Raw genomic sequence first — 55549 nt, forward strand, 5'->3', positions numbered from 1 at the left:
TATGGCGGATCAGCGGATGGCGGATTTCGTGCACGGGCATGTGCGTAATTCTCCAGAATATTGAAATACAGGGGTTGTCGCCTCAGGCCATTTTCGAGCCATAGCTGAGGATCGTAATCGGTTTAGAAAAAAAAGCCCTATTGTTCTGCGAGCCACGCGATGAGCGCGTCGTCGAACGCGCGGACGGCACCCGCCTGCTCGTGGTTCACGATGCTGACCACCACGTAGCGCTTGCCGCTGGCGCCCAGCACGTAACCGGCGATCGCGCGCACGTCGCGCAGCGAGCCGGTCTTCAGGTGGGCCATGCCCAGCGTGCCATCGCCCTTCAGGCGGCGGCGCACTGTGCCGTCCACCCCGGCGATGGCAAACGATGAAATGTATTCCGGCATGACCGGCGAATTCCACGCCACGGTCAGCATCGACGCCAGGCTGTCGGCCGACACCCGGGCCTCGCGCGACAGGCCCGCGCCGTTGTCGATGACCAGTTCAGGCATGTCCAACCCCTGCTTGACCAGCGCGCCCTTGGCCACGGCCTCGCTGCTGGTCACCGTGGCCGGCCGGCGGCCGCGCTCGGCGCCCAAGGTCAGCAGCAGCGTGCGCGCCATGACGTTGTTGCTGCGCTTGTTGATCTGGCGGATCACTTCGGCCAACGTGGGCGAATCGTGCGAAGCCAGCACCACCGCGTCGGCCGGCACCATGCCGGACTTGACCTGCCCCTTGAAGGTGCCGCCCAGTTCTTTCCACAGCAGGCGGAAGATTTCGGTGGCGTATTCGGGCTGCGACAAGGCCAGGCGATACAGGCTGAATTCCCCGCACGAACCCGCCACCTTGCCGCCCAGGCGGATCGTGACGCCCTGCTGGGTGATCAGCGGTTCCGTCGTCACAACCGGGGGGCCAGGGCAACGGATGTCGCTCCATTCCACGCTGCCCTCAAGCTTCAAGCCCGGCAGGGGCGGGTCGATCAGCGGCACCCATTTGTGCGCGGCCGGGTCTGGCGTGAACAACAGGCGCTGCGCGCCAAAGCCCACCATCAGCGCATCGGGGCTGGCGTTGTAGGCACGATCGGGCGCGCCGTCGAAGGCGCCGGGGTCGATGGCGACCTGGCCGAAGATGCTGCGGTCGATGATCAAGTCATTGATCTGCTTGACCCCGCGCAGGCGCAATTCGCGCAACAGGGCCCACAGGTCTTGCATCAGGAATTGGGGGTCACCGCCCGCCCGCAGATACAGGGGGCCGGCCAGCACGCCACGCGCGTCGGGCCGGGCGCCCGGCGCGGTCATGAACTCAGTGCGCCAGACGTAATTAGGGCCAAGTTCGGACAGCGCGGCCCAGGTCGTGACCAGCTTCATCACCGACGCGGGGTTGCGGGGTTCCTTGGCGTTCAGGGCCACCATGCGCGGCCCGCCCAGTTCCTGCACCACCAGCGACAGCGAACTGTCGGGCAATTTGGTGGCCTTCCACGCCTTGATGACGTCGGGCGGCAAGCCCTGGACCTGCGCAAAGGCGGCGCCCGCCGACAAGGCCAGCAGCCCGCCGGCCAGCCACTGCCTGAGCCCGCCCACCCGCTTCTTCGCTTGTCCCGTCATGCGCTGTCCACCTTGTTGCCCGTCCTGCAAAACCGAGAGCATACAAAACCTGCGACGGTTACGGGCGCCCCTGTGTTCCGGCCCTGATAACCTTCGCCTTTACAATACCCGGTTGCCCCGAGCCCGCCCGGCTGGCCCAGCCCTCGTTTTCCGGGCCGCCCTCACTGACAGACAGATATCCGCGTGACCCAGTCCCTGACCGTTTCCGATTTCAATTACGAGCTGCCGCCCGAGCTTATCGCGCAAACGCCCGCCGCCCAGCGCACGGGCAGCCGCCTGCTGCACCTGGACGCCGCCGGCCAATTGCACGACCGCCAGTTCGCCGACCTGATCGGCCTGCTGCGCCCCAACGACCTGCTGGTGTTCAACGACACCCGCGTCATCAAGGCGCGCCTGGCAGGCCACAAGATTACCGGCGGCAAGGTCGAGGTACTGGTGGAACGCATCACCGAATCCGACCGCGTCCTGGCCCACGTGCGCGCCAGCAAATCCCCCGGACCGGGCATGGTGCTGCGCCTGGCCGAGGCCTTCGAGGCCACGGTGCTGGGCCGCGAAGGCGAACTCTTTGACATCCGCTTCCCCAGCCCCGTGCTGGACTTGCTGGACGCCCATGGCGCCACCCCGCTGCCGCCCTACATCACGCACGCGGCCGACGCGGGCGACGACGATCGCTATCAAACCGTCTATGCCCGCGAACCCGGCGCGGTCGCCGCCCCCACGGCCGGCCTGCACTTTGACCAGCCCACGCTGGACCGCCTGGCCGACCTGGGGATCGAGCGCGCTTTTGTCACGCTGCACGTCGGCGCGGGCACGTTCCAGCCGGTGCGGGTCGACAACCTGGCCGACCACATCATGCACGCCGAATGGTTCACGGTGCCCCAGGCCACGGTGGACGCCATTGCCGCTACCCGCGCCAAGGGCGGCCGCGTCATTGCCGTGGGCACCACCAGCGTGCGCGCGCTGGAATCCGCCGCCGCGCAGACCGAAGGCCGCACGGCGCCCGGCCTGCCCCTGGCCGCCGCCCAGGGCGACACCCGCCTGTTCATCACGCCTGGCTACCAGTACCGCGTCGTGGACGCCCTGGTCACCAACTTCCACCTTCCCCAGTCGACCCTGCTGATGCTGGTGTCGGCGCTGGCCGGCGTTGAGCCGATCCGCCGCGCCTACGCCCACGCGGTAGCCCAGCGCTACCGCTTCTTCAGCTATGGCGACGCCATGTTTATCGAGTCTTCCGCCCCATGACCGGTCTGAATTTTGAACTGCTCGCCACTGACGGCGGCGCCCGCCGCGGCCGCATCACGCTGAACCACGGCGTGGTCGAGACGCCCATCTTCATGCCCGTGGGCACCTATGGCAGCGTCAAGGCCATGATGCCGCACGAGCTGAAAGAGATCGGCTCGCAGATCGTGCTGGGCAACACGTTCCACCTGTGGCTGCGCCCGGGCACGGACATCATGGAAAAGCACGGCGGCCTGCATGGCTTCATGCAGTGGGACAAGCCCATCCTGACCGACTCGGGCGGCTTCCAGGTGTTCAGCCTGCAGGGCATGCGCAAGATCACAGAGGAAGGCGTGAAGTTTGCGTCGCCCATCGACGGCGCGCGCCTGTTCCTGACGCCCGAAGAATCCATGCGCATCCAGCGTTCGCTGAATTCCGACATCGTCATGGTGTTCGACGAGTGCACGCCGTATGAAATCGACGGCCGCCCCGCGACCGTTGAAGAAGCCGCGCGCTCGATGCGCATGTCCTTGCGCTGGGCGCGCCGCTCGCGCGACGAATTCGACCTCCTGGGCAACCCGAACGCGCTGTTCGGCATCGTCCAGGGCGGCATGTATGAATCGCTGCGCGACGAATCCCTGGCGGGCCTGCAGGACATCGGCTTCCATGGTTACGCCATCGGCGGCCTGTCGGTAGGCGAGCCCAAGGAAGACATGATGCGCATCCTGGCGCACGTCACCCCCAAGCTGCCGGCCCAGGCGCCGCGCTACCTGATGGGCGTGGGCACGCCGGAAGACCTGGTCGAGGGCGTGAGCCGTGGCGTGGACATGTTCGACTGCGTCATGCCGACCCGCAACGCGCGCAACGGCTGGCTGTTCACCCGCTTTGGCGACGTCAAGATCCGCAACGCCAAGTACCGCGACGACACCCGCCCGCTGGACCCCAGCTGCACCTGCCACACCTGCGCCAACTTCTCGCGCGCCTACCTGCACCATCTGCAACGGGCCAACGAGATCACCGGCGCGCGCCTGAACACGCTGCACAATCTGCATTTCTATCTGACCATCATGAAGGAAATGCGCGAAGCCATCGCCGAAGGCCGTTTCGACGCCTGGCGCGCGCAGTTCGCCGCGGACCGCGCCCGCGGCATTGAATAGCGGGCCTTTTTTTGCCCGGGGGACTTTTCTATTGGGGTTTTGCCCCCATAGATTGGGATCCCCCCCTAGTGAAAGGCCGGCAATAAGATGGATACAATAGCCGGCTTGCCCTATCCATGGCTCGCGCGGGGATGGGCGCATAACAAGACAGCTAGTGGGTATGGCGATGTTTCGTAGTTACATAGAGAACTCGGGCATGGCCGTCCGTAGCAACAAACAACCCAAACAGACTTAAACGCAGGAGAATTCAATGTCCGTTATCGATACCGCAAGCCTCGTCGTGGCTCAAGCCGCCGCCCCTGAAGGTAATGCGCTGATGGGCATGTTGCCCATCGTCCTGATGTTCGTGATCCTCTACTTCCTGATGATCCGCCCGCAGATGAAGCGTCAGAAGGAACACCGCAACCTGATCGCCGCCCTGGCCAAGGGTGACGAAGTAGTCACCGCCGGCGGCATGCTGGGCAAGGTCACCAAGGTCAATGACAGCTACGTGACTGTTGAAGTGTCCGAACTGGCCGACAAGCCCGTCGAAGTGATCATGCAGAAGTCGTCGGTTTCGACCGTGCTTCCTAAAGGAACCATCAAGGCCCTTTAAGCGTCTAATAGGAGCCCCATCGGGCTCTTCTTACGTTTGATGGGACCCACCGCCGCCCGCAGCGTTTATCGCCCGGGCGGCCCTTTTATCACCCTGACATGAAGTAGCCGGCAATGAACCGCTATCCCCTCTGGAAGTACATTACGGTCCTGATCGCGGTCATCATTGGCCTGCTGTACACGCTTCCCAATTTCTACGGCGAGTCCCCCGCGGTCCAGGTTTCCAGCGCCAAGGCCACCATCAAGGTGGATCCGGCCATGCTGAACCGGGTCGAACAAATCCTGACTGACGCCAAGATCCCGAACGAAGGCGTCTTCTACGAACAAAACGGCACGCTCGGCACCGTGCGCGCCCGCTTCACGTCAACCGACCTGCAACTGCAGGCCCGTGACCTGATCGAAAAATCCCTGAACACCGTCGCCGACGACCCGCACTACACCGTGGCGCTGAACCTGTTGCCCGCGTCGCCCCCCTGGATGCGCGCCCTGGGCTGGTTCGCCCCCAAGCCCATGTACCTGGGCCTGGACTTGCGCGGCGGCGTGCACTTCCTGCTGCAAGTCGACATGCAGGGCGCGCTGACCGCCCGCTACGACTCGCTGGCCGCCGATGTGCGTTCGGTGCTGCGTGACCAGAAGGTCAACGTGACCGGCGTTGAGCGCTCGGGCGCGAGCGTTGCCGCCACCTTCGCCAACAACCACGACCGTGACCGCGCCATCGCCACCCTGCGTACGCGCCTGCCCGACCTGGAATTCACGGAACGCGAAGAAGGCGGCAAGCCCCTGCTGATCGGCGCGCTGAATCCCGCCGCCGTCCAGCGCGTGCAAGACTCCGCGCTGAAGCAGAACATCAACACCCTGCACAACCGCATCAACGAACTGGGCGTGGCCGAACCGGTCATCCAGCAACAGGGTGCGGACCGCATCGTGGTGCAACTGCCCGGCGTGCAAGACGTGGCCAAGGCCAAGGAGCTGCTGGGCCGCACCGCCACGCTGGAAATCCGCATGGTCGACGACTCCCCCACCGCGCAAGGCGCGCTGCTGGGCGGCACCGTGCCCTTCGGCCTGGAACGCTACAACGACCGCGACGGCCGCCCGATCCTGGTCCGCCGCCAAGTGGTGCTGACGGGCGAAAACCTGCAAGACGCCCAACCCGGCCGCGACTCGCAAACCCAGCAAGCCGCCGTCCACCTGACGCTGGATTCCAAGGGCGCGCGTATTTTCCGCGACGTCACCCGCGACAACATCGGCAAGCGCATGGCCATTCTGCTGTTCGAAAACGGCAAGGGCGAAGTGGTCACGGCACCGGTCATCCGCAGCGAGATCGCGGGCGGCCAGGTGCAGATCTCGGGCAGCATGAGCTCCGAAGAAGCCGCCGACACCGCGCTGCTGCTGCGCGCCGGCGCGCTGGCCGCACCGATGTCCATCATCGAAGAACGCACCATCGGCCCGAGCCTGGGCGCCGACAACATCTCGAAGGGTTTCCATTCGACGCTGTACGGCTTCCTGGCCATCGCCGCGTTCATCATGCTGTACTACCGCCTGTTCGGCGTGTTCTCCACGGTGGGCCTGACGTTGAACGTGCTGCTGCTGCTGGCGCTCTTGTCCATGCTGCAAGCCACGCTAACCTTGCCCGGTATCGCCGCTATCGCGCTGACGCTCGGCATGGCCATTGACTCGAACGTGCTGATCAACGAGCGGATACGCGAAGAACTGCGCGCCGGGGCTTCCCCGCAGCAGGCCATCCACCAAGGTTTCGAACGCGCCTGGGGCACGATTCTTGACTCGAACCTCACGACGCTCATCGTCGGCCTGGCGCTGCTGGCCTTCGGCTCGGGCCCGATCCGGGGCTTCGCGGTGGTGCACTGCCTGGGCATCCTGACGTCCATGTTCTCGTCGGTGGTGGGCGTGCGCGCCCTGGCCAACCTGTACTACGGCCGCAAGAAGAAGCTCACCTCGATCTCCATCGGCGAAGTCTGGAAACCGAAGGCAAACTGACAATAAGGCGGGTGGCGCATAGCCATCCGCCGTAGAAAAGAACCGAAGGCGAAAAATGGAATTCTTCCGTATTCACCGCACCATCCCGTTCATGCGCCACGCATTGGTGCTGAACATCATCAGTCTCGTCACGTTCGTCCTGGCGGTCTTCTTCATCGTCACGCGCGGCTTTCACCTGTCGATCGAATTCACCGGCGGCACGGTCATGGAAGTCAACTACGCCCAGACGGCGCAGCTTGAAAACGTGCGCGGCGTGGTGTCCAAGCTGGGCTACACCGACTTCCAGGTGCAGAACTTCGGCACCTCGCACGACGTCATGATCCGCCTGCCGCTGCAGGAAGGCCAAACGTCCGCCACCCAAAGCGAAAGCGTGCTGGCCGCCTTGAAGGCAGCAGACTCCGGCGTGGAACTGCGCCGCGTGGAATTCGTCGGGCCGCAGATCGGCCAGGAGCTTCTGCACAACGGCTTGATGGCCTTGCTGGTGGTGGTCATCGGCATCATGGTGTACCTGGGCTTCCGCTTCGAATGGAAGTTCGCCGTCGCCGGCGTGATCGCCAACCTGCACGACGTGGTGATCATCCTGGGCTTCTTCGCGTTCTTCCAGTGGGAATTCTCGCTGGCGGTGCTGGCCGGCGTGCTGGCGGTGCTGGGCTATTCCGTGAACGAATCGGTCGTCATCATGGACCGGATCCGCGAAAACTTCCGCAAGTACCGCAAGGCCGACGTCACCGAAGTCATCAACAGCGCCATCACCCAGACCATCTCGCGAACCATCATTACCCACGGTTCCACGCAGATGATGGTGCTGGCCATGCTGTTCTTCGGCGGCCCCACCCTGCACTACTTCGCCATGGCGCTCACCATCGGCATCTGGTTCGGCATCTATTCGTCGGTGTTCGTCGCCGCCGCGCTGGCCATGTGGATGGGCGTCAAGCGCGAAGACCTGATCAAGCCGGTCAAGAAGGAAGGCGAGGAAGGCGAAGTCGCCTGATCCTGATCCTCCAAGGCTCCAGACAAAAACCCGTCGCTCGCGCGACGGGTTTTTTGCTTTCTGCATCCGAGGTTTCCGACCGAAGCGCTTCGGTCCCTACGAATAGCCGTCTTGGTCCGATGCGTCTACCTTTGCCGTTCTCGCCGCAAGGCGTATTGACATATATATCCGAACAGGTATATTCATGCAAACGGACATCCCCAAGACGCTGTATTGGGAAGGATCATCCAAAAAGGACTTCAAGGCATTTCCTCGCCCTGTCCAAAAGAGCATGGGAATGCGTCTGTTCGTTGTGCAGTCGGGAGGATGGCCCGATTCGGCCAAAGCCTGGAAAGGGCTGGGTTCTGGCATTTATGAACTTATCGACGACGAACAAGGCGACACGTATCGCGCGGTGTACGCACTACAAATCGGCAACGCCGTCCATGTGCTGCATGCATTCCAGAAGAAGTCCAAATCAGGGATCAGCACGCCTCGACCCGACATCGAAGTAATACGAAAACGGCTGAAACAGGTACTGGCCCGCCACGGCCCAATAAGGAACGCTCCATGACTCAAGCCTCAAACCCTGGCACCAAGAACGTCCTCTACGACCTCGGTTTTGAAGACGCCGCCGACCTTACCGCCAAAGTGCAATTGGCCATGAAGCTCAACGACTTGATCGATAAGCGCGGACTGAATCAGACCGACGTCGCCACACTGACCGGCATGACGCAGCCCAAGGTCTCTCTAATTCGCCGCTACAAGTTGCTGAACATCTCGCTGGAACGGCTCATGCAAGCCCTGGTTGCCCTGGATCAGCATGTTGAAATCCGGGTGCGCAAAGCGCGCCAATCCGACACGGCCGGCATTACCGTCACGGCCTGATCCGCACTGTACCGTCTGCTCTCGTCATGCTGTACGGGTACGAATCCTTCCGCATTCGCTACCATAGACCACCATGAAACTCACCATCGATCATCTCGTCATCGCCGCGGCGGACCTTGCCAGCGGTACCGAATATGTCGCGGGCCTGCTGGGCATTGCGCCCCAGGGCGGCGGCGCGCATCCGCGCATGGGCACCCACAACCGCGTGCTGGGCATGGCGGACGGCGTGTATCTGGAGGTCATCGCGATTGATCCCGATGCGCCCGCGCCCGAGCGCCCCCGCTGGTTCGGGCTGGACCAGGGCGACATGCGCGCGCGGCTGGAACAGGGGCCTTTCCTGGCGCACTGGGCCGCGCGGGTGGAAGCGCCGTTGGACCTGACCCGCATGCAGGCCGAGCACCCCGAACGCATCGCCCCCGTCATCCCCATGACGCGCGGTGATCTCCGTTGGCGCCTGACGGTGCCGGACGACGGCAGCCTGCCCGCCTGGCGCGAAGCGGGCCACATGGCGGGCGACGGCCTGCTGCCCACGCTGATCCAATGGGACGTGGACGCCTACCCCGGCGTCAGCCTGCCGCGCCAGCCCTTGAAGCTGGTGCGCCTGACCGGTTGCCATCCGCAGGCGGGCCTGCTGCGCCAAGGGCTGACCTGGATGGGGGCCGACACCCTGATCGACCTGGAACAAACCGACGGGCAGCCGCGCCTGACCGCGCTGATCGACACGCCGCAAGGGCCGAAGACCCTGGCGTAACGCGCCCCCGCCCCTTACAAACCGGAGACCCGCATGACCGCAACCCGCATCACCGCCACCCGCAAACGTTTCGACGACGAGCCCTATCTGGACCAGTGCGACGCCACCATCATTGCCGTCACCCCTGAAGGCGTCGAGCTGGACGAAACCATCTGCTATGCGCGCAGCGGTGGCCAGGCCGGCGACAGCGGCACGCTGACCCTGTCCGATGGGCGGGTGCTGCCCTTGGCGGACACGGTCTACGCAGACGACCGCCAGCGCATCCTGCACGTGCTGGCCCTGCCAGAGGGCGAGGCGGCCCCGCAAGTGGGCGACCGCGTCACCGTGGCCATCGACTGGCCGCGCCGCCATCGCCTGATGCGCCTGCACACCTGCCTGCACTTGCTGGGTGCCTTGGTGCCCGCGCCGGTGACCGGATGCAGCATCTCGCCCGACTCCGCGCGCATCGATTTCGACCTGCCCGAATCCACCCTGGAAAAAGGCGAGCTGACCGAGCGCCTGAACGCACTGATCAACCGCGGTCTTGACGTTGCCGTGAACGGCATCACGCCCGAAGAACTGGCCGCGCAGCCCGACCTGGTGCGTACCATCGGCGCGGCGCCGCCGGCCGGCACGGCCAAGATCCGCATCATCGACATCCCGGGCGTGGACCGCCAGCCCTGTGGCGGCACGCATGTGCGCAACACCAGCGAAATCGGTGCGGTGGCCATCGCCAAGATTGAAAAGAAAAGCCGCACGAACCGCCGCGTGGTCGTCAATTTCGCCTGACACCGCGCAATGAAAAAAAGGCCGCGATGATCACCATCGCGGCCTTTTTTTTTGTCCCACACGCAGGCTTACGCCTTCTTCCACCAGCGCCACGGCGCGCGCAGTGGCCATTGGTACTGGCTGCCCAGTACGCGCGGCGCCAGCATGTGTCCCACCACGAAGGCGATGCCGGCCGCGGTCATCACGTCCGACAGGTAGTGGTCCAGATTGACCAGGCGGCTCATTGCCACCAGCACGGCCAACAGATAAAAGACCGCGCGCCAGCGCGGCGCCAGGATAGCCAGCACGACGGCCACGGCGAAGGCCGCATAGGTGTGGCTGGACGGGAAGGAATTGAACTGCTGCGCGCGCGAAAAGGATTCGCCCAGGCCGTAGATGCCCTTCTCGAAAAACAACTCGGGACGCGCCCGCGCCACCGAGCGTTTCAGCAAAAGCACAATCAGGCCGCCCACCGCCAAGGTGGACAGCATCAGCAGGCTGCCGCGCGCCATGCTGGCGTAGCTCATGCGCAGCGGGTTGCTCCAGCCGCGTGCCAGGCCAATCAGGCCGACCACGTAAAACGCCAGCGCCACGCCGATGTACGGGCCGCTTTCGCCCAATTCCCCGATCCATTCAAAGGACAGGTTCACGCCGTCGGACACGGACCGCTGGATCCAGATGGCCAGCGGCAGATCGATCCAGCGCGCGCAGGCGCCGGCCACCAGCGCCAACACCCCGGCAAGCAGCAACCACGTCACTAAGGAAACAGGGTGGCGGATCGGGTTCTGCGGGGACAGGCCGGGCGCGGCAGGGGCCACGGAAACGGCGGCCTGGGGCGTCAGGGGATCGGGATTCATCGGTAACGCTCAAGGAGAATAAGAAATATTACTGTCGGCTGAAACACAACCGGCTCGCTATCGTAACGGCACCCGCACGCCCAGCAAAGAAACAATTTCCACGCAAGGGTTAAAATTCCGCCTTTCCACCTCATTGAAGCCCCCGGGATCTACACCCGTCACGGCGACCAACATGCAAGCTACCTCCCTCAAGCGCGGCAACGCGCCCGGCGACGGCACCCCCGCCGCGCCCGTTCTTGACACTCCCGCCGCTGACGCCGGCACCGGTTCCCCCCGCAAGCTGTACATCCGCACCTTCGGCTGCCAGATGAACGAGTACGACTCGGACAAGATGGCCGACGTGCTGCGCGGAGACCAGGGCCTGGAACTGACCGACAACCCGGAAGAGGCCGACGTCATCCTGTTCAACACCTGTTCGGTGCGTGAAAAGGCGCAGGAAAAAGTGTTTTCGGACCTGGGCCGGGTGCAGCACCTGAAGAAGACCAATCCGAACCTGGTGATCGGCGTGGGCGGCTGCGTGGCCAGCCAGGAAGGCGCCGCCATCGTCAAGCGCGCCCCGTACGTGGACGTGGTGTTCGGGCCGCAGACCCTGCACCGCCTGCCCGACCTGATCGCGCGCCGCCGCGCCGAAGGGCGCTCGCAAGTGGACATCAGCTTTCCGGAAATCGAAAAGTTCGACAACATGCCGCCCCCGCGCGTTGATGGCGCCACGGCGTTCGTGTCCATCATGGAAGGCTGTAGCAAGTACTGCAGCTTCTGCGTCGTGCCGTACACGCGCGGCGAGGAAGTCTCGCGCCCGTTCGAGGACGTGCTGATCGAAGTGGCCGACCTGGCCGACCAGGGCGTGAAGGAAGTGACGCTGCTGGGCCAAAACGTGAACGCCTATCGCGGCAAGATGGAAGGCTCGGACGAGATCGCCGACTTCGCCATGCTGCTGGAATACGTGCACGAGATTCCCGGCATCGAGCGTATCCGCTACACGACCTCGCACCCCAAGGAAATGACCCAGCGCATGGTGGACGCCTACGCCCGCCTGCCCAAGCTGGTGTCGTTTTTGCACCTGCCCGTGCAAGCCGGCAGCGACCGCGTGCTGGCCGGCATGAAGCGCGGCTACACCACGCTGGAATTCAAGTCGGTGGTGCGGCGCCTGCGCGCGGCGCGCCCTGACCTGACCCTGTCGTCGGACTTCATCGTGGGCTTTCCCGGCGAAACCGAAGAAGACTTCGAAAAGACCATGAAGCTGATCGAGGACGTCGGTTTCGACACCTCGTTCTCGTTCGTCTACTCGCGCCGCCCGGGCACGCCCGCCGCCGACCTGACGGACGACACGCCGCAAGACGTGAAACTGCGCCGCCTGCAGCGCCTGCAAGCGTTGATCAACGAGCAGGCGGCCACCATCGCCCGCAACATGGTCGGCACCCGCCAGCGCCTGTTGGTCGAAGGCCCCTCGCGCCGCGACCCCAACGAGCTGATGGGCCGCACCGAGAACAACCGCATCGTGAATTTCGCCGCGCCCGCGCGGCTCATCGGACAAATGGTCGACGTCATCATCACCGAAGCGCACACGAATTCGTTGCGCGCCCGGGTGGCCGATGTGGACCGCGTTCCCCAAGAGGCCGAATGACCACTCCCCGTTCCCGCGCCCGTCGCAGCATGCCCGCCGTCGTCAATCTGGACGGCGACAACACCCACCTGGCCAACCTGTGCGGCCCGCTGGACGAAAATTTGCGTCAGCTTGCCGATGGCATGGAAGTGAAGCTTTCGCGCCGCGGCAGCCGCGTCACCATCGAAGGCGAACGCGCTGAACTGGCCGGCCGCGTGTTGCGGCGCTTTCACGAACAGGCCGTGCACCGCGCCCTGTCGGTGGACGACATCCAGCTGGGCCTGGTCGAAATCGGCGTTGGCCGCCAGGAAGACAAACAGGAAGCCCAGGCCCCCGAAGCCGCCCCGCTGCCCGCCCTGGACGACGAAAGCGACAGCATCGCGCTGCGCACCAAGCGCAGCGACCTGCGCCCGCGCACGCCGCGCCAGCGCGACTACCTGAACAACATCCTGAAGCACGACATCACGTTCGGCGTTGGCCCGGCCGGCACCGGCAAGACCTGGCTGGCGGTGGCTTGCGCCATCGACGCCATGGAACGCGACACGGTGCAGCGCCTGGTGCTGACCCGCCCCGCCGTCGAAGCCGGCGAACGCCTGGGCTTCCTGCCGGGTGACCTGGCCCAGAAGGTGGACCCGTATCTGCGCCCGCTGTACGACGCGCTGTACGACCTGATGGGCTTCGAGAAGGTGCAGCGCCTGTTTGAAAAACAGACCATCGAAATCGCGCCGCTGGCCTACATGCGCGGCCGCACGCTGAACCACGCCTTCGTCATCCTGGATGAAGCGCAGAACACCACGCCGGAACAAATGAAAATGTTCCTGACGCGGATCGGCTTCGGCAGCAAGGCCGTCATTACCGGCGACCCGTCGCAGGTGGACCTGCCGCGCGGCCAAGACAGCGGTCTGGCCCACGCGGTCAAGGTGCTTGAAGACGTGCAAGGCATCGCCACCACCCGCTTTACCAGCCGCGACGTCGTGCGCCACCCCTTGGTGGCCCGCATCGTCGACGCTTACGACCGCGCCTCTGAAAATGAAGCCTGATCTGTCCCTGTCCGTGCAATACGGCGTGGAAGAGCCGCGCCTGCCCCGCTGGCGCCTGCGCCGGTGGGCCGAGCGCGCGCTGGCGGCCGCCGCCGAAGATGGCCTGGTGGATTTCTCGGCCGCCGAACTCAGCCTGCGCCTGGTCGGCGCGGCCGAGGGCCGCCGCCTGAACCGCGACTTCCGCGAACGCGACTACGCCACCAACGTGCTCACTTTCGAGTACGGCGTGGACCCCGTGGGCGTGGCGCGTGGCGATATCGTGATGTGCGTGCCCGTGCTGGTGCGCGAGGCCCGTGAGCAGCGCAAGCCGCTGCTTGAACACGCCGCCCACCTGACCATCCATGGCGTGCTGCATTCGCTGGGCTACGACCACATCAAGGCGCGCGACGCCAAGCGCATGGAAGCGCTGGAGACGGCCACGCTGGCGCAGATGGGCATCAACGACCCGTACGTCGTGGTCGACTAAAGTCGATAGCCGCGAGATCAACGCGTCAGTCATGCAGGTTCAACGTGGACCCGGAGGTCCGGGTCTACCCCTACGAATCTTATGAAATGGCGGCCAGCAAGGCGCAGATGCCGTTGTTTGGCCCCATTTTCGGGGCCGTCGTAACAAAAGGCGGTTCAGTTTCGGTTATGCTGGCCCCTCCATAACTTGTCCTCCCGGACGATGTCTGACCCTTACCCTGCTCCTGAAGCGACCACTGCTCGCTCATCCAAACCCGCCACCAAATCCCTTCTAGACCGCCTGCTTTCCCTTGTGCGCCGAGAGCCCGAGGACCGCGAAGGCATCAAGGCCATTCTGGAAGCCGCCCACGATCGCCACCTGCTGGACGCCGAGTCCTACAAGATGATCAAGGGTGCGCTGGCCGTGTCCGAAGGCACCGTTGGCGACATCATGGTTCCCCGCTCGCGCATGGATCTGCTGGACGTCACGCAGCCCATCCCCTATCTGGTGGCCTCGGTGATCGAAACCGCGCATTCGCGATTCCCGGTCTATGAGGGCGACCGCGACAACATCATCGGCATCCTGCTGGCCAAGGACCTTTTGCGCTGCATGCTGGAACCCGGCATCGAACTGCGCACGCTGGTCCGCCCCGCCGTGTTCATTCCCGAATCCAAGCGCCTGAACGTGCTGCTGCACGAATTCCGCGCCAGCCGTAACCACCAAGCCATCGTCATCGATGAGCACGGCGGTATTTCGGGCTTGGTCACGATGGAAGACGTGCTGGAACAGATCGTCGGTGAAATCGAAGACGAATTCGACGAAACCGAGGAAGACGAGATCTTCCCCGAAGGCGAGAACCAGTGGCGCGTCATGGCGGCCACCGACATCTCGCACTTCAACGAGGTGTTCGGCTGCGCCTTGCCCGATGACGAATACGACAGCGTCGGCGGTTGGATGGGCGGCCAGTTGGGCCGCATTCCGCGCCGGGGCGACGTCGCCGAATTCGACGGCCTGCGCATGGAAGTGGCCCGAGGCGACGCCCGCCGCGCCATCTGGCTGCGCGTCAAGCGCAACGATCCCACCCAAACCGCCCGCCCCGCCGACGACGAATGAGCCGTATCCCGCGCAGCACCCTCCTGCGCGGCGCCGCCGGCTTGACGCTGGCCGGCGCCGTGCACGCCCTGACCTTCGCGCCCGGCCCCTTGCCCGGCTGGGCATTGGCGATCACGCAGATTCTGATGCTGGCCATCGCGGCGCGCGTCACGCTGACCGCGCCGTCGGCCAGGCAGGCCTGGATGCGTGGCTGGCTGTTCGGCTTCGCCACCTATGCGGTGGGCCTGTACTGGCTGTTCATCAGCATGCATCGCTACGGCGATCTGGCCGCGCCGCTGGCCGTGGCCGGCGTGCTGGCCTTGTCCGCCTTCCTGGCCTTGTTTCCCGCCACGGCCAGCGCGCTGACGCGCCGCTATGCCCCCCTGACCGCCGACGCCACGCCCCTGGGAATCCTTGCGTCCACCCTGACCTGGGCCGCGATGTGGGGCGGCTTCGAATGGTTGCGCGCCGTATTGCTGACGGGTTTCCCGTGGCTGAACATCGGCTACGCGCAGGTGGACAGCCCCATCGCCGGCTGGGCGCCGATTCTGGGCGTGCATGGCATGGCGTTCATCGCGGCCTTCGTCGCGGCCGCGCTCGCCACCCTGTGGCAGCCATCGCGCAAGAAGGCCATGGATTCGCGCCAGGCCATGGCGGCCGGCATCGCGGTGGCGCTGGCCGCCGTCGGCTGGCCGCTGTCTCGCATGGATTGGTCCGCCCCCACGGGCGACCCGCTCAACGTGCGGCTGATCCAGGGCAACATCGAGCAGTCGCAGAAATTTGATCCGGCCTTGCTGGAGCAAAGCCTGGTGCGCCATCTGGAAATGACGGCATTGCCCCCCGCCCAGGGCGTGCCCGCGCCGCAACTGGTGATCCTGCCCGAAACGGTGCTGCCCATTTTCCAGGACCAACTGGATCCGCGCGCGTGGGACGCCTGGCGCGGCGTGGCCGCGCGCGGCAACATGACGATCGCCATGGGCGTGCCCTTGCACGACCAGGTCGATGGCCGCGACCGCTACACCAACAGCGTGATGGGCTTTGACGGCAACACGCCGGTCGAACAACTGGTGCGTGGCAACACCGCCATGCGCTACGACAAGCGCCATCTGGTGCCTTGGGGCGAATACGTGCCGCCGGGATTCCACTGGTTCGTCGACCTGTTGAACATGCCGCTGGGCGATTTCGATCGCGGCGCGGCGCGCCAGACGCCGTTTGCAGTGGGCGGCCAGCACATCGCCTTCAACATCTGCTACGAAGATCTGTTCGGCCCCGATCTGCTGCCCGCGTTGCAGACCGGCGCCAACGGCGAACCGGGTGCGACCATCCTGGTCAACGTCAGCAACCTGGGCTGGTTCGGCAATTCGTGGGCCTTGCGCCAGCATTTGCAGATCGGCCGCCTGCGCACCATGGAAACCGCGCGCCCCATGCTGACGGCCACCAATACCGGCATCACCGCCGCTATCGATGCCAAGGGCCATGTGGCGGCCCAGCTCGCGCCCTTGCAGCCGGGCGTGCTGCCGGTGTCGGTCCAGGGCATGACGGGGCTGACCCCTTACGCGCGTTTCGGCGACAAGTTGGCGTTGGCGCTGATGGGCCTGGTGCTGATCGCCGCCATCGGCAGCCACCGCAAGGCGCGCCGGGGCTGATCGGCCCCGGAGGCCAGACCTGGGCTTAGGTCCAGATCCAGGTCCAGTCCCAGACCCAAATCCAGGCTCCAGACCTAAGCGAACAGGTTGACCGGCAAGCGGCCGCTGTCATCGGGCGGGCGCACAGGTCCGGCGCCCGCGCCGGTCAGTTCAATCGCTTCAGCGACGGCGTCCATGTCGTCGCTATCCAACTCCAGTTCCGCCGCGCCCAGCAAACCGTTGACCTGCGCGGCGCTGCGCGCGCCCACGATCGCCCCGGTGACGCCGGGCCAAGCCAGCGTCCACGCGGTGGCAACCGCGGCCACGGTGGTGCCATGCCGTTCGGCAATGGGTTTCAAGGCATCGGCCAGCGCCAGGTTCCTGTCCAGGTTGGGCGGCGAAAACTCCGCATTGCGGGCGCGCCAATCGTCCGGCGGCAACGCACGCGCGCGCTCGGCGGAAAACGCACCGCTCAACAATCCGGATTGCAGGGGGCTGTAGACGATTACGCCGATGTCGTGCTCGGCGCACCACGGGATCAGGTCAGCGGCGGCAGCGCGCTGAATTGCCGAGAACGGCGGCTGAAGCGAATCTACGTGGCCCAGCGACTCGGCATCCTGCACCTGCGCCAGGTTGTGGTTCGACAAGCCGATCGCGCCCACCTTGCCTTCCTGTTTCAGGTCCAGCAGTTCCTGCCAATAGGTCTCGATCGGCGTGCCGTCGCCGGCCGGCCAGTGCATTTGGTAAAGGTCGATACGTTCCACGCCCAGGCGGCGCAGCGAGCCCTCGATCTCGCGCCGGATGCTGGCGGGCGCGCCGGTGCGGCGGGGCATCGCCTGGGGATTGTCGGCCGACCAGGTCAGCCCGCATTTGGTGAACACGTAGGGCCTTTCACCCGGCGCCATCTGCGCCAGCGCGCGGCGCACAATCTCTTCGGAATGGCCCAGCCCGTAGACCGCGGCGGTGTCGATCCAGTTGATGCCCCGGTCCACCGCCAGCCGGATCGCCGCGATGGAGTCGGCATCGTCTTGCGGCCCCCACCCCACCGCCCAGCCGTTGCCGCCGATTGCCCACGCGCCCAGACCTATCCGCGTAATGGCCATGCCGCTGCGGCCAAGCGGCCGAGTGGGAAACGAAGTCTTCGTGCTCATGCGTGAATTCTCGATGTTGTCGCGCCGGTTTTTCTACGCGAAAGCCACAGGATGAAGAAATTTTTTGCCTCTCACGATAGCATCTGCACAAGCCCTTGATTTTCCTGGATTCTGCACAAATCGATGCCCCTTGTTTTGCGATGAATCGGTCACAAAATAAGCAAAAAATGCCATCCAACCCTCATTTTTTTTGTGGTTTTAAGGTTTTTGCCCCCGATCGACTTGCACACCTGTTTTTGTTCGTGCATAATCTCGTTTCTTCGCCAACGGCACTAAACAAAACCGGCAACGAACGACGAAAAACGCACCATAAAACGTGTGTTTATCTCGTAAAACGTAGCTGGCATTGCTTAGAGAAACGGGGGTATAGCTCAGCTGGGAGAGCGCTTGCATGGCATGCAAGAGGTCAGCGGTTCGATCCCGCTTACCTCCACCAGTCAACAGCGAAGAATGCAGTACCAGTAATGCAGTACAGCAAGTCCAAGTCCCCTTCGTCTAGAGGCCTAGGACATCACCCTTTCACGGTGAGTACAGGGGTTCGAATCCCCTAGGGGACGCCAGTTTACTGGCAGCAGTACAGAAGTAGATAAGTGCAGTTGAAGTGACAAAGTAGTTGAGTAAGCCGCTGCGGAGCGGTAGTTCAGTTGGTTAGAATACCGGCCTGTCACGCCGGGGGTCGCGGGTTCGAGCCCCGTCCGCTCCGCCAAAAGCTCTCTCGCTCTCGGTCTTTCAAGAGCTCCGTCTTCGGGGCTTTTTGCTTTTATAGAGTGTGAGACCTTGTTGTTTGCCGTTCGGAACACCAAGGCGCCCTGTGGGGGTATAGCTCAGCTGGGAGAGCGCTTGCATGGCATGCAAGAGGTCAGCGGTTCGATCCCGCTTACCTCCACCACAATGCAGTACCGTAGTAAAGTTGTTTGCAGTTCTGTTAGTTCAGGTCCCCTTCGTCTAGAGGCCTAGGACATCACCCTTTCACGGTGAGTACAGGGGTTCGAATCCCCTAGGGGACGCCAGTTCACTGGCATGTAGTTCCAAGCTGCCTTGACACCGCAGTGTAGTGATGAAGTTCAGTAAACCGCTGCGGAGCGGTAGTTCAGTTGGTTAGAATACCGGCCTGTCACGCCGGGGGTCGCGGGTTCGAGCCCCGTCCGCTCCGCCAAGCACTTTGTGCTTGCCAGCATTGCAGCACACCACAGCAGTACGCCATTGAAGCTCCGGATTCCGGAGCTTTTTGCTTTTCTGCGCGCGTATATCCTTCCACTTCTTGCGTATCGCCTTTCACTTCTTCGGCGCCATATCTCGCCGCGCAATCAAGACCCCATCCCCCAGCGCTATCCCCCCGGCTTTACCCCCCCGCTAAGACTCGTCCGTTTTGCTCTCTGGACAGCATCGCCGCGCGCCTGCATCCTGTGGGCTAACGCCACGCGAACCGAAGAGGCCTACGTGACCGCAAACGCCGCCGCGCCCCACGCGCATCGCCAGCACCTGCAAGCCATCATTGCGGGTTTGAATGAAGGCATCATCCTGCTTGAACCCGATGGCTCGATCGCCTGGGCCAATACCAGCGCACTTGAATTACACGGCGTGGACACTCTTGAGGCGCTGGGCGGCACCCCCGCCGGCTATCGCAAACGCTATACGCTGACCTACCGCAACCACCATCGCGTGCCCGCGCGCCAGTACCCACTGGACCTGCTGGCGGCCGGCGAAACGTTTGACGACCTGCTGCTGGACCTGGGGCGCAAGGACGATGACGAATTCCTGCGCAACCTGCGTGCGCGCGGGCTCAAGCTGGAAGGCGACAAGGACGCCGACTACCGCGTGCTGATCCTGCACGACCAAACCGATCAGATCAACGCCGAAGAACGCTTCGAACGCGCGTTTGGCGCAAACCCCGCGCCCGCCTTGATCTGCCGGCTATCCGACCTGCGCTACGTGAAAGTGAACCAGGGCTTCCTGGAAATGACGGGCTACACGCGCGAGACCGTGCTGGGCAAGTCGGCCTACGAACTCGACGTACTGGACGGCGGCGAAAACAAAGAAGAAGCGGTGGCCAATCTGAACGAAGGCAAGACCATTCCGCAGCGCGAAGGCGTGGTGAAGTTGGCAAACGGTGAGACGAAGTTCGTGATGGTCGCCGGCCAGCCCATCGACATGCACGACGAGCCCTGCATGCTGTTCACCTTTATCGACCTGGAAGCGCGCAAGCGAACAGAGACGGCGCTGCGCGAAAGCGAAGAGCGCTTCTCGAAGGCATTCAAGCTGGCCCCCGTGCCCATGGCCGTCTGCGAAGGCGATTCGCTGCGCGTGCTGGACTTCAACGATGCTTTCGCGGCGGTCACGGGCGCCTCGTTGGAAACCAGCACGGGCGAGGCCCTGACCGACATCGGCCTGCAACCCTATGAAGGCATGGCCGCAAGCCTGAAGCGCGGCGAAAGCGCGCGCAACCGCGAGGCCACGCTGGCCACCCCGGACGGTGGCAGGCTGGACTGCCTGGTGTCGGCCGAGCCCGTGATGATTGGCGGACAGCGCCGGTTGCTGATCGTCATGCAGGACATCACCGAGCGCAAGCGCTCTGAAATTGAATTGCTGGCCGCGATTGAAGCGGTGATGCAGGACACGTCCTGGTTCAGCCGCGGCATCATCGAAAAGCTCGCGCAACTGCGCCAGCCCGCGCCCGCCTCCCGCGACGTTGCGGAACTGGCGCAACTGACCACCCGCGAACGCGAAGTGCTGGGCCTGCTTTGCCAGGGCCACGATGACGACGCCATCGCCAAGGCCCTGAAGCTGTCGCGCAATACCGTGCGCAACCATGTGGCCACGATCTACAGCAAGATCGGCGTGCATCGGCGCAGCGCGGCCATCGTGTGGGCGCGTGATCGTGGTATTACGGGACACGAGTCCGCCCGGGTACGCGACAAGTCCGCAAAGGACTGATTCGGACATGGCTGGACCCCTCGATTTTTACAATTAGAATCAAAATATTCAGGGGTCCGGCATCACCGAAGATGCCGCCGAGTTAGATCAGGCCACGCGCTTAAATCCCGCATCCGCGGCAATTACCCTTGCAAGTCCCCTTCATTTTCGGGTTGCGGGCACACGTTGCGTAAACCCTGCGCAGGTTCTTACGATCCGCCGATCCCGCCCTTGCCTGCTTTGGCATGCGGCGCGATTTCCGGAAGACCGACAGGAGCCCGCCTTGCATATCGCCACCATTCCCGTCCCGACGACGTCCAAGCACTTGCCCGCCCCGGCCTGGCGCACCGCCGACATCCTGGCGCTTTACGCGCTGCCGTTCATGGACCTGGTACACCGCGCGCAACAGGTGCACCGCGCCCACTTCGACCCGAACGCCGTACAGCTGTCCAGCCTCTTGTCGATCAAGACGGGCGGTTGTCCCGAAGACTGCGCCTACTGCCCGCAGTCCTCGCATTACGACACCGGCCTGGATGCGGACAAGCTGATGCCGCTGGACGAGGTGGTCGCCGCCGCCCGGGCAGCCCAGGCGGGCGGAGCGCAGCGCTTCTGCATGGGCGCGGCCTGGCGCAGCCCCAAGCCGCATCACCTGGAAGCCGTGGCGCAGATGGTCAGCGCGGTCAAGGCGCTGGGTCTGGAAACCTGCGTCACGCTGGGCATGTTGAAAGACGGCCAGGCCGAGCAACTGAAGGACGCCGGGCTGGACTACTACAACCACAACCTGGACACATCGCCGGAGTTCTACGGCAAGATCATTTCCACCCGCACATATCAAGACCGGCTGGATACGCTGGACCGCGTGCGCGACGCCGGCATCAACGTGTGCTGTGGCGGCATTGTCGGCATGGGCGAATCGCGGCAAGAGCGCGCAGGGCTGATCGCCCAACTGGCCAACATGGATCCCTACCCCGAGTCGGTGCCGATCAACAACCTGGTGCACGTCGAAGGCACGCCGCTGGCCGACGTCCAGGCGCTGGACCCCTTTGAATTCGTACGCACCATTGCCGTGGCGCGCATCACCATGCCGCGCGCGGCGGTGCGCCTGTCCGCGGGCCGCGAAGCCATGGACGACGCGCTCCAGGCCCTGTGCTTCATGGCCGGCGCCAACTCGATGTTCTACGGCGACGCACTGCTGACCACCGCCAATCCGCAAATGCAGGCCGACCAACGCCTGCTGCAGCGTCTGGGCATGCATGTGGAGGCAGGCGATCACCCCGCGCCCGCCGGGGCGCAGCAGCAGCAGCAGCAGCAGCAGCAGCAGCAGCAAACCCCGACATGCCGTTAACGCCGGGCATCCTGTACCTGCTGGCCAGCGTGACGTGCAGCGTCACCGTGGCCGTGCTGCTCAAGCTGGCGCGCCGCTATGACGTGGACGTGCGCCAGGCCATCACCATGAACTACGCGGTGGCCGCCCTGCTCTGCTGGGCCGTCTTGAAACCCGACCCCGCCGCGCTGCTGGCGCCCCACACGCCGTGGGCCGTGCTGGCGGCGCTGGGCGTGCTGCTGCCCAGCGTTTTCCTGGCGATGGCGGCGGCGGTGCGCCACGCCGGCATCGTGCGCAGCGACGCGGCGCAGCGCCTGTCGCTGTTCATTCCCTTGCTGGCGGCGTTTCTGCTGTTTGGCGAACCGGTCAGCGGCCGCAAGCTGGTGGCCATCCTGCTGGCGTTCGGCGCATTGGCCTGCCTGCTGCGCCGTCCGTCGGCCGACACCGGCACAGGCACAGGCACAGGCACCGGCACCGGCACCGGCACAGCGCCGGCCCAAGGCATCTGGCTATGGCCGCTGGTGGTCTGGGTGGGCTATGGGGTGATCGACATCCTGTTCAAGCAGGTGGCGCGGGCCGGCACCGCGTTCGCCGCCGGGCTGCTGCTGGCGTTCGTGTCGGCGGGAGGGCTGATGCTGGTGTATCTGCTGGCGCGCCGGGTGCGTTGGCAACGCCGCCACTTGTTGGCAGGCGTGGCGCTGGGCGTTTTCAACTTCGGCAATATCCTGACCTACATCCGCGCGCACCAATCGCTGCCCGAGCACCCGGCGCTGGTATTCGCGTCGATGAACATGGGCGTCATCACCCTGGGCACGCTGGGCGGGGCCTTGGTGTTCCGCGAGCCGCTGACACGGGTCAACGGCTTGGGCATCGCCCTGGCGCTGGCCGCCATCGTGCTGATGGCGCCTTGGTAACCCGCGCCGGGCCGGTCTTAGGTGCCGGTACGGCGCTCGCGCTCGGCAGCTTCGTCCGCGTCGCTGGTTGAGCCGGTTGAAGAGGCGGCTGCGTCGGTCGCGGTGCCATCGGCTGCCGCAGCACCGGCTGCCGCAGCACCGGCTGCCGCAGCGTCGGCTGCCGCAGCATCGGCTGCCGCAGCATCGGCTGCCGCAGCATCGGCTGCCGCAGCGTCGGCTGCCGGCGCTGCTGCTGCATCGGCCGGCCATTCTTGAGTGAGCGGCGCAGCGACGGGTGCCGGCTCCGAAGGCTGCGACTGCTCGGCCTGCTCCGATGGTCCCGATGATTCCGATGAGTCCGATGGCTCCGCCGGTTCCGTTGGCTCCGACGCAGCCGAGACCGTTGCCGCCGCCGGATCAGGCTGCACCATTTCCATCGCGATATCGATTTCCGGATCCACGCGCGGGTCCAGCACCGCCGCGGCGGGCGAGCTTTGCAAGGTGTCGGGCATGGGCACGAAATGCGTCGGCGCCTCGTCGACCTGATGCGCGCCGGTAACGCGCGTTGGGCGCACCTGCCACACCAGGATCAGCGCGCAAGCCGAGATGAACACGTAATACATGCTGGGGCCGGCAAGCGACATCAGCAGGCCCGCGACCATGGGGCCAATACAGGCGCCCACGCCGTAGGTCATGAGCAGCACGGCCGACAGACTGACGCGGCGCTCGGACTCCACGTGATCGTTGGCGAATGCCGCGCCCAGCGGATACAGCGTGAATTGCAGGATGCCGAAGACGCAGGACAAGGCCACCAACGCCCAATACGGCAAGGTCAGCCAGCCCCACATCACCGTGGGCAGCAGCACCAGCAGCAAGGCGTTGAAGCGAATCAGGCCGGCGCGGTTGATGCGGTCCGACAGCCAGCCCATCGGCCATTGCGACAGCAGGCCGGCCGTGACGGCGGCAGCCACGAAGATGGCGGCTTGCGAGGTCGTCAGGCCGTACTTGGCGCCATAGACGGCGGCCAGGCCATAAAAGGCGCCGGACAGGTTGCCCGCCACGAACAGCACCGTCATCGACAGCGGCACGCGGCGCATGAAAAAGCGGATGTCCAACGGCGCGGGCAGCGGCGTGGGCGGGTGCGAACGCGCGGTAACGGCAATGGGCACCAGACACAGCACCAGGCACATGGCCACCAGCGTCAACGGCCGCAGATCGAGGGTGGCATAGGCGGTCAGCGCCAATTGCCCCAGCACCGTGCCCAGGCCGGACACCACCATGTAGACCGAGAACACCCGGCCGCGCTGATGGTTTTCAGTTTGTTCGTTGAGCCAGCTTTCGATGACCATGAATTCGGTCACCATCACCACGCCGGAAATCAGCCGGAACACCAACCACAGCGGCATGGAATCGACCAGCGTCTGGGCCAGGATCATGCTGGTGGCGATGGCCGCGCACGCGACGAACGCGCGGATGTGGCCCACGCGGATGATCAGCTTGTGCCCCAATCGGGCGCCGCACACCAGGCCAAGGTAGTAGCCGGCGATCAAGGCGCCGATCCACACTTCGCTGACGGACTGCGCGGTCAGGCGCAGGCCCATGTAGGTGTTGAACAGACCTGTGCCGATCAGCATCAGCAAGGTCGCGAAATACAGGGACGAGAATGAGGAGAGGGTGGCGAGCATGGCGTTGGCAACCGCTGCTGGCATTAGCGCGGCAGGCTGCAAAGGCAGCCTGCCGGGTTGAGCGGTAAAACAGGAACTACGTTAGGTCAGATTTGCGACAGCAGCGTGGCGGCATCGCTGACTTCGAACTTGCCAGGGCCTTCCACGTTCAGTTGCTTGACCACGCCGTCGACGATCAGGGCCGAATAGCGTTGCGAACGCACGCCCATGCCGCGCGCGATCAGGTCCAGTTCCAGACCCAGTTCCTTGGTCCACAGCGCCGAGCCGTCGGCCAGCATGCGAACCTTGCCTTCGGTCTTTTGCTCGCGGCCCCAGGCGCCCATGACGAAAGCGTCGTTGACGGCCACGCACCAGATTTCATCCACGCCCTTGGCCTTCAAGGCGGCGGCTTGTTCCACATAGCCCGGCAGATGCTTGGCCGAGCAGGTGGGGGTGAAGGCGCCCGGCAAGGCGAACAGCGCGATGGTCTTGCCGCGGGTCAGGTCGGAAACCTGGAACGCGTTGGGGCCCAGCGAGCAGCCGGCGGTTTCGGTTTCGATGAATTCGGTCAGGGTGCCTTCAGGCACGCGGTCGCCGACGTTGATCGTCATGGGGAATCTCCAGGGAAAAGTGGGGTAATGCATTGAGGCGGGATCGCCTCACACCCGACATCATAGTGCGTGCGCGCCCTGCCCGCTGCGCCAGACCGGCGCGAAAAAATCACGCACAGTCTGAAACGACTCCATACCCCGGCTACATCGCCTGGAAACGGCTGCTTGCCATAATGCAGGCGTACCCACGCCCGCCCGGGCTGAACGCCGCCCGCGGGCATCTATCGGAGACTCACCGATGCACAAGATCTTGACTGGCTTGGCTTGGGTCCTGGCCACCACCGCCGCGCCGGCCTGGGCCGCGCCCGATGCAAGCGAACAGGCCCAATACGATTCCTTCGTCATTGCCGCGGGCGCGTCCAACGGCGCCGCGCGCGCCTGCGGCGCGTCGGAGCCCGATCTGGCCCAACACCGGGCGACGGCGCAGAAAAACCTGACGCAATTCGCCAAGGAATATGGCTTTTCGATGGCGTCCTACGAGGCCTCGTTTCAGAAAGGCCTGGCCGAGGGCAAGACGATGATGGACGACATGAAGCGCTCGGGCGTGGACGGGTGCCAGGGCGTGCTGGGCAGCTTCCAGCACGAGCGCGCCATCAGCTATGAGCGCATGAAAAAGGCCTTGGCGGAAGTCAGCGACGGCCTGCCGGGGGAAAAAGCCAAGTAGGTGCCCAGTAGGTGCCCGATGGCTCCCCCTGGGCCGCCGCCCGCCCTTTCTGCCTAATGTCCGCTCAAGCCTCCGTCTACGCCGTCAACCCGTTCTGCTTGAACCAATCCAGCATCCGGGTCCAGGCCTGCTCGGCCTCGGGCTTGCGGTACGACGGACGGTAATCCGCATGGAACGCATGCGGGGCCTCGGGGTAGACATCGATCCGTGACGCCTTCGCCGCCGCCGAGCCTTTGGCGAGTTCGACCCGCATGCGGTCAACATCCGTCAGCGGAATGCCCGCGTCCTTGCCGCCATACGCGCCTAGCACCGGCGCCTTCAGGTCGTTCACCAGGCTCAGGGCCGACTTGGGTTTAAGGTCGGAGGGCTCGCCGGCCAGTTGGCCGTAGAACGCCGCGCCTGCCTTCAGCTTGGGGTTGTGGGCCGCGTACAGCCAGACCTGACGGCCGCCCCAGCAAAAGCCCACGATGCCCAGCTTGTCGGGGTTGCCGCCATTGGCCGCCGCCCACGTCGCGGTGGCGTCCAGGTCGTTCTGCACCTGAAGGTCGGGCACTTTGCTCACGACCTCGGCCAGCAGCTTCGGGATTTCGGTGTATTTGGATGGGTCGCCCTGGCGCGCGTAGAGTTCCGGCGCGATGGCCAGGTAGCCCAGGTGCGCCAGGCGGCGGCACACGTCCTGGATGTATTCATGCACGCCGAAAATCTCGGACACGACCAGCACGGTGGGCAGGTTCTTCTTGCCTTCCGGCGCCGCGCGATAGGCCGGCATCTTGCCGTCTTTGGTGGGGATGTCGACCTTGCCGGCCGTCAGCCCCTTCGTGTCGGTGGCGATGGCGGTCTGTGCCACGGCCGGCCCCGCGGCCAGCGAGAAGCCCGCCGCGACCGTCGTGGCGATGAAGCCCCGGCGGTCCAGCCGCAAGGGCGGCAACAGGCTGTCGAAGTGCGCGTCCTGATCTTTCATCGAAAATCTCCTGGCAAAAAAGCTGGTCCAAGACGCGGCACGCGGCGCGCGTCGTCGGCCAAGCGGGTTCACTTCAGGGAGAAGTCCACGCGCGAGGGTTGCCCCTCGTCCTTGATGCCGTCCGCGTCCAACTGCGGCGCAACGATGAAGACACGATCCGCGAGTCCTTCCTGGGCTTGCAACTTCTCATAAACCGCCTGTGCGCGGGCATCGGCCAATTGGCGCAATTGCTCGTCGCCCACCGGCGCCACGCCGCGCAGCATGGATTCCATCTGCTCGGCCGGCACGGACTTGGCCATGCCGACGAAATTGCGCGGCTTGTCCTTGATGTCCGTGTCGTCGTAGACGTCTTCCAGGTATTTGGCGCGCTCGGCGGCCGACACCTGCACCCCGGCCGGGTTCGGCTTTTTGCCACGCGGGGCCGTGTCCGCGGCCTTGGCGGCGCGGATCTGCGCATCCACCCACGCTTGGCGCAGGCCTTCCATGTCGGTCTTGGGATCCGCGCGGCCGCTGATGTCCATCTTCAGCGCGGGGCGCTCGGTCAGGGCCTTGGTCAGCGTGTCGATGCGCTGGATGGAATCTTCCGTCAGCACCGCGCTGCCCGGCGCGAATTCCACATACGACAGTTCTTCACCGCCCCCGAAGGCCGAGGCCAACAGGCTAAACGGCGAGGTCACCGCCTTGACCACCAGGTTCAGCAACACGCGCACCACGATGCCGCCCACCGAGAATTCCGGATCGTCCAGCGAGCCGGACACGGGCAGGTTGATGTCGATATTGCCGCGCGAGTCCTTCAGCAGCGCCACCGCCAACAGCACCGGCAGCTTGGTCGCGTCGGGGCTGTTGGTTTTGTCGCCGAAGGTCAGTTGGTTCAGCACCACGTGGTTGGACGCCTGCAAGGCGCGGTTCTTGATCTTGTATTCCAGGTCCACCGACAGCTTGCCGCGCTTGATCGGGTAGCCCACGTACTTGGCCGAATAGGTGTTGAAGCGCGGCAGGTCCACGCCCTTGGCCGACGCCTTCAGGTCCAGCGTCAAATACTTGGCGAATGGCTGCACGATGCCGCTGATGGACAGCGGCGCCGTGGTGTACACCCGCCCCGTCACCTTCACGTTGGCGGGCTGCGGGTTGGTGGACGACACCGCCGAGATCGCGCCTTCGATGGCCGACAGTTCCGCCACATAGTTCGGCTTGACGAAGCGGTCGGTGAACGTCATGCGGCCGCGCGACAGCGTGACGCTGTTGACAGAAATGTCCGGCATGGCGGCGCCGGCATCGCTCTTGGCGTCTTTATTCGAGGAAACCGGCGCCGCGGGCGCTTGCCGGCCCGGCGTTTGCGTATCTTGCGTGATGGAACCGCCGGCCTGGCCGGGCGCGGCCACCAGGTCCATCACGTTCAAGCGGCCCTGCGCGTTCAGCAGGATGCGGCCATAAAAGTCTTCCAGCGCGATGTCACCGAGCTTGGCGGCCACCTTGTCGCCCGCCACGGACACATCCATGCCGGCAAACGCCAGGCGCTTCCAGTTCAGGAAGTCGTCCTTGTTGACGCGGTCTTGCAGGTCGACGCCGGTTATGTCGACGCCGCCCTTCCAGTTGACCCGCATGGGCGCGTTGCCGGTGGCGGCGGCAAAGGCCACGTCGCCCTTGGCCGCCAGCGTGATGGCGCGCACAGTGGCGTTCAGGCTGCCGGCCGCATAGGGCGCGAACGGCGCCACGTTCAGGTCAGACAGGTCCACGGAGGACGACAGCGTCAGCGGCTGCGGCGTGAACGAGCCCTTCAGGTTCAGCGCGCCGTCGCCCTGGATGCCCGCGGCCGCCAAGGTGAAATTGCTTTTCCCGGGGCCCATGGCCAGTCGGTCCGCCGTCAGGCGCAACGATTGCAGGGCGATGTCCAGCGCGGGCTTCTGTGCCTCGTCGCGCGCCTTGAACTGGGTCAGGTCGGCCTGGACACCCGTGGCGTAGGCGTCGATGGCGCCGGCCTTTTCGCTGACATGGACCTGGGCGGATGCACCTAGACGGCCATCCAGCAGCAGGATCGGCGCCGCGTTGCGCACAGCCGGGGCCAAGGGCGCCAGGGCAACGTTGCCCATCCGCACGGCCAGTTCCAGCGACAGCGGTTTCAGCTCCAGCGGCCCCTTGGCGCGGATCCATCCTCCGTCGGTGCTGTTATCCACGTTCAGCCACAGGTTGACCGGCTGGTCCTTGACCTCGGGGATGGTCACGCCTTCAACGGTGGCGCCCACGCCGGTCACCACGTAGTCCAGCTTGCTGATCGCGTCGGTCAGGGTGAGTTCGCCTTCGTGCAGATTGAAGGCGTCCAGCGTGACTTTCCAGTCCGACGAGGCGGGGGTGGGGGTGGCATCAACCGGGGCATCAGCAGGGGCAACACCTGGGGCCGACGGCGCCGTGGCAGCCGGCGACGGCGTGGCCGGCGTGGCATCAGGAACGGGCGCCCCGGCGGCATCAGGAACAGGTTCCACGGCGGCGTCGGGTTTCGGCTTGTCCTTCAGCCCCATATCCCGCCGCAGCTTGTCGGCCACGGGTGTCTCGGTGGGCGCCACGCCCGCCAGCGCCTTCAGCTTGACGACGACGTCCTGCCAGTTCAGATGTTCATTGGCGTAGCGCCGCACATGGACCTGCGGCGCCCACAGGCCGATCTCGCCCACATAGGCCTGGCGCGCAATCGGTTCCAGTTCCAGCCGGGTGACGGTCAGCGCGCTCCAGGCGGCCAGGGGGTCGCCATTGGTGTCGCGCAGGTCAAACCGGCGCAGCCCCAGATCGCCCACCACGCGAATCTTGGGCGCGGCGTCCTTGGGCTGTTCAAACACCACTTGCAGGTTGGAATCCAGCAGCGCGCTTTCCAGCTTGAAGGGCAGCGGCATCGGCCAGACGTCCGCCCACTTTTCAAGCTGCAAGCCATTGAAGGCCACGCGCAGGGTGGACGAAGGCACCTTGTCGAACGGGCGCGCCACGCCGGTCAGGTCGAACGGGCTGCCGTTGATGCGCAGGTGCAGCCGAGGCTGCACGTCGATGTCGGTGGCGTAGCCAAAGTTGGAAATGAACGGCACGCCCAGGCCCAGTTCATCCACTACCTGCTTGCGTCCGGTGACCTTGTCATCCAGCGTGATGGACCCGCCTTCGATGACCATGTTGTTCAGCGAAAAACGCGGCAGGCCGACGTCGGGTTCGGGCGGTTCTTCAGGCTTGGCCGCTGCCATGTCCGCGACGCGTTGCTGGATGTCAGAAAAATTGAAGCGCGTGACGTCTTCACGCACGATGGCAATGCTGGGCTCGCGCAGCGTCAAGCGGTCGACGACGGGCGCGAACCAGAACAGCGAGCTCCAGGCGGCGCTGGCATCCAGTTCGGCCAAGGTCAGCAGCGGGGCCTGCGACCCGGGTTGCGCCACGGCAAGGTCGCGGGCGCGCACCGTCAGAGTGAAGGGGTTGAAGCTGATCTTGCCCACGGAAACATCGCGGCCGATCATCTTGGCGACGTCGGTGGTCAGCACGTTGTGCAAGACCTTCGGCACTTGCCAGGCGGCAATGCCGCAGAGGATCAGCGCGACCGCCACAATGCCCAGTAGGATTTTGCCGGCGCGCCGGGTGAACCGAAACTTGGGGCGCCGCAAGGGCATCGCGAGTTCTCCTGATACGAGTTGATGGCGATTATCGCGCCCTGATTAGGGCTCGTCTATCATAGGCGGAACCACGTCCCCGCCCGGCTCGCTGGCGCGGCAGTTTTCAAACATTAACAATTCTCGATCCCGATTCCCAATGTCATCTTCCCCCCCTTCCCTGAGCCACCTGGACGAAGCCGGCCAGGTGCGCATGGTTGACGTCATCGCCAAGTCGGACACCGAGCGCGTGGCGATCGCCGTGGCCAGCGTGCGCATGAACGCCGTGGCCTACGGCCTGCTGACGCAGCCGGGCCAGGGCAAGGGTGAAGTGCTGAACACCGCGCGCGTGGCCGCCGTGCTGGCCGCCAAGCGCTGCGCGGAACTGATCCCGCTTTGCCACAGCCTGCCGCTGGCGTTCGTGGGCGTTGACTTCGCGCTGGACGACGCCGCGCATCGCATCGACATCCAGGCCACCTGCCGCACCAGCTACAAGACGGGCGTGGAAATGGAAGCCATGATGGCGTGCAGCGTGGCCGCGCTGACCATCTACGACATGTGCAAGGCCGCCGACAAAGGCATCGTGGTCGAACAAGTACGCCTTAAGTACAAGGCCGGAGGAAAAAGCGGTGAATGGCGCAACGATTAATCTGCTGTACTTCGCCCGCGTGGCCGAACTGGTCGGCAAGCGCGGCGAAGACTGGCCGCTGGATGGCGAATCCACCGGCGCCGAACTGCTGGCCGCGCTGGGCGAACGGTATCCCCAACTGGCCCCCGCGGCGCGCTTGAAGCTGGCCATCAACCAAACCCACTCCAAGCCGACGGCGCCGATCCGCCCGGGCGACGAAGTCGCCGTGTTCGAACCCGTCACCGGAGGTTGAACGCCATGATCAGCGTCCAGGAAGCCGATTTCGACGCCGCCGCCCTGACGGCCGCGCTGCGTGAAAGCGCCGGGTCCGGCGTGGGTGGCATCGTCACCTTCGTGGGCTATGTGCGCGACTACGCGCCCGATGCACCCACCGACACGCTCTATCTTGAACACTATCCCGGCATGTGCGAGCGCGAGCTTGAAGCCATTGCCGACACCGCCCGCCAGCGCTGGAAGCTGGACGGCACGGTCATCGTGCATCGCGTGGGCGCGCTCTCGCGCAACGCGCAGATCGTGTTCGTGGCGGCCGCCAGCGCCCACCGGGGCGACGCCTTCCGCGGCTGCGAATACATCATCGACGCGCTGAAAACGCGCGCCCCCTTCTGGAAGCGCGAAACGCTGGCAGGCGGCCGCAGCTTCTGGGTAGAACAACGCCAGGCCGACCAGGACCGCACCGACGCCTGGGATGAAGACACCGCCCCTACCAAGGAACGCCCATGAGCGAAGAAATTCCCGTCTCGCTGGCCTGCGCCGTGCTGACGGTCAGCGACACCCGCAGCGCGGGCGACGACACCTCCGGCAACCTGCTGGCCCACAGCCTGGCGCATGCGGGCCACGAGTGCGTACGCCGCGACATCGTCCGCGACGACATCTACCAAATCCGCCGCATCATCAGCGACTGGATCGCCGACCCCGAGGTGCAGATCATCCTGACCACCGGCGGCACGGGCTTTTCGCATCGCGACCACACGCCCGAGGCGATCCTGCCCCTGCTCGACCGCGAGATCCCCGGCTTTGGCGAACTGTTCCGCCAGATTTCCTACACCGAGATCGGCAGCTCCACGATTCAGTCGCGCGCGTTCGCGGGCTCGGCCAACCAGACGCTGATCTTCTGCCTGCCCGGCTCGAACAACGCTTGCGAAACCGCGTGGGCGCAGATCCTGCGCGAGCAACTCGACAGCAGGCACCGCCCGTGCAACTTCGCCTCGCACTTCAAGCCCCAAAAAGAAGACCACTGACCCATGCTGGATTTTGATCACGCCCAGACCCTGCTGGCCAACGCGGCCGGGCCGCTGCAACGCCGCGAAGAAATTGAACTGAACGAGGTTGCCGGCCGCGTGCTGGCAACCGATCTGCAAGCCACGGTGGACATCCCGCCGGCCGACAACAGCGCCATGGACGGCTACGCGCTGCGCGTGGCCGACTGGCGCGCCGGCGCCCGCCTGCCCATCCAGCAGCGCTGCTACGCGGGCGACGTGCCCGAACCGCTCAAGCCCGGCCACGCCATCCGTCTGTTTACCGGCAGCCTGATTCCCGATGGCGCGGACACCGTCGTCATGCAGGAAGACGCCGTCGAAGCCGACAACCAGGTAGAGATCACGCGCGCGCCCGCCCCCGGCCAGCACATCCGCCGCCGGGGTGAAGACACGATGGCCGGCGCGCCATTGCTGGCGGCCGGCGCCATGCTGCAAGCCGCGCACGTAGCGTTGCTGGCCTCGCAAGGGCTGGCCACCGTGCCGGTGATGGGCCGGTTGCGCGTGGGCATCCTGACCACGGGCGACGAGCTCGTGCCGCCTGGCACGCCGCGCGCGCCCGAACAGATCTACAACTCCAACGGCCCCATGCTGGCGGCGCTGGCGCGCGGCCTGGGCGCCGTCCCCGTGCACGTGCTGCACGCGCGCGACACCGAAGAAGAACTGTTGGCCGCGTTCAAGACTTTGCTGGCTGATTGCGATCTGGTGCTGAGCGTGGGCGGAGTGTCGGTGGGCGAACGCGATCTGGTCAAGCCCGCCCTGGCCACCTTGGGCGGTGAACTATCGCTGTGGAAAGTTCGCATGAAGCCCGGCAAGCCGGTGGCGCTGGCCCAGATTGGCGGCAAGCCCGTGGTCAGCCTGCCGGGCAATCCGGTGTCGGCCTACGCGGTCTTCGCCATGCTGGTATCGCCGCTGATGCGGCGCATGCAGGGCCGCGAAGACATCTTCCCGCCCGTCAATCTGCTGCCGCTGCGCACCGACCATCCGCGCCAGGACGGGCGCGAGGAATTTCTGCGCGTGCAGCGCCGCGTGGCGAAAGACGGCACCGCCGAGCTCGTGCCGTATGGCCATCAAGGGTCGGGGGTGATCAGTTCTCTGCCCTGGGCCACGGGGCTGGCGCGCTTGCCGGCCGACGTGCTGGTCAATGACGGCGACCGCGTGCCCTACTACGACATGCGGCACTGGCTGGCGTAGCGTTCAGCCTCGGCCAGTTCTTCGGGCGTATTCACGTTCATGAAGGCGTCCGGCGCGTCGTCAAAACACGCTGCCACGCCGCCCACGCGAGCCTGCCACAAGCCCACCTTGCGGTCGCCCGCCAGCAAATAGGCGCGCAGGTCTGGCAAGAGCGATGGGCGCAACGCCATGCAAGCGGCATGGCGTTGGCCGCCCGCCGTGGCATAGGCCAGCCGGGCCTGGGCGGAAACCGCTGCGGCAATCAGCCGCGCTGCAAGGTCATGGGGCAGAAAAGGCGTGTCGCAGGGCACGGCAACGACCCAGTCGTCGTCAGCGTGTGACGCTGCGGCAAGCCCCGCCGCGACCCCCACCAGCGGGCCTTGAAAGTCGCCCAGCGCGGGCTCGCCGTCCGCCACCACCGTGCCGTATTGCGCATAACGTTCCGCGTGCCGGTTGGCGCTGATGATCAGCCGCCGTACCTGCGGCGCCAATCGTTGCGCCACGTGCGCCACCATGGGTTCGCCGTTCAGCAAGACCAGGCCCTTGTCCTGATGGGCCATGCGCGCGCCCTGCCCGCCCGCCAGGATCAACCCGGCGATGCGTGCCGGGGATAACGGCAGGGGCGCGTCAGCCACCGATGTAGCTCATCTCGACCTTGCGGCCGGAAGTTGGTGTGGCGTCCGCCATGTTGCGGCCGCGCAGTTCGGAATAATTGTCGTGGCGGCCGGACCAGATGCCCGCCAGGATGGCGGCCAGTTCGGCGTCGCTGGCGCCGTCGCGCAAGGGCGCCCGCAGATCAAAGCCCTCGTGCGCGAACAGGCACAGATAGAGCTTGCCCTCGGGCGACAGGCGCGCGCGCGTACAGCCGCCGCAGAAAGCCTGCGTAACGCTGGATATGACGCCGATTTCGCCGCCGCCGTCCGCATAGCGCCAGCGCTCGGCCACGCGGCCCATGTCGTCCGTCTGCACGGGTTCCAGCGGATACACCGCGCCGATACGGTCCAGCACTTCCTGGCTGGGCACCACTTCTGTCAGGTTCCAGCCGTTGGTGTTGCCCACGTCCATGTATTCGATGAAGCGCAGGATGTGGCCGCTGTGGCGGAAGCGTTCGGCCATGGGCAGGATGTGCCCGTCGTTCAGGCCGCGTCGCACCACCATGTTGACCTTTACCGGCGCCAGGCCGGCCTCGGCCGCGGCGTCGATGCCGCGCAGCACGTCGTCGGGCGTGAAGCCGCTGTCGCTCATTTCCTGGAACATGGAGGCGTCCAGCGCGTCCAGGCTCACGGTCACCCGCGTCAGCCCGGCCGCTTTCAGATCGGCGGCCTTGCGCGCCAGCACGCTGCCATTGGTCGTCAGGGTGAGGTCCAGCGGAAGGCCCGCCGGCGTGCGCAAGGCGGCCAGTTGGCCCACCAGGTTTTCCAGATGCTTGCGCAGCAGCGGTTCGCCGCCCGTCAGCCTGATTTTTTCCACGCCCAACTGCGTGAAAATGCCGGCCAGGCGGCTGATTTCCTCGAAGGACAGCAGCGCCGAATGCGGCATGAAGGTATAGCTGGCGTCGAACACTTCGCGCGGCATGCAGTAGGTGCAGCGGAAGTTGCAGCGGTCGGTGACGGAGATACGCAGATCACGCAGCGGACGCGCGCGCTGGTCCAGCGCGGGCTGGCCGTCCGGCGGCAGCTCGCCAGGCGCGGGCCAGGCGGAACGGTTGGCGCCGGGAGTGGATCCAGGGTCAGCGCCGGGCTTGGACCCGGGCTTGGCCCGTTCATCGGCAAGGAATATCACTTTGCTCATGGGGCGATCATATATCGGCGGCCAGGGTCCGGGCGGCCCCGCCTACGCGAAAGCCTCTTCCAGGGTTTGCAAACGGCCGGTGTCCTGGGCGTCGTAGCCCACCAGTTGCCCCACATAGCCCACGTAATCGGCACTGCGCATGATGGACAGCAGGTCCTGCATGGCGGGCGTCTCCAGCGACGACTTGCGGATGGCGAAGAAGTAGCGTTCGCGCACCAGCGGAATGAAGTCCAGCCCGAACCGGCAGGCGGCCGTCTCCACCCCCACGCCCGTGTCCGCCATGCCGCTGGCAATGTGCGCGGCAATGGCCATGTGCGTGAATTCATTGGTTTCGTAGCCCTGGACCTCACCGATGGACACCCCGGCGCGTTGCAGCATCAGCCCCACCAGGTAGCGAGTGCTGGACCCGATCTGGCGGTTTACGAAGCGCACGTCCTGACGCGCCAGGTCGGCCATGCCACGGATCTGCTTAGGGTTGCCGGCCGTGACGAACAGTCCGGTATTGCGCACGGCCAGATGGATTAGCAGGTAGTCGTCGGCGTGCAGCCACTGCGCATAGCGCTCCATGATGGGCGATTCAAAATCGCCCAGCGGCACCTGAAACCCGGCCAGGTCGCACTCATGGCGCTCCAACGACGCCAACGCCTCGATCGCGGTGCGATAACGCAGTTCCAGCCCGGGTTTTCGGTCGCCCATGTGCTGCATCAACGATTCCACCGCGAACCCGTGGCTGGCGTGCAGCCGCAAGTGCGGGCCGCTTTCGGGCAGCAGCCGTTCCAGCTCTTCCTGCAATTCCGACGCCATGCTGTCCAGCGTGGGCATCAAGCGCGCCTCGATGCGGCGGTTGGCCCACAGCAGGCGCTGTGCGAACGGCGACAGTTGCGTGCCCTGGCGCCGATTCGTGATCAGCAATTGCGTGCCGAAGGTGGTTTCGAACCGGCGCAGCACGCCCCAGGCATGCCGGTACGACAACCCGCAGGCGCGGCAAGCGCCCGAGATATTGCCGGTGGCGTCTATGGCGGCAAGCAGCGCAAGCATGTCTTGCAAAGGCACGGGCGCCGTGTCGTCGCCCCCCCCCAAGGTCCACTGCGGCCGCAGGCCGATACGAAACTTATATGTCATTTCTTTCTTATTGAAGACAGCCAAGTACGTGGTTAGAGTACACAAATAACGCGGCAGCCGGGCTTTTATTATGTTTTTACAAACATATTAAACGCCATAAGGACCTGACCCGAACCACAGACCCCTGAACGGGGCCCGCAACATTGGAGGAGACCACCGTGCATCAGCGCGAGGCAAAATCCGACCTGGCATCCAGCGGCGGCGCCCGTGGCGGCCAACTGGCGCTGGACGCCGCCCAGGCGTCCGCCACCCCCGCCATCGCAGCCACCGCGCGCATCCTTGCGCGGCTGAAAGACCTGCCCGGCCCCCTGCTGCCGGTACTGCACGAGGTGCAGCATGAATTGGGCTGTATTCCGGCCGAGGCGGTGCAAACCATCGCCGAGGCCCTGAACCTGTCCCGCGCTGAAGTGCACGGCGTCATCACCTTCTACCCGCACTTTCGCAGCCAGCCGGCCGCGCGCCACACGCTGGAAGTCTGCCGCGCCGAATCCTGTCAGGCCATGGGTAGCGAGCCGCTGGCGGCACATGCCCGCGCCCGCCTGGGCTGCGACTTTCATGCCAGCACGGCCGACGGCAACTTCACCTTGGAACCCGTCTACTGCCTGGGGCTGTGCGCCCAGTCGCCCGCCGTCATGATCGACGGCCAGCCGCATGCCCGCGTTACGCCAGACAAGCTGGACCGCCTGTTGGCGCGCACGCTGGACCGCGCTTCCGACCCCACCTTGAATCGCGCTTTGGACCGCACGCCGGAGACCACGCCATGAGCGCCCCCGTCGTCATCTACGTGCCGCGCGACGCCGCGGCGCTGGCCATGGACGCCGATGCCGTGGCCCATGAAATTGAACGCATCGCCGATGAACGCGGCGTGGCCGTGCAAGTGGTGCGCAACGGCTCGCGCGGGCTCTTGTGGCTGGAACCGCTGGTGGAAGTGGCCACGCACGACGGCCGTGTGGCCTACGGCCCGGTGGCGCCGGAAGACGTGACCGGTTTGTTCGACGCCGGGTGGCTGAGCCCTGGCAACGGCGACGGCAACGCCGCAGCCAAAACCGCCTCGTCCCACCCCCTGTGCCTGGGCCTGACCGAAGACATCCCCTACCTGAAACACCAGGAACGCCTGACCTTCGCCCGCGTCGGCGTGATCGACCCGCTGTCGTTGCAGGACTATGCCGCGCACGGCGGCCTGGCGGGCTTGAAGCGGGCGCTGGCGATGGAGCCGGCCGCCATCATTGACGAGATGGTCACCTCGGGCCTGCGCGGGCGTGGCGGCGCGGCGTTCCCCACCGGCATCAAATGGAAGACGGTAGCGGGCACGCCCAGCGACCAGAAATACATCGTATGCAACGCCGACGAAGGCGACTCGGGCACCTTCGCCGACCGCCTGTTGATGGAAGGCGACCCCTACGTGCTGATCGAAGGCATGACCATCGCCGGGCTGGCGGTGGGCGCAAGCTACGGCTACATCTATGTGCGCTCGGAATACCCGCACGCCATCGCCACGCTGGAAGCGGCCATCGCGCGCGCTCGCAGCGTGGGCTGGCTGGGCGCGGACGTACACGGCAGCGGCCGCCGCTTCGACCTGGAAGTGCGCAAGGGCGCGGGCGCCTACATCTGCGGCGAAGAAACCTCGTTGCTGGAAAGCCTGGAGGGCAAGCGCGGCGTGGTGCGCGCCAAGCCGCCGCTGCCGGCCATCTCGGGCCTGTTCGGCAAACCCACCGTGATCAACAACGTGATCTCGCTGGCTACCGTGCCCATCATCCTGGCCAAGGGCGCCACCTACTACCGCGATTACGGCGTGGGCCGTTCGCATGGCACGCTGCCCTTCCAGTTGGCGGGCAACCTGAAGCAAGGCGGGCTGGTGGAGAAGGCCTTCGGCCTGAGCCTGCGCGACCTGCTCTATGAATTCGGCGGCGGCAGCGCCTCGGGGCGGCCCCTGCGCGCCGTGCAGGTGGGCGGGCCGCTGGGCGCCTATCTGCCCGAATCGCAATGGGACGTGCCGCTGGACTACGAGGCCTATATCCAGATCTCGGCCATGATCGGCCACGGCGGGCTGGTGGCGTTTGACGACACCGTCGACATGGCGCGCATGGCGCGCTACGCGATGGAATTCTGCGCCATTGAATCCTGCGGCAAATGCACGCCCTGCCGCATTGGTTCGACGCGCGGCGTCGAAACCATCGACAAGATCGCGGCGCCCGGGGCCGACGCCCGGCAACGCGAACAGCAGGTGCATCTGCTGCGCGACCTGTGCGACACGATGATGGGCGGTTCGCTGTGCGCGCTGGGGGGCATGGCGCCCTACCCCGTGCTGTCCGCGCTGAACCACTTTCCGCAGGACTTCGGCATCGAGTCCTCGCAGTCTGCCGCGCACGCGGCCTGAACCCGAGAGGCGACCATGCTGGAAACCGTTATCAAGCGCGACCGCGACCTGGGCACACCGGCCCGCGTGTCCGAGAACACCGTCATCCTGACCATCGACGGCCAGGAAATCCGCGTGCCCGAAGGCACGTCCCTGATGCGCGCGGCCGCCGAGGCCGGCATCAACATCCCCAAGCTGTGCGCCACCGACAGCCTGGAACCATTTGGATCCTGCCGCCTGTGCCTGGTGCAGATCGAAGGCCGGCGCGGCTATCCCGCGTCGTGCACCACGCCGGCGGAAAACGGCATGGTGGTCTTTACCGAAACACCCAAGCTGCACGAACTGCGTCGCGGCGTGATGGAGCTGTACATCTCGGACCACCCGCTGGACTGCCTGACCTGCCCCGCCAACGGCGACTGCGAATTGCAGGACATGGCCGGCGTGGTGGGCCTGCGCAACGTGCGCTACGGCTACAACGGCGCCAATCACCTGGACGCCAAGGTCGACGACTCCAACCCCTACTTCAGCTACGACGCGTCCAAGTGCATCGTCTGCAACCGCTGCGTGCGCGCCTGCGAAGAAACGCAGGGCACCTTCGCGTTGACGATATCGGGCAAGGGCTTTGAGTCGCGCGTGTCGCCCGGGCAGGACCAGCCCTTCCTGGACAGCGAATGCGTGTCCTGCGGCGCCTGCGTGCAGGCCTGCCCCACATCCACCCTGCAAGAAAAGACCGTCATCATGATGGGTCAGGCCGAGCACTCGGTGGTCACCACCTGCGCCTATTGCGGCGTGGGCTGCGGCTTCAAGGCCGAGATGAAGGGCCAGGAAGTGGTGCGCATGGTGCCGTGGAAAGACGGCCAGGCCAACCGCGGCCATTCCTGTGTGAAGGGCCGCTTTGCATGGGGCTACGCCACGCACAAGGAACGTGTGCTGAAACCCATGATCCGCAAGCACATCACCGATTCCTGGAAGGAAGTGTCCTGGGACGAGGCCATCAACTACGCGGCCTCTGAATTCCGCCGCATCCAAAGCGAGTACGGCCGCGACGCGGTGGGCGGCATTACGTCGTCGCGCTGCACCAACGAAGAAACCTGGCTGGTGCAAAAGCTGGTGCGCGCGGCCTTCGGCACCAACAACGTGGACACGTGCGCGCGCGTCTGCCATTCGCCCACCGGCTACGGCCTGAAGCAGACCTTGGGCGAATCCGCCGGCACGCAAACCTTTGATTCGGTCATGCACACCGACGTAGTGATCGTGATGGGCGCCAACCCCAGCAGCGGCCACCCCGTATTCGCCTCGCGCCTGAAGCGCCGGCTGCGCGAAGGCGCGCGCCTGATCGTGATTGACCCGCGCCGCATCGAACTGGTCAGCTCGCCGCACATCAAGGCCGACTTCCATTTGCAAGTACGGCCGGGCACCAACACCGCGCTGCTGTCGTCGCTGGCCCACGTGATCGCCACCGAAGGCCTGATCGACGACGCCTTCGTGGCCGAGCGCTGCGAGACCAAGGCCTTCAATGAATGGCGCGACTTCGTGTCCTTGCCCGAGAATTCGCCCGAAGCCATGGCCGAGATCACGGGCGTGCCGGCGCAAGACGTGCGCGGCGCGGCGCGTCTCTTCGCCACCGGCGGCAACGGGTCCATCTATTACGGCCTGGGCGTGACCGAGCACAGCCAGGGGTCCACCACCGTGATGGCGATTGCCAACCTGGCCATGGCCACCGGCAACGTCGGCCGCGAGGGCGTGGGCGTGAACCCGCTGCGCGGCCAGAACAACGTGCAGGGCTCGTGCGACATGGGCTCGTTCCCGCATGAGCTGCCCGGCTACCGCCACATTTCCGACAACACGGTGCGCGCGCAATTCGAAAAGGATTGGGGCGTGACCTTGCAGCCTGAACCCGGCCTGCGCATTCCGAACATGTTTGAAGCGGCGCTGGGCGGATCCTTCAAGGGCCTGTACTGCCAGGGCGAAGACATCGTGCAGTCCGACCCCAACACGCAGCACGTGGCGGCCTCGCTGGCGGCCATGGAGTGCATCGTGGTGCAGGACCTGTTCCTGAACGAAACCGCGAAGTACGCGCACGTGTTCCTGCCGGGTTCGTCGTTCCTGGAAAAAGACGGCACCTTCACCAACGCCGAACGCCGCATCTCGCGCGTGCGCAAGGTGATGGAGCCCAAGAACGGCAAGTCGGACTGGGAAGTGACGGTGGCCTTGTCCAACGCGCTGGGCTATCCCATGAACTACACGCACCCGCGCCAGATCATGGAAGAAATCGCGCGGCTGACTCCGACATTCGCGGGCGTCAGCTACGACAAGCTGGACAAGCTGGGCAGCCTGCAATGGCCGTGCAACGACGACGCGCCGGAAGGCACGCCCATCATGCACATCGATACCTTTGTGCGCGGCAAGGGCAAGTTCATGATCACCAAGTACGTGCCGACCGATGAACGCAGCACGCGCCGTTTCCCGCTGCTGCTGACCACCGGCCGCATCCTGTCGCAATACAACGTGGGCGCGCAGACGCGGCGCACGCCCAACGTCATGTGGCATGGCGAAGACGTGCTGGAACTGCATCCGCAAGATGCCGAGGACCGGGGCGTGGCCGAAGGCGATTGGGTGGGCATTCAAAGCCGCGCGGGCGAGACCGTGCTGCGCGCCACACTGACCGACCGGGTGCAACCGGGCGTGGTATACACCACGTTTCACTTTCCCGAGTCCGGCGCCAACGTCGTCACGACGGATGCCTCCGACTGGGCGACCAACTGCCCCGAATACAAGGTCACGGCCGTGCAGGTCACGCGCGTGTCCCAGCCTTCGGAATGGCAGCGCCAGTGGTCGCGCTTTGCCGACATCCAGCAAAAGCTGCTGCGCGAACGATCGCGCGAAAACGAAGCGGCGCTGACCGGGAAATAACGCCCTACAGCCCTGGATGCCATGACCGCCCCCACGCCCCCGTCCTCTCGCCCCGACTGCACGCCGCCCCAGGTTACGCGCGTGCGGGCCGGGGCCATCGCCCCGGCCACCGAGTCTGACTTCGTTGCCGAGGAAACGCCGGTGGCGCTGGAGTTCAACGGCATCAGCCACGCCACCATGCTGGCCACCCCCGCCGACCTGGAAGACTTTGCGGTGGGCTTTTCGTTGTCGGAAGGCATCATCGACAGCGTCAGCGATGTGCGCGGCATTGATGTGCTGCCGCAATGCGACGGCATCGTGGTGCAGGTGGAAATATCCAGCGCCTGCGAAGCGCGCCTGAAAACGCGACGGCGCGCCATGGCAGGCCGCACCGGCTGCGGCCTGTGCGGCGTGGAGACGCTGCCCGAAGTGCTGCGCCCGGTGGCGCCGGTGACGAACGGGACGTCCGTGCGCATCCAGGCCGTGCTGAACGCCATGCGCGACATGCGCGCGCGCCAGACGCTGCACGACATCACGGGCGCCACGCACGCAGCGGGCTGGGCGGGCGCCGATGGCGTGGTGGCGCTGGTGCGCGAAGACGTGGGCCGCCACAACGCGCTGGACAAGCTGATTGGCGCGTTGGCGCGCCAGGCCATGCATGCCGGCAACGGCATCGTGCTGGTGTCCAGCCGCGCCAGTTTTGAAATGGTGCAGAAGACGGCTGCGGCCGGCGTGGCCGTGCTGGCGGCGGTGTCCGCCCCCACGGCGTTGGCCATCCGCCTGGCGCACGACGCCAACGTCAGCCTGGTGGGTTTCATGCGCGGCGACGATGCCACGCTGTATTCCCACGCCGAACGAATCATCCCCTGAATCGGGCCATGAACCGGACCATGAACCGGTCTCAGAATCGGACCCTGAATTGGACTTAGACACGTAATGGAAATCGGCAACCTGATCCGCATGGCCAACCGCATCGGCCAGTTCTTTGATGCCATGCCGGACCGCCACGAAGCGCTGGAAGGCGTGGCCAACCATATCCACAAGTTCTGGGAACCCCGCATGCGCAACGAGCTGCTCGGCTTCCTGGCGGCCACCCCCGACGGCGATGCCGGCGACGAACAATTGCATCCGCTGGTGCTGGAGGCGGTCACGCAGAACCGCCAGCGCCTGACGCCCGCGCCCCGCGTGGGCTAGCGGGTGAGCAAAAAAAAAAAACAAACAAAGCGGCAATAAAGCCGCACCCCAGAGGAGACTGTATGGAAAGCACCGCCACCTTGGACTTGCCCGGCGCCAAGCCGGGTTTTTTTGACAAAGAACGCACCATCGCCGGGCCGGGTTTCTCGCGCTGGCTGGTGCCGCCGGCCGCCTTGGCCATCCATTTGTGCATCGGCATGGCCTACGGCTTTTCGGTCTTCTGGTTGCCGTTGTCCAAGGTAGTGGGCGGCGCCCAGCCGCTGGCCTGCCCGGCCGACATGAGCCTGGCCGCCGAGCTGTTCACCACCAGTTGCGACTGGCGCATTTCCACCATGGGCTGGATGTACACGCTGTTCTTCGTGCTGCTGGGCTGCGCGGCGGCGCTGTGGGGCGGCTGGCTGGAACGCGCCGGCCCGCGCAAGGCCGGCGTGGTGTCGGCGGTGTGCTGGTGCGGCGGGCTGGTCATTTCAGCCATCGGCGTGTACCTGCATCAAATGTGGATGCTGTGGCTGGGGTCCGGGGTCATTGGCGGCATCGGGCTGGGGCTGGGGTATATCTCGCCCGTCAGCACGCTGATCAAATGGTTTCCCGACCGCCGCGGCATGGCTACCGGCATGGCCATCATGGGTTTTGGCGGCGGCGCGATGATCGGCGCGCCGCTGGCCGACATGCTGATGCGCCACTTCGCCACGCCCACCTCGGCCGGCGTCTGGCAGACCTTCCTGACCATGGCGCTGGTGTACTTCGTGTTCATGATGTCGGGCGCGCTGGGTTACCGCGTGCCGCCCACCGGCTGGAAGCCGCAAGGCTGGACCGCGCCGGCCAAGCATGCCAACAACGCGATGATCACCAAGGGCCACGTCCACGTGAAGCGCGTCTGGGGCGTGCCGCAGTTCTGGCTGGTGTGGCTGGTGCTGTGCCTGAACGTCACGGCCGGCATCGGCATTCTGGGCATGGCTTCGCCCTTGCTGCAGGAAGTGTTTGGCGGCGGGCTGATCAACAAGCCGGAACTGGGCTTTGGGCAACTGGACAAGGAACAATTGGCCGCCATCGCGGCCATTGCCGCCGGCTTCACCGGCCTGCTCAGCCTGTTCAATATCGGCGGGCGTTTCTTCTGGGCCAGCCTGTCGGACAAGCTGGGCCGCAAGATGACCTATCTGATCTTCTTCGTGCTGGGCTTCGTGCTGTACGCCGCCATTCCCTGGACGGCGCACATCGGCGCGCTGGCCCTGTTCGTGGCCGCGTTCTGCGTGATCCTGTCCATGTACGGCGGCGGTTTCGCCACGGTGCCCGCCTACCTGGCGGACCTGTTCGGCACCCAGATGGTGGGCGCCATCCACCGCCGCCTGCTGACCGCGTGGTCGGCGGCCGGTATCTTCGGCCCGGTGCTGGTGAACTACATCCGCGAGTATCAGTTGTCGATCGGCGTGCCGCGCGCGCAGGTGTACGACATCACCATGTACATCCTGGCGGGCATGCTGGTGCTGGGCTTCCTGTGCAACCTGGCGATACGCCCGGTCAACCCCAAGTACTTCATGACGGACGAAGAACTGGCCCAGGAAAAGGCGCTGGCGCACGAGCGCGCCGCAGCCGCCGAAACCCACGGCGTGGGCGCGTCCACCTTCCGCACGCCCATGGCGCTGGTGCTGTTCGCCTGGGCCTGCGTGGGCATTCCGCTGGCCTGGGGCATCTGGATCACGTTGCAGAAGGCGGTGGTGTTGTTCCACTGAGCCCGCCTGAGACCGGGTCTGCTCCCGGCCTGACCCCGATCTGACCGCATGGCGCCTGGCGCGCCGTGCTCCGCCCCAGGGCGCGAAGCTGCTACATTGGCAGCCCGCGCCCTATCTTTTTTTATTGGTCCCCATGATTCTTACCCATTCCCCCGTCTTTGCCGGAGCGACACATTGAGCGCCCCCGAATTGCACTGGGAAGAAAACGACGTCTCCCACACCGCCCGCTGGCGCTCTGAAACCGGCGCAACGCCGCCCAAGCGCGTGGTGGTGGTGGACGACAAGCTGACCGCCGACATGGCCTATCGCCAAGCCTGCGAAGGCGTGGGCCTGCTGTGGCGCGGAGACTTCCAGAACGCCCGCCAGTTGCTGCTGGCCATGACCCGGCGCGTGGACAAGCGTCCGCGCAAGCCCGTCGAGACCATGCTGGAAGCCTTCAACCAGCACCGCCAGATCCAATCCCAACGCGCCCGCATCCTGGGCATGCTGCTGATTCCGTTTGACGCCGGCCACGGCATTTCGCTGCGCCGCGCGCCGGATGCGCGCCAGGCCTGCGAAGAAGCCCACGGCCCGGCCGACGAACCCTATGTGGCGTCGCTGCGCGAACTGCTGGGCCTGATCGGCGCCTTTGAATGGCGCAAGAAAGGCGTGGAGATTCCCGCGCTGAACAACCGCATCCACCCGCACTACGGCGTGTTTTCGCCGCTGCGTGGCGAATATGTCGACTTGGTGGCGAACACGCCGATGCCACGCGGCAGCGTGGCGTTCGACGTCGGCACCGGCACCGGCGTGCTGGCCGCCGTAATTGCGCGCCGAGGCGGCAAGCGTGTCATCGCCACCGACCTGGACCCGCGCGCCCTGGCTTGCGCCCGCGAAAACCTGGAACGGCTGGGCCTGTCCAAGCAGGTTGATGTGGTTGAGGCGGACCTGTTCCCCGAAGGCCGCGTGTCGCTGGTCGTCTGCAACCCGCCGTGGCTGCCCGCGCGCCCCAGCTCGCCGCTGGAGCAAGCCGTGTACGACCCCGACAGCCGCATGCTGCGCGGCTTTCTCAACGGTTTGACGGCGCACCTGACGCCGAATGGCGAGGGCTGGCTGATCTTGTCGGACCTGGCCGAGCACCTGGGCCTGCGCACCCGCGAACAGTTGCTGGAAATGATCGACGCCGCCGGCCTGCGCGTCATCGAACGCATCGACACCCGGCCCACCCACAGCCGCGCCAAAGACCCCAGTGACCCGCTCTATGCAGCGCGTTCGAAGGAAGTCACGTCCTTGTGGAGATTGGGCGCCGCCGCCTGATTGCCAGCGGTGACCCATGCCTTCCAGGTGTGTGGGGCCTTGCCCCACACACTATGCTTTACCCGCCGCCACGTTCACGCTGATCGCGATGATGAACACATTGAAGAAAAACGCGATGACGCTGTGCATCAGCGCCATTCGGCGTACGCGGCGGTTGACGATCTGTACGTCGGACACCTGGAACGTCATCCCCAGCACCAGCGCGAAATACGCAAAGTCCCAGTAGTCGGGTTCCTGCGTACCGGGAAAATCCAGCCCCTTGTGCGCCCCCGTGCGATGGCCGTAATAGCCATGCGCATAGTGCAGCGCAAAGATCATGTTCATGTAGAGCCATGCCAGCACGATGGTCGCGCCGGCCGCCAGCACCGCCAACGCGCCGCCCGGGCTGTTTTCGCCATGCAGCTCGACCCACAGCGCCATCAGCACCATGCAGGACAGCGCCACGCTGCTCCACAACACGCCGACACGGCCCACGTCCTGCTGCTTGGCGCGCACGTGCAGGGACGCCGGGCTGGCCTGGCCGAATACCCGCGCCGTCAGCACCAGGAACACCAGCGCGGCCGCATCAAAACCCAGCAGCAGCGCCAGGCCGGCGGAACGGCTCCAGACGTAGGACGCGGCGCCCACCGCCAGGAATAACAGGCCGCACAGCACCAGGCGCCGATGCGCGTGAAAGAAAGGCAAGCGGTCGACGGCCGTTGCGGCGTCGTCGGGCTGCGGTTCGTCCGGAATCGGCTTGGTCATGAAGGCTCCGAGTGCGGGTGGCCACGTGCGAAGGTCCCGCGTGCGACAAGAGCCCAACGCTAACCGATCGCCAGCAAACCCACCAGCGCGCCGCCGAACAAGAGCCATAAGGGATGGATGCGCGTCGTGCTGCCCAGCACGGCCACCACCGCCGTGATTGCGCCCAGCAGCCAGCTATGCACCGAGGCCTCGGTGATCAGCGCAGCACTGGCGGCCACCAGGCCCACCGTCATCGGGAAGATGCCCGCCTGGATCACGCCGCGCCACGGGCGGTCCTTGAAGCGTTCCCACAAGCCCAGCGCCAGGATGGTGATGAGCGACGACGGGCCGAACTTGGCAATGGTGGTCACCAGCATGCCCCACCACCCGGCCACGTGCCAGCCCACCAGCGTCACCACCATCAGGTTGGGGCCGGGCGCGGCCTGGCCCAGCGCGAACAACGCGGAGAAATCAGCGGCGGTCATCCAGCCATGCACGTCCACGACCTGGCGCTGCATCTCGGGCAGGATGGTGTTGCCACCGCCGAACGCCAGCACGGAAAGCTGGGAAAAGATCAGGGCCAGCGCAATCAGGGTATGGATCATCGACGTTGCCTCCAGACCAGCAGAATGCTCAACGGCGTCAGCACCGCCATGGTGGGCAAGAGCGGAATGCGCAGCACGGCAATGGCCACGAAGCACAGCGTGGCCACCACGCCCGCCAGCCAGTCGCGCCGCTTGATGACCGGCACGCCGATCTTGACCGCCATCGATATCAGCAGCCCCGCCGCCGCCGCCGCCAGGCCCGCGAACAGGTGCTGGATATGCGGGTCGTGTTGAAAGCGGTCGTACACCATGCCCAACAGAATGACGATGGCCGACGGCGCCAGGATCAGCCCCATCAAGGCCGCGAAAGCGCCCCGCGGCCCGCGAAATTTCATCCCCAGCGCGACAGACAGGTTGATGATGTTGCCGCCCGGCAGGAACTGGCACAGGCCCAGCAGGTCGGTAAACTCAGCGCCGCTGAGCCAGCCGTGCTTTTCAACGACCATGCGGCGCGCCAGGGGTAGCGCCCCGCCAAAAGCGGTCAGGCCCAGCATGAGAAAACCGGTGAACAACTGCCCACAGGTGGGTGGCGGCCGGTTGGCGGCCTCAAGGGTGGAGGGTGCTGCATTCATGGGACGAAGAGCCGGTGCATAGCCGGCGAGCAAGGGCTGGCGCATTGCAGCGCACAGCAGAAATAACAAGGCGGGAGCCTACTCTTGGCCCCGGATAATGTCTAATATATGACCCCATCGACACTCATATTCACTGCATATGGCATCAGTTGATCTCCGCCTACTGCGCTACTTCCTGGCCGTTGCCGAAGAGGCCCACCTGACCAAGGCCGCGGCGCGGCTGGGCATTCGCCAACCTCCCCTTAGCCAACAGATTCGTGTGCTGGAACAAGAGCTGGGCGTGACCTTGTTCAACCGGTTGCCGCGCGGCATGGAACTTACCGAAAGCGGTCGCGCGTTGTTGGAAGATGCCCGCAACATCCTGGCACTGGTGGATCAGGCCGTGGACGGGGTGCGCCGCGTTTCGCAAGGCGAAGCCGGCCGGCTGACGGTGGGGTTTACCGGGTCGGCCGCGTTCCATCCCTTCGTGCCCTCGGTCATCCGCCGTTTTCGCGAAAGCGCGCCCAACGTGCGGCTGGTGCTGGAAGAAAGCAGCACGGGCGAACTGCGCGACGCGGTCAGCGAAGGCCGCGTGGACGTGGCCTTCATTCGTGGCACGGTCCTGACCACGCCGGGCGTGTCCGAAGAAACCGTGCTGGAAGAAACCATGCTGGCCGCCTTTCCCGCGGACCATCCCTTCGTCAAGGGTCGCGACCGGCGGCAGATTGCGCTGGCGGAACTGGCCGAGGAATCGCTGATTCTGTACCGCCGCCATAGCGGCCCCGGCCTGTATGACGCCATCATCACGGCGTGCAGCGCGTCGGGCTTCAGCCCGCGCGTGGTGCAGGAAGCGCCGCGCATGTTGTCCACGCTGAGCCTGGTGGCGGCGGGCCTGGGCGTATCGCTGGTGCCGGCGTCCTTGCGGCGGGTCAACATCGAAGGTGTGGTGTACGTGAACGTGACGGGCCCCGTGGCGTTGCGCGCCGGCTTGAACCTGATCTGGCGCGACGCGCCGCTGTCGGGCGCCACGCGCAAACTGATCGACGAAGTGCGCCGCCATCGCGCCGAGGGCCTGGACGAGGGGCATTCCCATCATGTCCAGTGATTCCTTGATCGGCGTGTACGACTCCGGCGTGGGCGGCCTGAGCGTGCTGCGCGCCATCCGCGAGGCGCTGCCCCAGGAACAATTGCTGTACGTGGCCGATTCCGCGCATGTGCCGTATGGCGACAAGACGCAGGCGTTCGTCCTGGAGCGTGCCTACGCCTTGGCGGATTACTTCGTCTCGCGCCAGGCCAAGGCCATGGTCGTCGCTTGCAACACGGCAACCGCCGCCGCCATCGCGCCGCTGCGCCAGCGCCATCCCGACCTGATCATCATCGGCGTGGAACCGGCCATCAAACCCGCCGCGCACCTGACGCACAGCGGCGTGGTGGGCGTGTTCGCCACCACCGGCACCTTGGCCAGCCCCAAATTCGCCACACTGGTCCAACGCGAAGCGCCCGAGGTGCGCATCCTGCTGCACCCCTGCCCGGAATGGGTGCGGCTGGTGGAGCAAGGCACGTTGTCCGGGCCTGAAGTCGACGCGGCCGTGAGTAGGCCGGTGGCCGCCTTGCGCGCGGCGGGCGCCGACGTGCTGGTGCTGGGCTGCACCCATTTTCCCTTTCTGCGCGATGCGATCCAGGAAGCAGCAGGACCCGACGTGCCCTTGCTGGAAACGGGCGCCCCCGTGGCGCGCTGGCTCAAGCATCAACTGCACCAGCATGGCCTGTTGCGCACCGAGGGCGTGGGCTCGCTGCGGCTGGAAACCACCGGCCATGTGCCCACCTTGGCGGCCTTGGCCAGTCGGCTGCTGGCGCCGGGCCTGGACATTGGGGAAACGCCCGAACGCTGGCGTTAGGCGCGAGATTGTGAACGGGGGTTGATCAAGCGCATCTTTCGATCGGCAAAATGGGCGAAACGGGCAGATCGCGGGAAAACAATTCGAATACAGTAGAACGACCCGCCTACCCAGGCTCGCATAACAAAGGAGACGCGCATGAAACGCATCCTGATCCCCGTTGACGGTTCGCAGCCCTCGCTGCATGCCGTGCAAGCCCTGCTGGCGGCGCGCGCATATGACCCGGTCGAACGGGTGGCGCTGTTGACGGTGCAGATTCCACTGCAATCCGGCAAGATCGGCCGAGGCCTGTCTCAGGCCGATATCGATGCCTACTACCAGGACGAGGGCGCCGCCGCGCTGCAAGCCGCCAGCGACCTGCTGTCCAAAGCCGGCGTGCCCTTCGACGTGCGCGTGGAGATCGGCGAAGCGGCCGAAACCATCGTCCGCGTGGCCGGTGAATCCAACGCCGATGAAATCTACATGGGGTCGCGCGGGCTGGGCTCGGTGTCGTCGCTGTTCATGGGGTCTATCGCCACCCGCGTCCTGCACCTGACGGACCTGCCCGTCACGCTGGTCAAGTAACGCATCAAGGAGCAACCATGCTGAACATACTTGTCCCCGTCGACGGCTCAGACAATGCCAACCGCGCCGCGCTGTACGCCCGCGAGCTTGCCCAGGGCGCGTCCGCCGCGCACGTCCATCTGCTTAACATCCAAACGCCCACGCACGGACGCGTCGGCCTGTCGCGCTTGATCACGCAAGACATGATTGATGAGTTCTACCTTCGGCAAGGCCAGGAGGCCACGCGGGAAGCCCGCAAACTGCTGGACGTGACCGGCACCGACTACACCACCCACACGGCCTTTGGCCACGCCGCCACCGAGATCGCCGGCTACGCGCGCGACCACGGCTGCGCGCGCATCGTCATGGGCACGCGCGGCAATGGCACGCTGGCCAACATCCTGATCGGCTCGGTCGCCAACCAGGTGCTGCAACTGACGGATGTGCCGGTGACCTTGGTGAAGTAAAAGCTCAGGCCGTGGGCAGCCGCAGGGTGACGCGCAGCCCGCCCAGCGGTGAACGCCCCGCGTGCACCTCGCCGCCATAGGTGCCGGCAAGGTCTCGCACGATGTCCAGGCCCAGGCCGGAACCCGGCAGTTGCTCGTCCATGCGCACGCCGCGCAGAAAGATCCGTTCGCGCGCATGGTCGTCGATGCCCGGGCCGTCGTCGTCGACATGCATCAGCAAATGCCCCGCGTTGGGCATTTCGCCCGTCACCCGCACCTGGCTGCGCGCCCATTTGCAGGCGTTGTCCAGCACATTGCCCAGCATTTCCTGCAAGTCCTGCGGGTCGCCCCGAAACACCATCGCGTCGGACAAACCCTGCATCTCGATGTGCAGGCCGCGTTCGGCATACAAGCGCTGCATGACGCGCACCAGCCCTTCTGTCGCCTCGCGCAGCGGCGCGCGCCCATCGGCGGCGCCCGATGACGCCGCGGCGCGGGCGCGTGCCAGGTGGTGGTCGATCTGGCGGTTCGCCATGGCAACCTGTTCGTTCACCAAGGCGGCCGGTACGCTGGCCTCGCGCGACGCGGCATTGGCCAGGATGGTCAGCGGCGTCTTGACCGCATGCGCCAAATTGCCGGCCTGCGTGCGCGCGCGCTGCACGATCTCGGCGTTCATCGCCAACACCTGGTTGAAGTCGTCCACCAGCGGCTGGATCTCGCTGGGGTAGCGGCCGTCGATGCGGGTGCTGCCGGCGTTCTGCCTGGCCAACTGTTGCCGCAAGCGCGCCAAGGGCCGCAGGCCGACCACCACCTGAACCACCGCCGCCGCAGTCAGCCCGACAGCCAGCGCGCCCAGCGCCATGGCCAGCATGCCGTTGAACCGGCCGATGGGCTCGGCCAGCACGCGGCGGTCGGCGGCCACCACCAGGCGCAACGGCGCGGCGTCTTCCTCGGCGGGTTTCAAGGTGCGCGCCAACGCGGTCAGCTCGCGTCCGGCCGGGCCTGTCGTGTCATAGGTTTGGTCGCCGGACTCGGTGGCATGCAGCGCCGACGGTGCCGGCACGGGCAAGGTCTGGTCCCACAAAGAGCGCGAGCGCGCCACGCCGATGGCGGCCGGACGCGCGCCATCGGCCAGCCTGTCCACCTGCCAATACAGGCCCGACAAGGGCTGCTCCAGCCGGGGGTCGCTCAGCGGCGGGGATACCACGGGCCGACCATCCGCGCCCACGTTGACGGCGGCGGTCAGTTGATTCAAATGCAGGGCAAGCTCGGCCTGGAATTGCTGCGTGACGTGCTGGCGGAACAGGCTGGCCAAGCCCCAGCCGGCCAGCGCCACCGACCCCACAATCCAGGCCAGGGTGCCCGCCAGCAAGCGCAAGCGCAGCGAGCCCAGCATGCCGGCGCGCGCCGGCGTCATCCGCGCGCCGCCAGCCGGTAGCCCAGCCCGCGCACCGTTTCGATGGTCTCGGGCGGCAGCTTCTTGCGCAGCCTGCCGATGAAGACCTCGATGGTGTTGGAGTCGCGGTCGAAGTCCTGCGCGTAGATGTGGTCGATCAATTCCGTGCGCGACACGACCTCGCCCGCGCGTTGCATCAACACGGACAGCACCTTGAATTCGTGGCTGGTCAACGACAGCGCCTGGCCGTCGACGGTGGCCTTGGCCTGGCGCGTGTCCAGCATCAGCGGGCCGCAACGCCATTGCGCGCTGGCATGCGCCGTGCTGCGGCGCAACAGCGCCCGCACGCGGGCCAGCAGCTCTTCCATGTGAAAGGGCTTGGTCAGGTAGTCGTCCGCGCCGGCGTCGATGCCCGCCACCTTTTCATGCCAGTTGTCGCGCGCCGTCAGGATCAGCACCGGCATGTTGCGCTGCGCGGCGCGCCACTGCTTCAGCACGGTCAGGCCGTCCATGACGGGCAGGCCCAGGTCCAGCACCACGGCGTCGAACGCTTCGACGTCGCCCAGGAAACGCGCGGATTCACCGTCGCCGGCCTTGTCCACCGTGTAGCCCGCCGCGTGCAGGGCATCGGCCAATTGGGCGGCCAGCGTGGGCTCGTCTTCCACTACCAGGATGCGCATCAGTCCTTGCCCTTGAATTTGATGTCGCGCCCCTTCACGGCCAGCAAGGTGCCGTCGCGCGCGTCGATCTTCAGTTTCAGGATGCCGCCGCCGCTTTGCAGCACGCGGATCTCGTAGATGAATTCGTCATCGTCCTCTTCGAATTCCACCTTGACCACCTGGCCGGGGAACTCGCGTTCAACGATATCCAGCACCGCGCCCAGCGGCAGCACCTTGCCGGCTTCCAGCGCCTGGCGCGCGCGTTCGTGGTCATTCTCGTCGGCCAGGCCGCTGACCGGACCCGCCATCAGCGCCAAGGCCAGCACGCAGCCCGACAACAGGATGCCGCCACGTTTACGCCGAAAGAATGGGGGTTGCCGCAATGCAGGGCCTTTGAAAAATAGGGGGAATCGACCGCCATTTATACCGCGCCACCGATGAACCGAACATGAACAAAGGCTTCAGAAAAGGTTCATGCGGCGACCCCAATAATGGCCACAGGGTCAACGAAACGACCTGATTTTCTCACTACCCTTTTTCAGTTCCCTTTTTCCCCTACCCTTTCCATTACTAGGAGCTACCCATCATGACGCGCATTCAGAAAACCTTGGCCGCATTGGCAATTGGCGCTTCCGCCCTGGTCGCCGGCACCGCCGTGCAGGCGCAGACCGCCACGCCGGCACCCGCCGCGCCCGCCGCCACCACCCCCGCCGCACCGATGCTGACCATCCGCCAGGTCTACGACAAGATGGAAGCCGCGGGCTACCGCAACATCTCCGAGATCGAGCGTTCCCGCAAACATGGCTACGAGGTCAAGGCCTACGACCCGCAAGGTCAGCGCGTGAAGCTCTACGTCGACCCGCAATCCGGCGCCGTCACGCGCAGCCGCTTCGACGACTGATCGGTCCGGCCGCGCGGCCCGCGCGGGTGAGTATGATGGGGCAGTCCAACCGCCTTGGAGTCGCCTCATGCCACCCCTGCGAATTGCGCGTGCCCTGGCGGCCGGCGTGGCGCTTGCCGCGCTTGGCTTTCTTACCGCCTGCGGCGAAATGGCCACCCTGCCCGTAGAAGCAGGCATGGGTCCCGCGCCCACGCTGCCCGCCCCCAACACCACCCTGATCCCCACCGTCAACACCGCTCGCGCCGTCGGCTGGGCAGATGGCGCACAGCCCGTGGCCGCCACCGGCCTGGCCGTGAACGCCTACGCCAGCGACCTGGACCATCCGCGCTGGCTTTATGTGCTGCCCAACGGCGACGTGCTGGTCGCCGAAACCAACGCCCCGCCCAAGCCCGAAGGCGCCGGTGGCGGCCTGAAGGCCTGGGCGGCGGGCATCGTCATGAAGCGCGCCGGCGCCAAGACGCCCAGCGCCAACCGCATCACCTTGTTGCGCGACGCCGACCATGACGGCGTGGCCGACACCCGCAGCGTCTTGCTGCAAGACCTGAATTCGCCATTCGGCATGGCCCTGATCGGCAATCAGCTGTATGTGGCCAACGCCGACGCCGTGCTGCGCTTTCCGTACGAAACAGGCCAGACCCAGATCACCGCCCCCGGCGTGCACGTGACCGACCTGCCCGCCGGCATCAACCACCACTGGACCAAGAACCTGATCGCCAACGCCGACGGCAGCAAGCTGTACGTGTCGGTGGGTTCCAACAGCAATGTGGCGGAAAACGGCATGGACATCGAGGCAGGCCGCGCCGCCATCTGGGAGATCGACGTGGCCAGCGGCAACAAGCGGCTCTATGCCACGGGCCTGCGCAACCCGGTCGGCATGGCCTGGGCGCCAGACGGCAAGACCTTGTGGACGGCGGTCAACGAACGCGACGAGCTGGGCAGCGACCTGGTGCCCGACTACATGACATCCGTGAAAGACGGCGGCTTCTACGGCTGGCCCTACAGCTATTTCGGGCAGCACGTGGACACCCGCGTCACGCCGCAACGCCCGGACCTGGTTGCGCGCGCCATCGTGCCCGACTACGCGTTGGGTCCGCACACGGCATCCCTGGGGCTGGCCTGGTCGGGCAAGACCCGGCTGCCGGCGCCGTTTACCGGCGGCATGTTCGTGGGCCAGCACGGATCATGGAACCGCGACCCGCGCAGTGGCTACAAGGTCATCTTCGTGCCGTTTTCCGACGGCGTGCCGAACGGCCCGGCACGCGATGTGCTGACGGGGTTTCTGAACGAACAAGGGCAGGCGCAGGGGCGGCCGGTGGGCGTGGCCATCGACAGCCAGGGTGATCTGCTGACGGCGGACGACGTGGGCAATGTGATCTGGCGCGTCAGCCCACAGCCGTAATTCGCGCCGGCTTGCGTTGTATCAAATACGCCCTTGCGGGCGTTGGCATTCTGGCCGGTAGCGGGGTGAGAATGTCGTGAAACCGGTTTTGTGCGCGCGTCGCACAGGCCGGACATCCGCTTTTTGCGAAACGTTGGAGGCATGAATATGTTGTTCAAGAAATTGTGCGTGGCAGCAGTCCTGGCTGTCGCGTCGGCCCCGGTCCTGGCCGCCGAATGCTCGGTGGATATCGCCGGCAACGACCAGATGCAGTTCGACAAAAAGGAAATCACGGTCAGCAAAAGCTGCAAGCAGTTCACCGTGAACCTGACGCATCCGGGCAAGCTGGCCAAGAACGTCATGGGCCACAACTGGGTGCTGACCACCACGGCCGACATGCAAGGCGCCGTGAACGACGGCATGGCCGCCGGGCTGGACAAGGACTACGTGAAGCCGGGTGACGCCCGCGTCATCGCGCACACCAAGGTCATCGGCGGTGGCGAGAAAGATTCCGTCACCTTCGACGTCAGCAAGCTGGCCGCCGGCACCGCCTACACCTACTTTTGCTCCTTCCCCGGCCACTTTGCGCTGATGAAAGGCAGCTTGAAGCTGGTCGACTAAGCAGCGCGG

Annotated in this window: 54 protein-coding genes and 6 tRNA genes (1 of these 60 only partly in view); 43 read left to right on the forward strand and 17 right to left on the reverse strand. The window is 65.6% G+C overall.

Translation table 11 applies throughout. From position 1 onward, the window contains the following. Positions 1 to 40 carry the beginning of a uracil phosphoribosyltransferase gene (gene upp / locus ACE04A_RS19995; protein ID WP_100854818.1) on the reverse strand. It extends 599 nt beyond the left edge of the window, so 40 of the gene's 639 nt are visible here — the first part of the coding sequence; its start codon is at positions 38 to 40; the stop codon falls past the left edge of the window. A gap of 97 nt (positions 41 to 137) precedes the next feature. Beyond that, complete coding sequence (gene dacB / locus ACE04A_RS20000; protein WP_438858820.1) at positions 138 to 1586, reverse strand: D-alanyl-D-alanine carboxypeptidase/D-alanyl-D-alanine endopeptidase; 1449 nt, start codon at positions 1584 to 1586, stop codon at positions 138 to 140. A gap of 183 nt (positions 1587 to 1769) precedes the next feature. Between dacB and queA the strand changes: the two genes are divergently transcribed. From queA to ACE04A_RS20045, 9 genes are all read left to right on the forward strand, one after another. Then, a complete protein-coding gene (gene queA / locus ACE04A_RS20005; RefSeq protein ID WP_448717696.1) occupies positions 1770 to 2828 on the forward strand; it encodes a tRNA preQ1(34) S-adenosylmethionine ribosyltransferase-isomerase QueA in 1059 nt (352 codons plus the stop codon). Further along, complete coding sequence (gene tgt / locus ACE04A_RS20010; RefSeq protein ID WP_448717695.1) at positions 2825 to 3961, forward strand: tRNA guanosine(34) transglycosylase Tgt; 1137 nt, start codon at positions 2825 to 2827, stop codon at positions 3959 to 3961. Before queA ends, tgt begins: the two co-directional genes overlap by 4 nt. Before the next feature lie 250 nt (positions 3962 to 4211). Next, positions 4212 to 4556, forward strand: coding sequence for a preprotein translocase subunit YajC (yajC, locus tag ACE04A_RS20015; RefSeq protein WP_006221220.1), 345 nt, complete (start codon positions 4212 to 4214; stop codon positions 4554 to 4556). Between the two features lie 113 nt (positions 4557 to 4669). Then, complete coding sequence (secD, locus tag ACE04A_RS20020) at positions 4670 to 6550, forward strand: protein translocase subunit SecD (RefSeq protein WP_485820437.1); 1881 nt, start codon at positions 4670 to 4672, stop codon at positions 6548 to 6550. A gap of 55 nt (positions 6551 to 6605) precedes the next feature. After that, complete coding sequence (gene secF / locus ACE04A_RS20025) at positions 6606 to 7541, forward strand: protein translocase subunit SecF (RefSeq protein ID WP_100854813.1); 936 nt, start codon at positions 6606 to 6608, stop codon at positions 7539 to 7541. Between the two features lie 184 nt (positions 7542 to 7725). After that, the gene (locus tag ACE04A_RS20030; RefSeq protein ID WP_447991031.1) at positions 7726 to 8094 is read left to right on the forward strand and encodes a type II toxin-antitoxin system RelE/ParE family toxin; all 369 of its coding nucleotides are present in this window, start codon (positions 7726 to 7728) and stop codon (positions 8092 to 8094) included. Then, on the forward strand, positions 8091 to 8408 hold the full coding sequence (locus ACE04A_RS20035) for a helix-turn-helix domain-containing protein (RefSeq protein WP_448717691.1): 318 nt from the start codon (positions 8091 to 8093) through the stop codon (positions 8406 to 8408). The genes ACE04A_RS20030 and ACE04A_RS20035 overlap by 4 nt, the downstream gene beginning before the upstream one ends. Before the next feature lie 73 nt (positions 8409 to 8481). Next, a complete protein-coding gene (locus ACE04A_RS20040) occupies positions 8482 to 9159 on the forward strand; it encodes a VOC family protein (protein WP_279995253.1) in 678 nt (225 codons plus the stop codon). A gap of 48 nt (positions 9160 to 9207) precedes the next feature. Further along, positions 9208 to 9927 (forward strand): alanyl-tRNA editing protein, encoded by a 720-nt coding sequence (locus ACE04A_RS20045; protein ID WP_514132714.1) that lies wholly within the window; start codon positions 9208 to 9210, stop codon positions 9925 to 9927. Between the two features lie 68 nt (positions 9928 to 9995). On the opposite strand, the gene ACE04A_RS20050 is transcribed toward ACE04A_RS20045, so the two are convergent. Next, positions 9996 to 10763, reverse strand: coding sequence for a phosphatase PAP2 family protein (locus tag ACE04A_RS20050; protein ID WP_259249578.1), 768 nt, complete (start codon positions 10761 to 10763; stop codon positions 9996 to 9998). A 172-nt stretch (positions 10764 to 10935) separates the two neighbouring features. Here ACE04A_RS20050 and miaB point away from each other — a divergent pair, with 172 nt between their 5' ends. From miaB to lnt, 5 genes are all read left to right on the forward strand, one after another. Then, a complete protein-coding gene (gene miaB, locus ACE04A_RS20055; protein ID WP_259249580.1) occupies positions 10936 to 12387 on the forward strand; it encodes a tRNA (N6-isopentenyl adenosine(37)-C2)-methylthiotransferase MiaB in 1452 nt (483 codons plus the stop codon). Then, on the forward strand, positions 12384 to 13406 hold the full coding sequence (locus tag ACE04A_RS20060; RefSeq protein ID WP_485820438.1) for a PhoH family protein: 1023 nt from the start codon (positions 12384 to 12386) through the stop codon (positions 13404 to 13406). Before miaB ends, ACE04A_RS20060 begins: the two co-directional genes overlap by 4 nt. Then, the gene (gene ybeY, locus ACE04A_RS20065; protein WP_259249585.1) at positions 13396 to 13872 is read left to right on the forward strand and encodes an rRNA maturation RNase YbeY; all 477 of its coding nucleotides are present in this window, start codon (positions 13396 to 13398) and stop codon (positions 13870 to 13872) included. The genes ACE04A_RS20060 and ybeY overlap by 11 nt, the downstream gene beginning before the upstream one ends. Before the next feature lie 201 nt (positions 13873 to 14073). After that, the gene (locus ACE04A_RS20070) at positions 14074 to 14964 is read left to right on the forward strand and encodes a CorC family transporter (RefSeq protein WP_259249587.1); all 891 of its coding nucleotides are present in this window, start codon (positions 14074 to 14076) and stop codon (positions 14962 to 14964) included. After that, positions 14961 to 16589 (forward strand): apolipoprotein N-acyltransferase, encoded by a 1629-nt coding sequence (gene lnt, locus ACE04A_RS20075; RefSeq protein WP_259249588.1) that lies wholly within the window; start codon positions 14961 to 14963, stop codon positions 16587 to 16589. Before ACE04A_RS20070 ends, lnt begins: the two co-directional genes overlap by 4 nt. A 74-nt stretch (positions 16590 to 16663) precedes the next feature. On the opposite strand, the gene ACE04A_RS20080 is transcribed toward lnt, so the two are convergent. After that, positions 16664 to 17719, reverse strand: a complete 1056-nt coding sequence (locus ACE04A_RS20080; protein ID WP_448717686.1) for an aldo/keto reductase — start codon at positions 17717 to 17719, stop codon at positions 16664 to 16666. 360 nt (positions 17720 to 18079) lie between these two features. Between ACE04A_RS20080 and ACE04A_RS20085 the strand changes: the two genes are divergently transcribed. From ACE04A_RS20085 to ACE04A_RS20125, 9 genes are all read left to right on the forward strand, one after another. Further along, positions 18080 to 18155, forward strand: a tRNA-Ala gene (locus ACE04A_RS20085). A 48-nt stretch (positions 18156 to 18203) separates the two neighbouring features. Beyond that, positions 18204 to 18279 (forward strand) — tRNA-Glu (locus ACE04A_RS20090). A 69-nt stretch (positions 18280 to 18348) separates the two neighbouring features. Beyond that, a tRNA-Asp gene (locus ACE04A_RS20095) sits at positions 18349 to 18425 on the forward strand. Between the two features lie 107 nt (positions 18426 to 18532). Next, positions 18533 to 18608, forward strand: a tRNA-Ala gene (locus tag ACE04A_RS20100). A gap of 45 nt (positions 18609 to 18653) precedes the next feature. Beyond that, positions 18654 to 18729, forward strand: a tRNA-Glu gene (locus tag ACE04A_RS20105). 69 nt (positions 18730 to 18798) lie between these two features. Further along, positions 18799 to 18875: transfer RNA gene (locus ACE04A_RS20110), tRNA-Asp, on the forward strand. Positions 18876 to 19159: 284 nt separating this feature from the next. Beyond that, positions 19160 to 20653, forward strand: coding sequence for a PAS domain S-box protein (locus tag ACE04A_RS20115; RefSeq protein WP_279995250.1), 1494 nt, complete (start codon positions 19160 to 19162; stop codon positions 20651 to 20653). Positions 20654 to 20915: 262 nt separating this feature from the next. Beyond that, positions 20916 to 21977, forward strand: a complete 1062-nt coding sequence (bioB, locus tag ACE04A_RS20120; protein WP_448717685.1) for a biotin synthase BioB — start codon at positions 20916 to 20918, stop codon at positions 21975 to 21977. Further along, a complete protein-coding gene (locus ACE04A_RS20125; RefSeq protein ID WP_485820439.1) occupies positions 21968 to 22870 on the forward strand; it encodes an EamA family transporter in 903 nt (300 codons plus the stop codon). The genes bioB and ACE04A_RS20125 overlap by 10 nt, the downstream gene beginning before the upstream one ends. A gap of 17 nt (positions 22871 to 22887) precedes the next feature. Here the strand turns inward: ACE04A_RS20125 and ACE04A_RS20130 are convergent, their stop codons facing one another. Continuing rightward, positions 22888 to 24534: an MFS transporter gene (locus tag ACE04A_RS20130; protein WP_485820440.1), complete on the reverse strand. Its 1647-nt coding sequence runs from the start codon at positions 24532 to 24534 to the stop codon at positions 22888 to 22890. 86 nt (positions 24535 to 24620) lie between these two features. Further along, positions 24621 to 25124 (reverse strand): peroxiredoxin, encoded by a 504-nt coding sequence (locus tag ACE04A_RS20135; protein ID WP_100854800.1) that lies wholly within the window; start codon positions 25122 to 25124, stop codon positions 24621 to 24623. Between the two features lie 238 nt (positions 25125 to 25362). Here ACE04A_RS20135 and ACE04A_RS20140 point away from each other — a divergent pair, with 238 nt between their 5' ends. Further along, a complete protein-coding gene (locus ACE04A_RS20140) occupies positions 25363 to 25788 on the forward strand; it encodes a hypothetical protein (protein ID WP_448717681.1) in 426 nt (141 codons plus the stop codon). A gap of 76 nt (positions 25789 to 25864) precedes the next feature. Here ACE04A_RS20140 and ACE04A_RS20145 read toward each other — a convergent pair whose 3' ends face one another. Continuing rightward, entirely contained in the window at positions 25865 to 26749 is an 885-nt protein-coding gene (locus ACE04A_RS20145; RefSeq protein ID WP_279995248.1) for a dienelactone hydrolase family protein, read from the reverse strand. Between the two features lie 68 nt (positions 26750 to 26817). Then, the gene (locus ACE04A_RS20150) at positions 26818 to 30384 is read right to left on the reverse strand and encodes a DUF748 domain-containing protein (protein ID WP_448717680.1); all 3567 of its coding nucleotides are present in this window, start codon (positions 30382 to 30384) and stop codon (positions 26818 to 26820) included. 139 nt (positions 30385 to 30523) lie between these two features. Between ACE04A_RS20150 and moaC the strand changes: the two genes are divergently transcribed. Genes moaC through ACE04A_RS20175 form a run of 5 tightly spaced genes read left to right on the forward strand, consistent with a single transcriptional unit; the run spans position 30524 to position 33459 of the window. Then, positions 30524 to 31012 (forward strand): cyclic pyranopterin monophosphate synthase MoaC, encoded by a 489-nt coding sequence (gene moaC / locus ACE04A_RS20155; protein ID WP_100854796.1) that lies wholly within the window; start codon positions 30524 to 30526, stop codon positions 31010 to 31012. Next, the gene (locus ACE04A_RS20160; protein WP_100854795.1) at positions 30993 to 31244 is read left to right on the forward strand and encodes a MoaD/ThiS family protein; all 252 of its coding nucleotides are present in this window, start codon (positions 30993 to 30995) and stop codon (positions 31242 to 31244) included. Before moaC ends, ACE04A_RS20160 begins: the two co-directional genes overlap by 20 nt. 5 nt (positions 31245 to 31249) lie before the next feature. Then, positions 31250 to 31732 (forward strand): molybdenum cofactor biosynthesis protein MoaE, encoded by a 483-nt coding sequence (locus ACE04A_RS20165; RefSeq protein WP_259249606.1) that lies wholly within the window; start codon positions 31250 to 31252, stop codon positions 31730 to 31732. Then, positions 31729 to 32250: a molybdenum cofactor biosynthesis protein B gene (moaB, locus tag ACE04A_RS20170; RefSeq protein WP_100854793.1), complete on the forward strand. Its 522-nt coding sequence runs from the start codon at positions 31729 to 31731 to the stop codon at positions 32248 to 32250. The genes ACE04A_RS20165 and moaB overlap by 4 nt, the downstream gene beginning before the upstream one ends. 3 nt (positions 32251 to 32253) lie before the next feature. Then, positions 32254 to 33459, forward strand: coding sequence for a molybdopterin molybdotransferase MoeA (locus ACE04A_RS20175; RefSeq protein WP_259249608.1), 1206 nt, complete (start codon positions 32254 to 32256; stop codon positions 33457 to 33459). Here the strand turns inward: ACE04A_RS20175 and mobA are convergent. Genes mobA through ACE04A_RS20190 form a run of 3 tightly spaced genes read right to left on the reverse strand, consistent with a single transcriptional unit; the run spans position 33432 to position 36351 of the window. Continuing rightward, positions 33432 to 34073, reverse strand: a complete 642-nt coding sequence (mobA, locus tag ACE04A_RS20180) for a molybdenum cofactor guanylyltransferase MobA (RefSeq protein ID WP_448717678.1) — start codon at positions 34071 to 34073, stop codon at positions 33432 to 33434. The genes ACE04A_RS20175 and mobA overlap by 28 nt on opposite strands. Continuing rightward, entirely contained in the window at positions 34066 to 35229 is a 1164-nt protein-coding gene (gene moaA / locus ACE04A_RS20185; protein ID WP_448717677.1) for a GTP 3',8-cyclase MoaA, read from the reverse strand. Before moaA ends, mobA begins: the two co-directional genes overlap by 8 nt. Positions 35230 to 35271: 42 nt before the next feature. Beyond that, positions 35272 to 36351 carry a substrate-binding domain-containing protein gene (locus ACE04A_RS20190; RefSeq protein ID WP_230695270.1) on the reverse strand — a complete coding sequence of 360 codons (1080 nt, stop codon included), beginning with the start codon at positions 36349 to 36351 and terminating at the stop codon, positions 35272 to 35274. Positions 36352 to 36509: 158 nt separating this feature from the next. Between ACE04A_RS20190 and ACE04A_RS20195 the strand changes: the two genes are divergently transcribed. The 7 genes from ACE04A_RS20195 to ACE04A_RS20225 all read left to right on the forward strand — a co-directional run bounded on the left by ACE04A_RS20195 (position 36510) and on the right by ACE04A_RS20225 (position 45819). After that, complete coding sequence (locus ACE04A_RS20195; RefSeq protein WP_448717673.1) at positions 36510 to 37115, forward strand: formate dehydrogenase subunit gamma; 606 nt, start codon at positions 36510 to 36512, stop codon at positions 37113 to 37115. Next, entirely contained in the window at positions 37112 to 38728 is a 1617-nt protein-coding gene (locus ACE04A_RS20200) for a formate dehydrogenase beta subunit (protein ID WP_448717672.1), read from the forward strand. Before ACE04A_RS20195 ends, ACE04A_RS20200 begins: the two co-directional genes overlap by 4 nt. A 15-nt stretch (positions 38729 to 38743) precedes the next feature. Then, a complete protein-coding gene (gene fdhF / locus ACE04A_RS20205; RefSeq protein WP_448717671.1) occupies positions 38744 to 41620 on the forward strand; it encodes a formate dehydrogenase subunit alpha in 2877 nt (958 codons plus the stop codon). A gap of 21 nt (positions 41621 to 41641) precedes the next feature. Continuing rightward, a complete protein-coding gene (gene fdhD / locus ACE04A_RS20210; RefSeq protein ID WP_485820441.1) occupies positions 41642 to 42469 on the forward strand; it encodes a formate dehydrogenase accessory sulfurtransferase FdhD in 828 nt (275 codons plus the stop codon). Between the two features lie 66 nt (positions 42470 to 42535). Beyond that, a complete protein-coding gene (locus ACE04A_RS20215; RefSeq protein ID WP_100854786.1) occupies positions 42536 to 42793 on the forward strand; it encodes a formate dehydrogenase subunit delta in 258 nt (85 codons plus the stop codon). Positions 42794 to 42855: 62 nt separating this feature from the next. Next, positions 42856 to 44523 (forward strand): OFA family MFS transporter, encoded by a 1668-nt coding sequence (locus ACE04A_RS20220; RefSeq protein WP_485820442.1) that lies wholly within the window; start codon positions 42856 to 42858, stop codon positions 44521 to 44523. A gap of 174 nt (positions 44524 to 44697) precedes the next feature. After that, positions 44698 to 45819, forward strand: a complete 1122-nt coding sequence (locus ACE04A_RS20225) for a methyltransferase (protein WP_447991055.1) — start codon at positions 44698 to 44700, stop codon at positions 45817 to 45819. A 51-nt stretch (positions 45820 to 45870) separates the two neighbouring features. Here the strand turns inward: ACE04A_RS20225 and ACE04A_RS20230 are convergent, their stop codons facing one another. The 3 genes from ACE04A_RS20230 to ACE04A_RS20240 are packed head-to-tail and all read right to left on the reverse strand — an operon-like array spanning position 45871 to position 47719. Further along, positions 45871 to 46563 (reverse strand): DUF1345 domain-containing protein, encoded by a 693-nt coding sequence (locus ACE04A_RS20230; RefSeq protein WP_259249626.1) that lies wholly within the window; start codon positions 46561 to 46563, stop codon positions 45871 to 45873. A 59-nt stretch (positions 46564 to 46622) separates the two neighbouring features. Beyond that, the gene (locus tag ACE04A_RS20235; RefSeq protein WP_438859812.1) at positions 46623 to 47147 is read right to left on the reverse strand and encodes a chromate transporter; all 525 of its coding nucleotides are present in this window, start codon (positions 47145 to 47147) and stop codon (positions 46623 to 46625) included. Continuing rightward, positions 47144 to 47719 (reverse strand): chromate transporter, encoded by a 576-nt coding sequence (locus ACE04A_RS20240; protein ID WP_100854781.1) that lies wholly within the window; start codon positions 47717 to 47719, stop codon positions 47144 to 47146. Before ACE04A_RS20240 ends, ACE04A_RS20235 begins: the two co-directional genes overlap by 4 nt. Positions 47720 to 47858: 139 nt before the next feature. Between ACE04A_RS20240 and ACE04A_RS20245 the strand changes: the two genes are divergently transcribed. From ACE04A_RS20245 to ACE04A_RS20260, 4 genes are all read left to right on the forward strand, one after another. Next, positions 47859 to 48803, forward strand: a complete 945-nt coding sequence (locus tag ACE04A_RS20245; protein WP_259249632.1) for a LysR family transcriptional regulator — start codon at positions 47859 to 47861, stop codon at positions 48801 to 48803. Next, positions 48793 to 49596, forward strand: coding sequence for a glutamate racemase (murI, locus tag ACE04A_RS20250; RefSeq protein ID WP_448717666.1), 804 nt, complete (start codon positions 48793 to 48795; stop codon positions 49594 to 49596). The genes ACE04A_RS20245 and murI overlap by 11 nt, the downstream gene beginning before the upstream one ends. 138 nt (positions 49597 to 49734) lie before the next feature. Beyond that, complete coding sequence (locus ACE04A_RS20255; protein ID WP_100854778.1) at positions 49735 to 50160, forward strand: universal stress protein; 426 nt, start codon at positions 49735 to 49737, stop codon at positions 50158 to 50160. A 17-nt stretch (positions 50161 to 50177) separates the two neighbouring features. Beyond that, complete coding sequence (locus ACE04A_RS20260; RefSeq protein WP_279995236.1) at positions 50178 to 50606, forward strand: universal stress protein; 429 nt, start codon at positions 50178 to 50180, stop codon at positions 50604 to 50606. 4 nt (positions 50607 to 50610) lie between these two features. Here ACE04A_RS20260 and ACE04A_RS20265 read toward each other — a convergent pair whose 3' ends face one another. From ACE04A_RS20265 to ACE04A_RS20275, 3 genes are read right to left on the reverse strand one after another with little or no spacing between them, the layout of a single operon-like run. Continuing rightward, positions 50611 to 52002: a sensor histidine kinase gene (locus ACE04A_RS20265; protein ID WP_448717664.1), complete on the reverse strand. Its 1392-nt coding sequence runs from the start codon at positions 52000 to 52002 to the stop codon at positions 50611 to 50613. Beyond that, entirely contained in the window at positions 51999 to 52661 is a 663-nt protein-coding gene (locus ACE04A_RS20270) for a response regulator transcription factor (RefSeq protein WP_448717662.1), read from the reverse strand. Before ACE04A_RS20270 ends, ACE04A_RS20265 begins: the two co-directional genes overlap by 4 nt. Next, positions 52661 to 53023 (reverse strand): PepSY domain-containing protein, encoded by a 363-nt coding sequence (locus tag ACE04A_RS20275; RefSeq protein WP_485820443.1) that lies wholly within the window; start codon positions 53021 to 53023, stop codon positions 52661 to 52663. The genes ACE04A_RS20270 and ACE04A_RS20275 overlap by 1 nt, the downstream gene beginning before the upstream one ends. A 203-nt stretch (positions 53024 to 53226) precedes the next feature. Between ACE04A_RS20275 and ACE04A_RS20280 the strand changes: the two genes are divergently transcribed. The 3 genes from ACE04A_RS20280 to azu all read left to right on the forward strand — a co-directional run bounded on the left by ACE04A_RS20280 (position 53227) and on the right by azu (position 55540). After that, on the forward strand, positions 53227 to 53541 hold the full coding sequence (locus ACE04A_RS20280) for a PepSY domain-containing protein (protein WP_448717659.1): 315 nt from the start codon (positions 53227 to 53229) through the stop codon (positions 53539 to 53541). Between the two features lie 67 nt (positions 53542 to 53608). Next, positions 53609 to 54940 (forward strand): PQQ-dependent sugar dehydrogenase, encoded by a 1332-nt coding sequence (locus ACE04A_RS20285; RefSeq protein WP_448717658.1) that lies wholly within the window; start codon positions 53609 to 53611, stop codon positions 54938 to 54940. Positions 54941 to 55087: 147 nt separating this feature from the next. Beyond that, positions 55088 to 55540 (forward strand): azurin, encoded by a 453-nt coding sequence (gene azu / locus ACE04A_RS20290; protein ID WP_167400987.1) that lies wholly within the window; start codon positions 55088 to 55090, stop codon positions 55538 to 55540. The last annotated feature ends 9 nt before the right edge of the window (positions 55541 to 55549 follow it).

The sequence above is a fragment of the Achromobacter colocynthidis genome (genome assembly GCF_057334535.1).

What these genes read in the sequence shown, in the direction of transcription:
- dacB (WP_438858820.1), bottom strand. Translation starts at nt 1,586, where the DNA reads ATGACGGGACAAGCGAAGAAGCGGGTGGGCGGGCTCAGGCAGTGGCTG.
- tgt (WP_448717695.1), top strand. Translation starts at nt 2,825, where the DNA reads ATGACCGGTCTGAATTTTGAACTGCTCGCCACTGACGGCGGCGCCCGC.
- yajC (WP_006221220.1), top strand. Translation starts at nt 4,212, where the DNA reads ATGTCCGTTATCGATACCGCAAGCCTCGTCGTGGCTCAAGCCGCCGCC.
- secD (WP_485820437.1), top strand. Translation starts at nt 4,670, where the DNA reads ATGAACCGCTATCCCCTCTGGAAGTACATTACGGTCCTGATCGCGGTC.
- secF (WP_100854813.1), top strand. Translation starts at nt 6,606, where the DNA reads ATGGAATTCTTCCGTATTCACCGCACCATCCCGTTCATGCGCCACGCA.
- ACE04A_RS20030 (WP_447991031.1), top strand. Translation starts at nt 7,726, where the DNA reads ATGCAAACGGACATCCCCAAGACGCTGTATTGGGAAGGATCATCCAAA.
- ACE04A_RS20035 (WP_448717691.1), top strand. Translation starts at nt 8,091, where the DNA reads ATGACTCAAGCCTCAAACCCTGGCACCAAGAACGTCCTCTACGACCTC.
- ACE04A_RS20040 (WP_279995253.1), top strand. Translation starts at nt 8,482, where the DNA reads ATGAAACTCACCATCGATCATCTCGTCATCGCCGCGGCGGACCTTGCC.
- ACE04A_RS20050 (WP_259249578.1), bottom strand. Translation starts at nt 10,763, where the DNA reads ATGAATCCCGATCCCCTGACGCCCCAGGCCGCCGTTTCCGTGGCCCCT.
- miaB (WP_259249580.1), top strand. Translation starts at nt 10,936, where the DNA reads ATGCAAGCTACCTCCCTCAAGCGCGGCAACGCGCCCGGCGACGGCACC.
- ACE04A_RS20060 (WP_485820438.1), top strand. Translation starts at nt 12,384, where the DNA reads ATGACCACTCCCCGTTCCCGCGCCCGTCGCAGCATGCCCGCCGTCGTC.
- ybeY (WP_259249585.1), top strand. Translation starts at nt 13,396, where the DNA reads ATGAAGCCTGATCTGTCCCTGTCCGTGCAATACGGCGTGGAAGAGCCG.
- ACE04A_RS20070 (WP_259249587.1), top strand. Translation starts at nt 14,074, where the DNA reads ATGTCTGACCCTTACCCTGCTCCTGAAGCGACCACTGCTCGCTCATCC.
- lnt (WP_259249588.1), top strand. Translation starts at nt 14,961, where the DNA reads ATGAGCCGTATCCCGCGCAGCACCCTCCTGCGCGGCGCCGCCGGCTTG.
- ACE04A_RS20080 (WP_448717686.1), bottom strand. Translation starts at nt 17,719, where the DNA reads ATGAGCACGAAGACTTCGTTTCCCACTCGGCCGCTTGGCCGCAGCGGC.
- ACE04A_RS20125 (WP_485820439.1), top strand. Translation starts at nt 21,968, where the DNA reads ATGCCGTTAACGCCGGGCATCCTGTACCTGCTGGCCAGCGTGACGTGC.
- ACE04A_RS20130 (WP_485820440.1), bottom strand. Translation starts at nt 24,534, where the DNA reads ATGCTCGCCACCCTCTCCTCATTCTCGTCCCTGTATTTCGCGACCTTG.
- ACE04A_RS20135 (WP_100854800.1), bottom strand. Translation starts at nt 25,124, where the DNA reads ATGACGATCAACGTCGGCGACCGCGTGCCTGAAGGCACCCTGACCGAA.
- ACE04A_RS20140 (WP_448717681.1), top strand. Translation starts at nt 25,363, where the DNA reads ATGCACAAGATCTTGACTGGCTTGGCTTGGGTCCTGGCCACCACCGCC.
- ACE04A_RS20145 (WP_279995248.1), bottom strand. Translation starts at nt 26,749, where the DNA reads ATGAAAGATCAGGACGCGCACTTCGACAGCCTGTTGCCGCCCTTGCGG.
- ACE04A_RS20150 (WP_448717680.1), bottom strand. Translation starts at nt 30,384, where the DNA reads ATGCCCTTGCGGCGCCCCAAGTTTCGGTTCACCCGGCGCGCCGGCAAA.
- moaC (WP_100854796.1), top strand. Translation starts at nt 30,524, where the DNA reads ATGTCATCTTCCCCCCCTTCCCTGAGCCACCTGGACGAAGCCGGCCAG.
- ACE04A_RS20165 (WP_259249606.1), top strand. Translation starts at nt 31,250, where the DNA reads ATGATCAGCGTCCAGGAAGCCGATTTCGACGCCGCCGCCCTGACGGCC.
- moaB (WP_100854793.1), top strand. Translation starts at nt 31,729, where the DNA reads ATGAGCGAAGAAATTCCCGTCTCGCTGGCCTGCGCCGTGCTGACGGTC.
- ACE04A_RS20175 (WP_259249608.1), top strand. Translation starts at nt 32,254, where the DNA reads ATGCTGGATTTTGATCACGCCCAGACCCTGCTGGCCAACGCGGCCGGG.
- moaA (WP_448717677.1), bottom strand. Translation starts at nt 35,229, where the DNA reads ATGAGCAAAGTGATATTCCTTGCCGATGAACGGGCCAAGCCCGGGTCC.
- ACE04A_RS20190 (WP_230695270.1), bottom strand. Translation starts at nt 36,351, where the DNA reads ATGACATATAAGTTTCGTATCGGCCTGCGGCCGCAGTGGACCTTGGGG.
- ACE04A_RS20200 (WP_448717672.1), top strand. Translation starts at nt 37,112, where the DNA reads ATGAGCGCCCCCGTCGTCATCTACGTGCCGCGCGACGCCGCGGCGCTG.
- fdhF (WP_448717671.1), top strand. Translation starts at nt 38,744, where the DNA reads ATGCTGGAAACCGTTATCAAGCGCGACCGCGACCTGGGCACACCGGCC.
- fdhD (WP_485820441.1), top strand. Translation starts at nt 41,642, where the DNA reads ATGACCGCCCCCACGCCCCCGTCCTCTCGCCCCGACTGCACGCCGCCC.
- ACE04A_RS20215 (WP_100854786.1), top strand. Translation starts at nt 42,536, where the DNA reads ATGGAAATCGGCAACCTGATCCGCATGGCCAACCGCATCGGCCAGTTC.
- ACE04A_RS20220 (WP_485820442.1), top strand. Translation starts at nt 42,856, where the DNA reads ATGGAAAGCACCGCCACCTTGGACTTGCCCGGCGCCAAGCCGGGTTTT.
- ACE04A_RS20230 (WP_259249626.1), bottom strand. Translation starts at nt 46,563, where the DNA reads ATGACCAAGCCGATTCCGGACGAACCGCAGCCCGACGACGCCGCAACG.
- ACE04A_RS20235 (WP_438859812.1), bottom strand. Translation starts at nt 47,147, where the DNA reads ATGATCCATACCCTGATTGCGCTGGCCCTGATCTTTTCCCAGCTTTCC.
- ACE04A_RS20240 (WP_100854781.1), bottom strand. Translation starts at nt 47,719, where the DNA reads ATGAATGCAGCACCCTCCACCCTTGAGGCCGCCAACCGGCCGCCACCC.
- ACE04A_RS20245 (WP_259249632.1), top strand. Translation starts at nt 47,859, where the DNA reads ATGGCATCAGTTGATCTCCGCCTACTGCGCTACTTCCTGGCCGTTGCC.
- murI (WP_448717666.1), top strand. Translation starts at nt 48,793, where the DNA reads ATGTCCAGTGATTCCTTGATCGGCGTGTACGACTCCGGCGTGGGCGGC.
- ACE04A_RS20255 (WP_100854778.1), top strand. Translation starts at nt 49,735, where the DNA reads ATGAAACGCATCCTGATCCCCGTTGACGGTTCGCAGCCCTCGCTGCAT.
- ACE04A_RS20260 (WP_279995236.1), top strand. Translation starts at nt 50,178, where the DNA reads ATGCTGAACATACTTGTCCCCGTCGACGGCTCAGACAATGCCAACCGC.
- ACE04A_RS20265 (WP_448717664.1), bottom strand. Translation starts at nt 52,002, where the DNA reads ATGACGCCGGCGCGCGCCGGCATGCTGGGCTCGCTGCGCTTGCGCTTG.
- ACE04A_RS20270 (WP_448717662.1), bottom strand. Translation starts at nt 52,661, where the DNA reads ATGCGCATCCTGGTAGTGGAAGACGAGCCCACGCTGGCCGCCCAATTG.
- ACE04A_RS20280 (WP_448717659.1), top strand. Translation starts at nt 53,227, where the DNA reads ATGACGCGCATTCAGAAAACCTTGGCCGCATTGGCAATTGGCGCTTCC.
- ACE04A_RS20285 (WP_448717658.1), top strand. Translation starts at nt 53,609, where the DNA reads ATGCCACCCCTGCGAATTGCGCGTGCCCTGGCGGCCGGCGTGGCGCTT.
- azu (WP_167400987.1), top strand. Translation starts at nt 55,088, where the DNA reads ATGTTGTTCAAGAAATTGTGCGTGGCAGCAGTCCTGGCTGTCGCGTCG.